The organism is Pseudovibrio exalbescens, from assembly GCF_028737195.1.
GTDB classification, from domain to species: domain Bacteria; phylum Pseudomonadota; class Alphaproteobacteria; order Rhizobiales; family Stappiaceae; genus Pseudovibrio; species Pseudovibrio zosterae.
This window is the reverse complement of record NZ_JAQZAJ010000006.1, coordinates 57,672-115,342: the sequence shown is the minus strand read 5'-3', so window position 1 is coordinate 115,342 and position 57,671 is coordinate 57,672. Positions and strand designations below refer to the sequence as shown.

The following is a 57,671-nucleotide window of genomic DNA, read 5'->3' as shown; positions in this document are numbered from 1 at the left end:
AATCTCTGGTTTGATGACGAAATTGGAATTACTCAAGTTTATAGGCATAAGGAAAAGAGAACCGACAAGACGAATGCTCGGAGATATCGCGGTTTCAGATTCTCTTTGCTGAATATGACCTCTGTGGATTTAGGTAAGTACGCGATTTACTCAGTATCAATTCAAGATACCGGGCTTAATGTGCCATTTTATACTTGGAACACATATAAAGGCAATATAGATGGTTTGAACTTTGAAGAAGACATTTCCTATGATATTTTGGTTGCACCTGATAACTATTATTCCGATTACTTGGCGTCGACCGAAGTTTCTGCAGAAATGACGCAGCATTTTGGTGATGAGCAGTGTAAAATTCTTAGAACTGTTTCAGGTTTTGAGATTGAAAAAACTGCGATTTTTGTTTCTGATGAAGATGATACAAATTATATCCAATGTCTGATGGCTGGGGTGGGCATCCATTACGGACTGTCAAATTATGCAAATATTATTCAGTGGATCGACTTACCTTCGGTCACAATAGGTGATTTTCATCCACCTATGTGGTTCAAGTTGCGTCCGCTGAATGTGCTGTATGCAGACTTCGTTTCTTATGGAATGGGTCAAGAGGAATTCTTTAAAAAGATTTCGCAAGTCAATTGTTCTGACTAGTATATATTGGGAAATTGTTATGCAAGACTTAGGGAAGTGGGCGGATCTAAATCAAGATCTTCAGGATCTTCTTGATAATGTTTCGTTTTTTAGCAATGACCGGCAGGCATTTCTTGATGCTCGACTGACCGCGATTTCTAAAAAGCATGGAGTAGTTCTAAATACAACACTCTCTGGCGGGGTTGGGCTAAACTAAAAATAGGGTGAGCACCTCGGGCCAGCGCACACCCCGCTACACACGATAACCCCATAATCCATATTATGGAACCAAAGCAATGCCCAGAAACAAGGTCCTGTGGGCATTTCTGTGTTGTATTGCTAGGCTGAGATATCGGCAGTTTGCCGCTCGGGCACGAGGAGCCCGTGCTCCATTAGTTTCTTCAGTGCCAGTTCAATCTTTTCCCGAGCAGCAGGCGGGAATGATCCCGTCAAGTCTTTCAAGGAAACTGGTTCTTCCGCTTTGTTTAGCAATCCGCCCAAAACGTCACTCAAGTTTAGAATGCGGCCATTGTTCGCATTATACGCGAGCCATGCTTTCTTCGCTGCCACATTGGTTGGTTGCGGAGGTGGTGTGTTTGGCCGAGGTCGGAAGTCGCCATAAAGATCATCTAGTGCGCGGTAGTCAAATTGTGTTTGGACCAGCCGGACACCGGGCGCTTTGGTGACTTTCATATTGTCCCCGAACTCTCCCGTTAGGCCTGATTTCGTCTGTTCTGGTATCTGAATTGCGTTAGGCGTTCCTTCATCGGCATGAAGCGGCGACGGTGGCAAGTCGTTGTCACGGAGCTTGAGGCGGGGCGCCAACTCAGCTGCGGTTTGGAAAAAATTCTCACTGTTGAGCCCGGTTTCACTCCGAAAGTGAAGAGTTCTTGGAAGATCTGCATTTCCCGGATCCATCAGCTCGACGATGCCAAAATCTTCAGGCGTTTGGTGTGCAGGAGAGCCAATTGGCACCCTGTATAACTTTAGACGCAAGATTTGGTCTATCTCATCCCTATTCATTTCAAGGAACGAGATAAACCTCTCGAAGCTCGCAGCCGTATCCCGTGGGAAGCCATAGACCAACGTTAGCGATACATATAGACCAGCCTGCTTGGCAGCACGCCAGGAGGCCAGCAACCCTTCCTGTGCTGACGGCTCATCGGGCCAGCCCGCAAACCCTTTGACCTCAAACATCAATGAGCTCAAGCCCCCATGCGCCAAACGCTGCGCGACCTCCCGTGAAAGCGTTCGGCCGAAACCAAGGGTGGCCGACCATTTAGCCTCCTTCCCGGCCAGAAGCCCCGCCAGATCCAACAGGGCATCGGGCGTGCTCGGTGCCACGAACAGCAGTCGCACTGATGTTTCATCCAGAGCGCCACTTGCCAACATGGAATGAAACGCATGGTTCGACTCCGGAGAGGCTGTTACACGCAGGACAGGCACCGCTGGCCGCTGAAGTGTAAAGGACCCGATTGCACTGACCCAATGGTGGGGGGACACACCGATGTCGGCATCCGCCAGCTTTGCCATGACGCTAGGTTTGTCTGGCAGGATTTCAACGGGAACGTCTGGCAGTGCGCCGCATTTCTTTGCTTTATTCAAGCTCGGCGAAACCGGCCCGCAGAAAACAAGGTTCGGCAGGTCTTCGCCATGCGTGCTGAACTCAGAGAGCGCCTCTAGCAAGCTCATAGCGGGAAGGAGTTGTTGGTCTGCATCAAGCCAGACAAGCCAAGTCTCGGAGGCCTGCACCCCGACCCTTCTAATAAGGACTCGCCAAAAATCGTGATAGGGAAATGATTGATCCTCGCAAACGGCACGGAGATCCGAACTCACTTCTGTACTATGCACAGCGGTTAAGTCGTTGAGACGAAGCTGCCCGTAGTAAGGTGCAATGCCAACTTCGAGCCTTCGTTCTATGTCTTGGCGTAACACATCTTGCCTGCGCGGCGATGCATCCTGTTGAAGTAAAGCACTCAACATATGCCCGGCATCTTCCTCGCTGAGGTCAGACTGCAAAAGCTTGCTGCGCAGCAGACGGTAATAACCGTAGGCGTGATCGCCATTCAACAGCCCCTCATCCGGCGCTGAATCAGCCAGCTTTTCTTCCAGAAGTGCACAGCGGGCTGCAGCATGGGAACCTGAGAGAAAGCGTCGAAATGCCAATTGGTTAGCGTCAAGAAGGTGTCCACCCATAGCGCAAACACGCGCCGCCAGATCTATCAACTCAACATCAGGCGCGGTGGGATCCGTTTGCGGCGGGTAAATCAGGCGAAGTGACATGAACAATTTCTCCCAAACTATGCGGCAACCGAAAAACGGTCGGGTCTGAACGCCTCAAAGTCTTTGTGAGCTGGTTCGCCCAAGGCAAGACCACAGACAACATCAGCGGTGATGGCGCTCAGCAAGACACCATGGCTGCCATGGCCAGTAGCCATGATCAGCCCATCCAGCCCGGCAAAGCGTCCAATCAACGGATAGCCGTCGGGTGTCATGGGGCGAATACCCACAAATTGATCAAGCACAGGCGCTTGCAGGAGTATCGGCACGACCCGCGCGATCTCGGCGAGACTGGAGAGCCCTCCAAGGGTATGATTTGGAGTGCTCTTCCGCGCTTCATGAGTAGCCCCAATCACAACGCGCCCACCCGCCTTCGGCACGATATAGCCGCGGCCCGTAGTAATCACGGGGTCGAAACGGTGACGGCTAGGCAATCCAACGACGATCATTTGCCCACGAACCGGGCTTATGGGCACCTGTAGCCCCATGCCTTCCAGCAGGCTGCCGGTTTGGTAACCTGTCGCGACAATTGTTTCCGCAGCTTTTATCTCAACGCCCGTGGAAAGGCGCCCGCCAATAACACGAGAAGTTGTGTGCACCAATGTTTCAACACGGGTTTGGGTCAGGAGTGTCAGCCCCAAGTCCAGCGCGCACTGTGCCAAGGCAGACACCAGTGCGGGTGGGTATGTGTGATGCGCATGAGCGCCAACAATGCCACCTGCAATGCCCTCGGCAATATAGGGGTGACGCGCCCGCAGTGCAGCTGCATCCAGTTGACGCTCATGGGGATCAGCAAGGCCGGGATCGGCGAGATATGCTGAGAGCAACTCAAGCTCTTTGGAGTCTTGTGCCACGCGCAAATGCGGGCTTTCGACCACACTATGTCGTGCGTGGTACTGCTCGCCGCCGACCTCCGCCACCAGTTGCCGAAACCGCTGCAGACCGGCAATGGATAGCCGTGAGTATGGTGTTCCTGCCTCCCCCTCAGCCACAGTCGTTAACAGACCTGCCCGGGCAGCACTCGCCTCAAGCCCGAGGGCGTCTCGCGCTTCTACCAGCACCACCTTCTTCCCGGCCTGCAGTAAACGCAGGGCGGTTACAACGCCAACCACCCCTCCGCCAATAATAAGGGCGTCAGTGGTGTTTGGTGGTTGCGTAGGGGCTGGATTTCGAAACCGCTCTTCCATTACGACGCTGACTCCCAGTACAAGTTTGTGATGTCAAACGGACGGTTCAGCTTGGTGCCGGGGCGCGGCAAGAATTGGAACTCGACTGGCGCAAAAGCGTTGGCACCAGACTGATCTTCGCCTTCACGCCCCATACTGCCAGAAGAGATGGATTTGTAGAGTGGTTGCTTCACCGCGTTGGCGCCGGCGGTTTTGGTGGTTACGCACCATCGGCAGTACCACAACGCGACCCAGTCAGCACTGATCGCATCATCCGCGCCCATCTCATCCTGAAGACGTACGCACGTTTCAAACCACGTTGAGGCTTCTTCAACCTGCCCCGCCCGATAGAGAACTCCGCCCAGATCGCGTGCAATCAACACCGCATAGAAGAGATCATGGGACTTGCGAGCTTCCGCATATGCTTTCATGAAATGGTCAGAGGCTTCTTCAAACCGATCAACCTTTGTGAGCAGTCCGCCCATCCGATAGTGATAGTGCTTCGCAAAGCTTCCAGCGGCGGAGTTCAGCATGGGTTCAAACACAGACCACCGCTCAATTGCTTTTGGTACCTGACGCGTGAACTCCTCCAAGTTCGTCATGTTAGACAACAGATTGATCTTGAGGTGTATTGAATCGGGCGTCCGTTTGCAGGCTTTGTTGTACTTGATGCCCATCAGGACCTGTTTGCGAGCATTCGCTACGTCGCGCAGCTCGACGAAAGACAGGGCCCGCAAGTTGTAGAGCCAGGCCAAGTCATTCAGCGCGGCATCATCGGTTCGGTCCTTTAACATCGCTATGGCTTTATCAAGGTGCTCGCGGCCTTGCAGTGGCTGACCTAGGCGTTTGATCTTTAACAGTGCAAGGAAGAAATGGCTCATCGCCTTTTCATCAGCCGTATCAGCCAAAGACATGGCATATTGCAACGCCTCTGCCGCGCTTTCGAAACGGCAGGCAAACGCTTCAGCGAAAGCCAGATGCAGCACGAGCTCATGCTGTTGCTTGGGAGAAAACTCGAGAAAGCGCTCACCTATTCGCCCCAGAACGGCCCTTGCCTGGGGGAAGTTCAGTGTGAACACTGCCTCTTCAATCGCCGCGATTGCATGAGCGGCAAGCGTTTCGGGTTGTTCATCTTCCTCAATGGACGTGTTCAGGGCCTCAACCAGTGCTTTCTCGCGTGTGCCAAGGTTGGCAATGCCGTCTATCTCAACAATCTCAAGAGCTGAAACTGGTGATCTCGCGTCTTGATCCAACACAACATGCTTGAGATTTTGCATGACGCCTTCAATCATGGCAGCGCGTCGTTCTTTTTGGCCGATCCAAGGGGCCAGCCCCTCTACAACGGGTTCTTTGAACTCCCCGCCACGGGAAAAGAGGATGAGCGGGCCACCTTCTGGCATGATGTCCGCGACGCGGCGCATGACCCTCACAGACTGTTCGTCCATCCCGTCAACATACACTGCATGCACGACGCCGATCTCGCATTCGTCTGAGCATAGCCATTTGCGCAGCAACCGCCCTAGCGCCACGGTCACGCGCAAAATTTGTTCGGACTCCTTGTGCAAGCGTCGCCGGGATGGCGCTATTGCAATCTCGGTCAGCTCAGGCGCTGCTTTGGAGAAGTCCTTACTTCTCAGCTCAGGGAAGAGCCAAGTCAGTTCGGCCGCAATGCTTTGCAAGAACTCTTTGTTCTCGGGATCTGCTTCCGCCCAGGAAAAAGCCCGGGCGACCAAGGGGGCAATGCTGCCGAAGCCAAGTGTTGCGTCGCCAACCACAGGTCGAACGCGCAGCACCAAGGGCTTTGCGGTCGGAACCTGTTCAAAGAGCCTAGCCTCTGCTCGATCAGGCTCAAGGGCAACGGGCACAAAGTAAGCCTGAGGTGAGGTCAAGACTTGCGAGTTCTGGATTGATTGCAACATGCTTGGCTCCAATTTTGTCAAGAGGCTTCGTGCTCTGCAACAGCGGCATAGGTGCAGCGAATTTCGGCGGTATGGGGCTTGCCTGTTCCCACATCAAGCCAGAGTCCGTTGTCATCCGGCATCATCTCGGTGAGCACCGCGTGTCCTTCTGACGGCATTAGCGCCTCCAGATACTCCAGACTTAAAGGGCTGCGGAAATCGACCATAACCGGTTTGGGCTGACCGGGAATTTTCGCAAAGACTTGTTCCGGCAGCCCGGCTTTCAGCTGCGCGCGGCGCACACCTGTCATCAAGGCACTGGTATCGCCTCCACTGCCGCTGTCCAGCCCCAACTCAGTGCGATCAAGGATCCAGCGCGCCCGCTGCAGAACGATCTCATCCACTTCAATGCGAGGCGTAAACGCGCCGAACGAAATGGTGAAAGGTACCACGCGTGGCAGCGCAAAGATTTGATGCAATAAAGAAGACAGCTCCCCATTAAAGAGGGCGAGCGGGACCTCACTCGCGTCGTGCATCAATGCAAGGCCGTCATGCTGTACCCTCACCCAAACCTCGGAAAGGTCGATAGTTTCAACGCCATCTGTATCGGCTCCGGCAGATACAGGAATAGTCACTCCGGGATACCGAAATGGTGTGATTTTCAGCCGAGTAGATCCGGCAATGTTTGCGCAATTCGGGCCGCTTATTGGCGCCAGAAAAGCCCACATTTCCTCTTGCGGTTTGGGGTGCTGAGGATGCAGGCCGAGGGCCCATCCCCACACCATGGCTGTATCATGCACCTCCCCCAAAACCATGCGCGGAGCACCTGCTGGTGTTTTGGCGATCATTATGTCCGGTGAACAGATCAGAGGCGTTTGATCATGCTGCTGGTCAGCGAGCTGCTTAGCTGCCGCCACCAAACTGGATCCCGGCACTTTCAGCACTTCGATACCGTCTTCTTTGTATCGATCCCCAAGGCGCTCAAGGAGCTCCTCATTTGTTAGGTGTTGCGCAACAGCTGACTGAAAGGATGCGGCCTCACTCTCCCACTCTTTCAGCTTTTCATGGCCCAGCACATCCCGCATGAATTTGGCAAAAGGAACCTGGGCCGTGCTTTCACCGTAGAGCGATTGATAAATCTGTTTGCCAAGCGTTTTCAAAAACGCTGAGCGCTGCTGGCCAGCCAAAGCCCAGATATCGAGTAAGGGAGCTAGGTTTGCCGTCATTTTTTCTGCAAACGCCGAGGCCATTTCGCCATGTTCAAGAGGCCCCACACCCTCTTCATAGAGCAGAAACCTATCTGCGTAGATGGAACCTTGATTTCGGCTTGACTCCTGCCCCGTGAACTTGGTGAACAGCTCGTTTGCTTCTTTCAAGAGAGCCTGTTTTTGTGGCGCATCGGCAAGGGGATAGAGTGCCTTTTTTCGGCAAAGCATGCCCAACAAGTCTCGCCAGATGCTGATCTGTTCATCGTCAATGTCAAGTGCGTCTAGCCAGTCTTTCAGCCATTGCAGAGCATCCGCTTCCTGCATTGGCACATGGATGCCCATCTCAACCAGACGTTTTTCCATAAAGGGCCGTAGCACGTCCTCCAGAGCCTCTGGACAGAGGTCAGCTTCCCGTGCCAGTTCACCAAGTGACCAGCCCTTGTTGAGGCAACTCAGTACCTCACGTTGTTGCCTGGAGAGCTTTACGCTCCGGTTTGCTGCCGCTATCCAGAGCGTACCATCCTCTCGCACCGTGCACCCCGGCACCAACACCGGCTTCAACCCAGTGCGTACCGTTGGATGGCTGGCAATCGTTGTCGCCAACGCCTTGACGGCCCAAAAAGCCATAAAGGCCCTGCGTTTCACCCCCTCAGCGGAGAGTGAGTAGCGGATTGGCCAAGTCTCCGCCTCCTCGGGGCTGGCGTGATGAAGTACCTTGCCATAGTTGATCGGCCCGAAAAAGCTGGTCGTCTCGTTTTTTGCGGTAAACCGTTGCAGGTACAATGCAAGTTGTCGCTCCTGTCGGCGGACAGCACTGGTGCGTTCTTCCGCCGGTGCTGACAGGTTTTCAAGCCCGTTCTTGTACATGCTGGGACTTGAGAGGAACACAGCCTCGTGAAGCAGCGGATCGTCAAACGCGTTCGTCAAGTGCTTGCGTGCGGCCAGCAATTCTTGACGCAATGTCTGCTCTACTTCCTGTTGAAGTGGGGGCAGCGCTGAGAGGGCTTCATTCCAGGCAACCATATCCGCCTTGAGCGTAGGCTCGGCCGCTGCCAGCTCAAGTCGTTCTTGGGAGAACGCGGCCTTGCCCGCAAGTGACTTGAACAAACTCTTTCGCTTGAGGCCGGGCAATTTGGGAAGCTCCATCCACCTTGAAGCCATCTCTTGTGCAAGCTGCTCCAGTCGCTGTTCTTCCTTCAGCAATCGATCGACCATCTGTGCGGTCTGGCAGCAGTTCAGACCTTGAAGAAGTTCGAGCGGAAACCCGGCGGAGCGGATCAGAAAATGCGGTGCAAGCTTCCATTTTCTCATGAGCTGGCTCCTCCCACCATCAGCATCCGCAGTTCGCTGGTGTAGGACCTGCCATCTGGGCCGCTGAACCAAAGGCGGTCACCATCTGGCAGCATTTCGCTCAGGCGCAATGCACCGTCACCACGGGCCGCACCGAGCACAGCCTCTACAGACAATGGGTTCTCAAGGTCCATCAGAATTGGTTTGGGTTCGCTTTCAATTTTGACAAAACTGAACTGCGAAATGAAACGCTCTGACGCCAACTGGCGCATGGCACGAAAGCGCTCCATCAAAGCCTTGTGTGCCTTGACCTGCGCCAAATCATGGGCGGCGATCGTCCATTCCGCCCGCTTGAAGATAAAAGCGTGACGTCCCAGTCGTGGCGAGAAATCCCTCTCAGAAGGCAGTGGCTCAGGCAGACGCAAAATTGGGTAGGAAAACAGCTCGAACGGCCTGTATGCCATTGGATCGAAACCGAATGCTGGCGGCAGGAAACTGACCTCGCGCTGGCTTTGGGGATCGAGCAATACCAGACGTTCTCGCTCCCGTATTACGTGAAGATCTGCCAACCCCAAGGACTTGGCGGATGTTCGGTTGGGCGCGGTTCCAGTCAACTCAACATTCAATGCGGGGTAGACTTGCGGCGAAGTCTTCATGTGCCGCGCCAATACAAGATTGGCCGCCAGCCTTTCATCTAGCCCCGTTCGCTCTTGAACAATGGCGTCAAGCTGGCCACGCAGTTCATCATGGGATTGATGAAGAGCCAACATCCAACCATCCATGGTGATGCCATGGTGTACTTCACCCAGAACCCATTGAAGTTGTCGCTCGCCACCTGCCAGACTTTCGGCAATAAGAAGGTCCGGTGACATGAACCACACAGGATCAAGCTCAAGATCGCTTGCTAGCTGTTGCTGCAGATCTCGCGGCCACTCTTCTGTGGCACTTACCCGTTCCAGAATTTCAAACCAGTTTGCCCTGAAACCGTCATGTGCCCTCACGAGGGCGCGTGTCTCGTCACTGATCAGCGCGGCCGCTGCCTCGCCGGCATCAACACGCATCATCCTCTTGGCAAACTGATCAAAACGCACCCGTTCACGGCCCGGAAACCAGAGGTCATATTGTGCCATGGACCGTGCCATGTGGATCTTGTGCAGCCAGTGCGTGTTGACCCTGCAGGCCAGCGCCAGTGCTTCCAGGTCTTCAGTGATAGGATCCAAGGCGCTTTGCGCAAGATGCAAGTTTGCGCCGCCAAATCCCTCTTCATAGAACAGTTGGCGGGTGCGGAACATGCGCCCTTCATTGCGCCGTGCTGCACCCCCTAGCTTGTGAGAAAAAAGCTGCTCTGCGCGTTCCAAGAGATCCCGTTTTTGCGCTTCGTCCGCCTCAGCAAAGGCCAAACGGGCATCGTTGATCTGGTACGCGAAAGCCAGCCAATCCGCCCTCACTCTGGTTTCAGCCGTAGTCGCAGGCTCTAAGGCCAAGAGCGCTTCGATAAGCGCGCTCAGCTGGTCGACCCTTGCCGAGGGAACGGTCAATCTTCGCGTGGCGAAGCCTTGCTCAACAAGCGGTGTAAGGCGCTGTTCGACAAATGCCTCGCTCGTGCCGAGTACTTGCGCCAGTTTTCGCTGCGACATGCCTTCGTGGATCCAATCGGTTTCCCGGTGGCGTCGCCTTGGTCCCTGTAACACAACAGGCAGGATTGCCTTCAGATCCGGCTCCTTCGAGATCTTGTCAAGAATCTCTGCGACCAACCATTCTGCGGCATAGGCGACCCGGCGTTTGGCCTGATAGCTCAAGTTGAGTGCAGGCGCGTCGTCTGCATTTTGGTCGATACGGCCGTAGTTGATTGGGCCAAAGAAGCTGTTGGTCTCATTCTTTGAAGCAAAGCGCTGCAGATACATCCAAAGCGTGTTCTCACGCTGACGCGCTTTGGTGTTTCTTTCCTTGCCTTCTGGGCATTCCAGCCGAGTAAACAAGTCAGCCAGAGTTGCATTCGAGAGAAAGACGGCTTGCTTGAAATCTGATTGAGAAGCCTGATCCCATAACGCACGACGGCTTTCGGCAAACGCACTCTCGAAAGCTGAAGTCGTGCTGCGTTGGAGCGGCCGCATGGCATTTTGCAGTGCCCCATAGTTTTTGGCCCAGTCACGCAATCCTGCATCCGTGCCGTACTCTGCGGCCAATGCTTCGATGAACCCCTCAACTCCTTGCAGCGGTTCGCCACGTTGTGCCTGCTTGTTCAGACGATTGAGGTCTTTGCGCAAGGGACGAGCCCTATCGGCTGATCCGGACTTCAGAACATCAAACAACTCGGGTAACAAGCGGACCTTGAGGTCCTGCTGAGCCTCATTAAGCTCCATTTCATGGCGATCCAGAAGATCAATTTGCTCTATCGTATCTTCATCAAGCGAAATACGGTTCAAGAGATCGAACGGAAAACCTGCTGAACGCAGAACGAAATGCCGCCAAATCTCACATTGCGGGCTGAGATGCACAAGCTCAGGCGCAGAGGTGGTATGTCGATGGGCCGTCTCTCCATCGGCTGATGAGGTGTTAAGGATCACGCTCATGAGGCAACCCCCGTCTCAACACGAGGGCGGACGCATGTGCCGCGGATCTCTACGCTGTAGCTCCCCTCGGCGTCTGAAAGCCACAGCTCCTTGTCGTTGGGGAGCATTTCTACAAATGTAAGGCGTTCATCCTCCCCAAGCGCCTGAATTACGCTGGCGCATGCGTTCACATTATCAAGATCAAGGAACAAGGGTTTTTTCTCGGATGGCACGCGAACAAAACTGAGATTTGGGATGCCATTCCGTCGGCAAACGCGCCGCAATGCGAGCATGATCTGCAACTCGTTGGGCTCGTGCAGATTGTCGAGCAACTCTTTGCGGGTTACCTCCCAGCGGGCTCGCTGAAAAACGACATCTCCAACCAGGATGCGCGGCGTATACCCTTCAAAACGAACGGGCGGTGCAGCAAGCGGTGGCACCGAGAACGCCCACAGGTGAAGTTTGTCATCCCCAGCGTGATAAAGGTTGAACTGTCGTCCATCTTTACGGCTGACCAAGTGCAATACTGGGTCCGTTGTTTCAGCGGTGCGTACCACATCCAGGTCGCGGATCGCCACTCGATCCGTGCCCTCTCCTGCTAGTCCGGTCAGTTCAATGAAGGTACCGGGGAAACCATCGTTGATCAGGCCTTTGTGCCGACGCGCGTTGAGAACCGTAGCAAGATTGCCATACCCATCCAGTTGGCCTATGTGATCTTCGACCCTGCGGCGCACGCTTTTGGCATCATGATGAAACAGGAATTGCGACCCCCACATTGCGAGGAACTGGTGCACTTCCCCCATAACGATCTGATAGCGACCATCGCTCAGGTCCTGTTGCGTTGGGGCGCACAGCATAAGATCCGGAGACGTGTGCACCGCCAATCCCGTATCCAGATGCGCAAACTGGGTAAAGTCTTCAGCCCTCAGCCGCGAAACGCCGTCCTGCTGCCGCTCTTTTACCAGCGCGCTCAGTTGGGCCAAGAAACCCCGCACTTCGGCACCGGCATCGGGCAAGGCACCACTGTTCTCTAGGGCATCAATGCCTGAAATGAACTCCAGGTACGGAATGCGAGTGCGCTCTTCCGCAATCTGATCGAACGCCAGTCGTGCGCGCTCCAAATTTGACCGGTGTCCTACATGTCCGTAGATCGTGAGCAGCTTGAGCACGGGCTGCAAGCGTTCCATCATCTGTTCTGTGAACGACGTATTGAATGAGAACTCATCAAGCGTGCCGCTGCATTCTTCATACATCAATGTGCGGTCGGCATAGGTTTCTCCACCCTTTCGCCGTGCCTCCACACCGGTCACTTTTGTAAAAAATTGTTCAATCTCTCGCGTGATGTGCGCGCGGGTGTCCACATCAGCGCCAGCGAGGCGTTCCAACTCAACGTTGAAATGGCTGAGCACAGGGAGCCATGTTTCCTGCACACGGCTCTCCAATGGCATTTCGCGCAGCATTTGTTCGAGCGTTGCCATTGGATTGAACACAGTTGAGGGCAGCGATATCTCAGCCAGCACAAATCGACCGAGTATCTTGTCCAAGAGCCGTTCATCGCCAATGGCCTTGCGCAGCTGCTCTAAGCTGGAACAAGTCTCGACTTGCTGAAAAGCCTCAAGCACCCTGGCTGGCAACTTTAACGGTGTTCCGGCGAACGAGGCGCTTGGAGCATCTCCCTCGGTCTGTAGAACCAGCAAGGGGTGCAGCCGCACAGGCAAGCCTGCCGATACCTTTGGATCGGCTGCAATGGCTTTAGCCAGCGCCTCCACCATCCAGAACGAATAGTATACGCGGCGTTCACTCAGTTTTTTGCCGTTTTTCCGTATACGGACAGGCTCTTCATGGTCCGCGTTGAAAACGCCATAGTTCATCGGGCCAAAAAAGCTTGCCGTTTCGTTTTTCGCGCAAACGCGATGGAGATAAAGAGCAAGGCGTCGCTCTTGTGCCTTTCGGCGTTCCCGCCCTTCAACAAACCGCTTGAACGATTTCTCGTAGAGGTCCGGGTTGGATATGTAGATTGCTTCTGCCAACCAAGGATCTTCTGCATAGAGCTGACGAATTGTTTGTGTGGTCAGTGGCCTTTCACTTTCGAACGCATCCTGCGATATCTTTTCAGCATCACGAATTTGTTCCGTCAGCTGTGCAAACGCCGATAGTTGTTCAGCAAAATCCTGATCTGACTGGCTATCTCCCCACGCAGCCAATGCCATGCGATCGAATGTACCTCGTCCCACCTTTGTTCTGGCGCGCGAGAGCCGTTTTAACTCTGCCTTGTCGTTTTTCACCCGATCAACAGCGGAGACAAAACCCGTTGCCAGCAATTTGGCTTTCAGTTGCTCCCTCTCAAGTTCAAGCGCAACAAGAACGTCCAGCTCATTAGCTGTCTTGTTCATGCGAAGAGCTGTCAGGCGGTCAAAAGCGAAACCTGCGTGACGCACCACCATGTCGGGTATGATCTGCCAATGGGAATCTTGTGATTTCATGACGTTAAGCAGCAATATGATAAAGGTAGAAAGGGCGCCCCAGCTTGGTTTCCGGGGCACGGTGGAGCCATTCCTCGCAGTCAGAGATCGCGACCTCAGAGGGATCGTCACGCGATCTTTCCGCCATTTTGAGTGCTAAGGAGCGTGCGGCGGCCGATTTGTTCGCTGCTGCATGGTCGGCGCATCGTTTGGCTTCTGTCTCAGCCCGCTCAAACCAGATTGCAGCAGCTTCGAACCGCCGCCTCTGGAACTCCGCCTTGCCGAGGGTTTGAGCAATGACCACTGAGTGGAAGGTGTCGTGAATACTCTGCGCCTCGTGCCAGGATGCCAGGTACTGGTCCATTGCCATGTCGATTTGCCCAAGCCCGAACAACAGGCCAGCTTTCCGAAAGTGGTAGATCTTGGCAAACAACGCACGAGCTGGTCCTGTGTTAAAGGCTTCAAATCGTTCCCACACCGCCAGAGATTTACGGAGGTTGCCATCTGCCTCAAACAGGATGCTCATGTTGGAAATGAGGTTGATTTTGAGGTGAAGTGCATCACTGCCCTGTAGAGGCTTGATGGTTGCAATGGCTTCCCTGCAAATGGCGGCCGCTTCTTCGATCCGCTTGGTACGAAACATTACCAGCGCACGAACATTCAACAACCATCCAGTTTCGAGCAACGCCGCCGCCTCACCATGACCCTTTAAGGCCGCAAGGCCTTCATCGATCAGGGCAATCGTCCTGTCATATTCAGAGAGGCGTTTTGCCGAGAGCAACGAAGTGTACACACAAAAGCGGGCTTTCATGACCGGGTCTTTCGCCTGGCTCATGGCCCGGTGATAGATCTCTTGAGCAAATTGAAAGTTACCGATGTAGGCATGCGCCAGACCCAAGAGCCGCGCCCTTGTCTCTGCCTCGAGCTCAAAGTCGGGATGTTCCAAGACAGAAAGCGCCAGATCATACTGACCAACTTGAATGGCCTCGAACAAACTGTCTTCGCTGAACCTATCAACATCAAGAAGGAGTGGGGCAAGCGGGCTGGGCCGGCCTTCTTCGGGCTCCATGGTGCCAAGTGGCGTTGGCTCGTGGTGGCACAGGAATGACTTGAGGAACTTGCGTCGTTCGGCGGTCGACGCTGGCTCAGTTGTCAAGACCTCTTGGGTCCCCCAATGCGTCAGTTCGTTCAATGAGGAAGGACCGCCATAAACCACTATTATCTTCTGACTGACGAACTGGAGTAACTGATTGAGTGACAGCAGGCTCACCCTGTCGATTTGCGTTACGTCAGGAACAAAGATCCAGAGTCTCTGGCCCACAAAAGCAGCTGTCTTCTCCAATCCTTCCACGACCAGTCGCGCAAGGCCGTTGGTTATGCGAAACGTGTATTCACTCTCACGGGAAAGGCGGCGTTCGGAAGCTGGAAGCGCTAGCGCGTCCATTGTGATGAACGTCAGGTCCTCCGGCGTCACATGCAAGTTCACAGCGGTAAGCTCTGCAGCTTTGCCCGATACAAGCCCTTCGCATTCCTTGGACAAGCTGGGCAGGAACCTGGCTACCAGTCCAGCAAGTCCTTGAAAGGGTGCAGTGTGATTTGGTGCAAAGCTCCAAACATCGACCAGTTCACCTTCGCGCTTCAACTGCTCAATTGCTTCATCAAATGCCTCTGGTCCGCCACGTGCGTGCGGGTTGATGAACAGTTGTCGGTGCCCCGCTGCAACCTCAGACCTGAGCGCTTCAAACCACTTTCCACCTATGGTTGTAGTGGCGGGCAAATCTGTTTCCTGGAGTTCTGCGCTCACGGTCTTCCTCCTCTAAGCGATTTCCGCGCCAGCAGCGAGCTTGGCGCCTGCAATTGCTCTGGTCGTCTCTGGTACTTTCGCTACTGGACCGGGGTAAATCGCATGAATTCGCAGCTCACACGGGTAGCGACCACCTCCCTGCGTCAACCAAAGGCTCTCCGCATCAGGGTACATTTCCTCAAAACGTACTGCGGTGCTGCGTTTGAGCAGATTAGCGAGCATCACCAAACAATGCTCAACGGCGAAATCCACGTAGATGGGTTTGCGTTCTGCGTCTGCCTTTGCAAAAACCCGTTCGGGCAGTGCATATGTTTGCCGGAAGGTTTGCGCTGCCTTGAGCAAAGCAACGCCTGACATCTCAGTAATGTCGTTGAGAGCTTCCGCAGCAAAGGACCAACGTTGCCGTTGTATCACGCAGTCGCCGAAGTAAATGCGTGGCGTGTGCTGTCCAAGATCAATCTCTGGCGCGGCCAGCCAAGGCAGGGCTAGCGCGGCGAACGGTGGGTATTTTTGATGGTCTGACAACGTCAGGTAGAGCGGTATTGGCTTGCCGCCAACCATCAACCGCACCACACCTTCATCATCAAGGCCGACTTCAGCGCGCGCAAGAGATGTCGCCCTGACACCGTCAGCCTTGTCGAAACGGCCAATAGGATCTGAGTAAACGAGGCGCTCACCGGGGAAACTATAGAAACCTTTATTGCGCCGCCGCACTTGAAGGGCGGTAAGTTCGCTCAGGCCCGCTTCATTCAGCCTGTTGTTGAGCTGGCATGAGTACTCATCCCGGCTTGGCAAAAAGGTGGTCAGCCACGAGTTCAGCAATAGATGATGGTTCATCTTGCCAACAAAGAGCTCATAGTTCCCAGAAGCCAAGGCGTCCATGTCCTTTGCTCCGATGAAGACATCAAGTAGCGAGTAGCGCGGCCCCTCAATCTCCTTCAGCATCAACTGTTCTGGGGCAATGCGCACGCACCCGTCCGCATCTGCAGATTGATTGGAGACCAGCTCTTCCAGACGGCGTTGCACCTCGTTTGTGCCCACCGCAGGCATTGTTGGCACCTCACCCTTCATTGCATCGATAAACCGAGGGGCTGGCACTGGTGTGCCATTCGGTGAGAGATGCATGAAGACGGCGCGGGCAGAGCGTTGCAAGGCTTCCCATTGCGCATTCCCTATGGCTGCCGAGAGTTGCAAAGAGGGCTCCGCCCGTTGAACAAGATCCTCATGAAGACGGCGGCCAAAGGTCAGCTCACGGATGCTGCCACGTGCTTCTTCATAGTAGATGGTGCGGTCCTCATACATCGCGCCGGTTCCGCGCCATGCTGACAAGCCGGTCTGCGTTTCAAACTGCAAGGCTGCCTCTTCGAGCAGCTTTTGCCGCTCTTGGAAGGACGCTGCGCTCATCTGCGCGCACCACCGTTGCCACGCTGTCAGTCGCTCAACCCACCTGTCGCGTGTGGACCCTTCTGGCAAATCACTGACCACGGCAAGCAACTCTTCCAAGGCGTCAAGGCGCGAGGAGCTAGCAATAGGGCCGTGCCGCAAAATGCTGGAATCAACCAACTTGTCGATAAGAATCTGAGAGCGCGGGCCATGCGTTTTCTGGATTTGGCTGCGGGTCTGGCCGTTTTCAATGGCCTCCATTACTGCAACCGCCCAAGGTGGCAACGGGCGATGGGATTGATCCGGCATAGTCAACCCATCCGCATTCAGGATGACCATGGGATTAAGGTGCAATGGCAACGCGCTCCTGAACTCAGGTTCTTCAGCGATTTTTTCGGCAAGCGCCGACAGGGCCCAAAACGTTAAAAAGACGCGGCGTTCAGTAACAAGATCCTCGCCCATGGCGAGCCCCGGCCCCTCTTTCCGATCTACGGTGGTTTCAAGCCTTGCCCAGCCATCCCAACCGTCATCTATCCGGCCATAGTTCAGTGCACCAAAAAAGCTTGTGGTCTCGTTCTTGGCTGCGAAGCGCTGGAGGTAGGCAAACACGGTACGTAACGCCCGCCGCGCATCAGAGTTGAAATGGGATTTCGCAAGCGCTCGCTCAACTTTCGGTACCGCGTTGCGATAAACATCCGGGCTTGAGACAAACAGCGCTTGGCGAATATCCTGCCTTTGCAAGAGACGCCCAATACTGTCCAAAATGCGTTGATTTTCTTCGCTATAATCCTGTTGCGTCTTCGCGTCTTTAGCACCCATTTCCAGCAGGGTTGCCAAGGTGTCCTGCATGCGAAAAAGTTCAAGCACCTCCATCGGAAAGCCCGGAGAACGTAGAACAAATTCAGGGCCAAATTGCCATCTAGCTCGGACATGGGCTTTTTGTTGGTGAGAAGCGGATTGCTGATCAAGCATATGATGCAGCCTCCCCAGGCATCTCGAGGACACTTGTCATCAGTTGGTTCAATCGGCCCCGCATCACGCTCAGGCACGTTTCCCACACGGCCTCCTCTTCCAGATCAGCACCAAAAGTTGTTTTGAAAGCGGTATTGATGTCGCTTTGAGCCATGCTGCGCAAAAGACTGGTGTAGGCGCCAGCAAACTGAGGTCCTAAAGCCTGTCTTTGCGCCTCAAGAAAGTGTGCAAGAAAAAAGCCGGCAATGTAGGGCAAGCCATGAAACTGAGAAGCAATGAATACAGGTTTGCGATACCACGCACTCACATCTGGGCTGACGTTGTTCTCTCCGAACCAGTGCAACCAGACTTTCGTGAAACGCTGATCCAGTTCCTCTGGTGTATGAGCGAAAGGCGCATCGGTCAGTTGCCTCTCAAAAGTAAAGTTGGCAGGCAGCATCAGCGCAAAGGCGATAAAGGCCTGCGCTTCCATCCACGCGTAGCGGCGGAACTGGGCACATGGGTGCTGAGAACTGTTCGCCCCGCTTCGCTGCCATTGGCTACGCAGCAGAAGTTCGGCAAACGATGCCACTGTCTCTGCGGAGGCCGTTGGCACATAGTGCCGCTCCATGGGCAGATCTTTTATGCACCAGAAATGATGTGCGTGCGAGGTTTCATGGGCAATGCGGATCGCGTTCAGAGCATGGCCATCATAGCTCACGAGCACGAGTGGCACGCCGCGTCGGGCAATCGAGGTTTGAAAGTCCGCTGTTCTGCGTCCTGCCTGATGAGGTCTGGCATCGAGCCAGCCCTCTTGCATCATCAGACGGAAAAACCCAGCCATTTCCGGATCAACCGCATTGAACGCCCGCTCGGTATCCCTCAGCGCCTCGTTTAGTGGAACCGGACCAACCCAGTGGCTGGAAGCATCCAGATCCCAAGGTGCAAGCCTCTCGTAGCCTGCCATGTGCGCTTGAGCCGTCAGCGCTGCTTGAGCGTCAACTCGAAGGGCGTTTGCAGCCTCAAGACAACGCTCAACTGCGCCGCGCGAGAGGGACGTTTCAGCAAGGGCCTCCTGCCAGCGATCTTCGCCCTTGATCTCAGCCGCTCGACATCGCCATGCAATGCGGCCGGTCAAAGCGTGGGCTGCCATGGTTCGATGCGGCTGCCAAGCTGTTTCCACGCTTGTGAAGATCCTTTCTCGAGTGCTTCGAACCGGGTGCGCCAACAAGCGGGTCGCCTCCACCACAGAGACTTGGTTATCGGCTATCCCGTCCTCAGGCAGATGGAAACAAAGCTGCGCTCGAGTGTCACGGTAGGCCTGCCACCACTGTCTGTAGCCGGGTCCACCGAGCCGGTCTGTCTGTTCATTGCGCTTGCTTTTTTCCTCGTCCCTTTCCCAACTCTGCCAGCGCTTCAAAACCTCTTCAGGCACGCCTTTTGGGAATAAATCTGAGGCGCTCCGGCCTGCTTTGAGCATCACCCCTACAAACTCCGTAGGGGCACTTTTATGCGCAGTAGCAATGCGCCGAATACGTTCCGCATTCTTCATCAAGTGTTTGGAACTTTCGCCAAGAGAGCGCTTGCACTCCAAAAACACATAGAGTTCCTGAATGCTCTCTCGCTGTTCTGACCAGTCCGCATCAAGTCGCTCCAGCGCGGTGGCAGACAGCGCCCCAGCCGTTACTTGCTTGGCGAAACGAGCAAACTCTTCTCGGCTCCGCTTTACTCCCGCCCAGACGTTACTCAGGGCAGCTGCGAACTCTGCAGAAGCCGGATCCCACAAGGGATCTATCATTTTCCACCGTACTTCCTCGTGAGCACTCTCGTCACCCGAACTGAACGGCTCCGGCGCCGGTGTTGCAAGGGAGGCTGTCATCGTCATGACTTGCCCCCTTCAAGGGCCTGCGGTTCGTCTGAAGCGCGCGAACGGCTTGCAATCAGTCCAAAGATGGCCATGGCCACAGTCCCGGCAGCGCACATGATGAATGCAGCTGGGGCGGTAGACTGGGAGATCAACGCACCAATCATGAGCGCGCTCAAGCTCTCGCCGATAAAAGCGATGGTGGACCACATGCTGAACACCTTGCCCATTCGGTTACCGGGCGTTTTTGTTTGTATCAGCACCACAAGCGGAATATCCACGACCGCTTCTACAGCGCCTACCAGCAGGGCGAAGCTCAGCGCTATCCAGATGTTTTCAGAGAGTCCAAGCGCGGCAAAAAAGACGCCCCAAAGCGCCCATCCGCCGAAAATGTAAAGCGATGGATTTTTGATTTGCAAACGGCCGATCACAAGGGACGCAAAAACGTAGCCGATGGTGATCATGGCTAGAACCCAACCAAAGCCACTGGCTCCTGCGCCCCAGTTCTGGTCTGCCACGTGCGGCAGCGCGACACGCTCCAGGCCCGTAACAAACATCAGGCCGACACCAAACAAGATGATGCCCCAGAACAAATCTCTATGGCCCTGCAGAAAGCGCAGCGTGCCACCAAGAGCACCGAGCAGGTTGTCTTCGGACTCCTCACCTTCGGCATGGCCGACATTGCGCAGCGGCACTACAAAACCAATGGAAACAAAAAAGGTTACAATAGCGATGGTGTAGAGCTGATCTGCGCCCCAAAGCTCGATGAGAATGCCACCAAGTGCCAGACCAATCAGGCGCGCAGCCCGAAAACCGCCCTCCACGAGGGACACCCCAAGGGCCCGGGTGTCATCATCCAAGACACCAGCAACCGCTGCATTCAACGACGGATGAAAGAAACAGCGGGCGCTTGTCAAGACAAATGCAATCAATGCCAAGTGCCAGACCGTCAACATGCCTGCCAGCGCCAACGCAGGCACAACCGCCACGGCAACTGCTCGGATCAGATCACAAAACAGCATTAATGACTTGCGGTTCCATTTGTCCGCGTAAACGCCGCCGATCAATCCGAACAGTAGGTAAGGGGCGCTGGCGCAAAACACCACGAGACCCGCCAGCCACGCGCTTTCTGTCATCTCGTAGGCGAGCCAATAAAACGCGACCTGATAGATGGATTCGCCAAAGGTGGAGATGGTTTGTCCCAGCCACAGCAAACGATAATCGTGGTTTCGGGCAAGTCGCAGCCAGTCGGGCGCCGTTTTCATGCGTACCTCAAAATCAAATGGACAAGCGGAACAGCAGCGCTATGCCGCTTCCTTGTGTTTTCTCTGAATGGCCCCATCCTTGCGCGCTTCTGAAAGCGCCCGGGTATAACCAATGAGAAGATCACAGGAAGCATCCAAACGCGCCCAGATGGCGGGAAACTTCTGCGACGGCTCGGTGAAAGCCCGTTCCGTTGCGGCGTTGACGTCGCTCACGCGCCGCACCACCACGTCATCAGGGATCCAGCAGAGCCGATTTCCCCTGAAGCTGGAGACGCGCAATTCCGCGATGGGCCAGACGCCGCCCATGCCATCCGAAACTCCCACCGGCAAGGCTGGTTTGTCACAAAACGGCCCCTCTCCAGACAGCATGAACAGTGTTTTCAAACCAGGTGGTACCATGCCGTGGAACTCGGGTGTGATGACCACAAAGCCGTCCGCATCAGAAAGGTCACCCAAGGTGCTGTGCCAAGGTGACCCCGGCGTTGGCGGGGATTTGAAAACATCGTCCGTCAGCTCTGGCAGGATTGGCTCTGCAAGGTCTAACACAGCGCAAGTCACCTCTTTACGCCGCCTGGATAGACGTTTTGCAAGTAAATGGGCGAGCTTACCCGACTGGGAGCCCATGCGCGGGCTACCAGAGATAATCATCAACTTCATGAGATTGCTCCACACTATGATTTGAAGCCGGAAGTTGCCCAGCTATTAAGCTGCTCGAAACCGGCTAAAGAGCGAGGGGAGCGATCTTGTCTTCAACATCTTCAAGATCGAAGTCCAGATCATCTAGGTCGTCCAGATCATCGTGGTTTTCTTCATGTTGAACAGTCGCATCGACAGATTTTACTTCATCGGTCGTGTTGGATACGTCTTCCCGGACTTCTTCCTGAGTATTTGAAGTGCTATTTTCAATGTTTGACATGACACACTCCTTGATAGCCAAGAGCCCATCGATTGTATGAGATGGGCTTCCTCTACTGGACCGAGTGTCGAGATACCAGCAATATGAATGTTTATCAACTTTCTACAATAGTATTAGATCGTAAATTATTCTAATTTTATTTAATATTACTCAGCGTAAGGCAAGTGGTTTTCTATTGGTTGTAAAACTAGAATTCTCTCAGACGCAGTGAGAATTAGTTTTTTTTAGATTATCGATATCAATAATCAATGCGATGATTAATCATGTTAATTCATTTAGAAGTATAGTATCAGGGTCAAAAAACGCACCTCTCATTTCACTCATGGAAGTTAATCGGTTAATCGAGAATCACCTTGGGCAAATTGGCTCCCATCGCGTGGTGCGTCTAGGTTAATGCCCGCCAGCACCTTAGTCGGGCTGAAGAAAGAAAATCTTGTCTAGTTTCATACGCCGGCTGAGGCAAAACTAAGCACATTGCCGTACCTCACTTCGCTTCACTGGTACATGTTTCACTACCTTTGGTGTATCCACCGCGAGGTCCCTGGCTTTTGATTGGACTCCCGCCACCAGCCCTAATGCCTTTGGAGCAGTCGTCCCGAACGGCTCGGGCTTGAGTTATGTTAAGATCGCAGGTTATGTTGCAGCCTTGTAGCCAGCCGCAGCGCTAGAATGCTCTGCTTGTTCTGGTGCCTTTCATCCTCGGTCAGCTGCTTGTCGAGCAGATAGGTATCCACAAACCCGCCCGACTTGATTGCTTCCGTGATCCCGATTTGAACGACCCGCACCGCTTCGTCGGAGATATAGACGCGGAGATATTCTTCTTCGTCCCGGGTGATTTCCTGGGCGGTTGTCAGGTCGCGGTTGAGGGAGGCGAGCGAGGTGGTTGCGCCGCTCTCCTCCGGCTCCTGCTGCCTGTCCTCATCGCGGATGAGAATCTCCGCCTCACCCAGCGTGGTCCGGTTACGTGCCGCCCGCGCGCGGATTTTGCGTATCAGGCGGGATTGCCTCTTTGCTTGGAGGCTTTGCAGGCTGTGTTTAAGCGCCCCATCCAAACTGTGCTTTACCCGAAGCCCCCTTCTGCAGCGTCTCTGGCGTTCAGGTCAAACGCCGCACGAGTTCTGCAATATGAGCGGGGCCAACCTCGCAGCAGCCGCCAATGATGGTTGCGCCCATTTTCGCCCAGTGCCCTGCAACGTCGGCATAGGCGGCCGGTGAAAGGTCCGAGCGTGCAGAGAGTTCCGAGACTGTCGCCCCTTCTTGGACGAAGCTCTTGGTAATCCGGGGAAAGCCTTTGACAATGCACAAGTAAAGGAAATACAAGCCGAAGCTCCTAGTTAGATGCGTTGTTGCCAGCCGAACCAGCCGGTCCGCGATCTCCGCATTTTCGTCGAACAGTTTGCGCTCACAACGATAGCAACTCTCGCCGGTCTGGAACGTTCGGCAGGCAAGCGCAATGCTTACACCACGCAGATTGATTGCATTCATGACCATCCCCCGGCGCTAAGACGGCCTCAAGGCCTTTGCCCGCAGCGTGCTTAAGCAACTCGTTCTGCATCGCCATCTCGGCATACCTTTTCTTCAGACGGTGATCCTGCTGAACCATGGCCTCCATTTCTGACATACCGGCGAGTCCATACCGTCATACTCTGAACACAAGTTGTAATAAGTTGCGTTGCTGATCCCATGTTTCCGGTAGAGATCGGCACCTCAAACAGCTCTTTCATTTTCTAGTCCTCATCATTGCTTCAAAATTTCCAGGATCTGGCTTTCCGTAAATCGAGACTTCTTCATCTGCTTCTCCAAGCACATCACAGGCCGGAGAAGCCAACTTTAAACCCGGTGAATTTTGGGGTTGATTATCGTGCCTTCCAGCCAAGACCCTTGAGGGGCGTGTTGGTGAGGCGGTTACTGATCCTTTCAAGTTTGGATCAGAGACCTGCCGCATATCCAGTATGCGTGGCAGCCATTGTCTGGCACGGCACATTGTATTTTCGACCGTTCCTATTGCCAAGGCGCGGCAGGATCGCAAAACCAGTTTCGCTTCCCGATCTCGGCCTGCAAGTGAGGCCAAGACATGAACTCTGTTCCACGATCAAAGGTGATGGATTGGCGTGCTCCAAGAGGCAGGGCTGCAAGTGCTGCGACGATCTTATCCATCAGCGGCTTGTTTTCCTGCGGCTATTTTTTTAGAACCTTGAAACGCCCGACAAGTTTCACCGAAGAGGTGACGTTGCCCTGACCAAAGTGTTGTTTGAAACGCGCTAAATCGGCTTCCTAGTGGCCGAACTCTTCACTGTTAGGTCGAAACAGAAAGCTAACATCACAGTGGAATTTGGAGATGCGCCGTATTCGAGCCCATCTCGGCCTGGGCCTCGCGGTGCTTGGGAGATACCACGAAAGTTCCTGTCGCACCCCTTCCTTGGAATTGATCTATCTATACTTGGTTGCGGGCACTCTCTTGGAGACGTTGTTTCATGGCCCATGCGACAGGCGATTTGTTCCGGCGTTCAGCTATCTAGATACACACAACCACAGAAAGACACAGAGCCTTATGGCTGATCAACTACCGTTGTCTGCTGTGTCGCCTTAACGCGGATTGCTGGGCAGCAGCGCCAAAGTAACCAACCACATGCGCCAGTTCCGCGTCTCCGAAGTGGTTCCGTTTAAACTCGCGGAATATTGTTGAATGACAACGCCCACTTGTTGCCTCCACGGGCACCTTAGCCCGCAGCCAACGTTCAATTTTCACGCCTTCAGCTTGAGCAAGGTGGCTATATATTACTCCTATGAGGAGATCCTACCATTTTACAAACTATTGGTTTCAAATAAGAGCCGCACTTCGGGGTAGTGTGCGCGTATCCGGCTTTGCCGCTGTCACAGTATATAAGGCACCAGAGCTTTTACTAAGCTCCCATCGCTGCACCGTTTTAAGCACTGCTACGCTTATCTATGCTGAGCCCTTAAATGAGCCCAGCAAAAGTCAATTGAAGAACGGGCGAAAGAAATGCTTTAGAAGGCCAACATCTAGAAGATGAACACAAAACGCGTCTTGACAACACCATACCGCCCAAGTCGTATACTTTTGCCCACACCCTCCCTCAGGAAGATAAAGGTGGAATACATGATTGAACCCCCAATTTTGTCTGTTCTTATTCCCTGCAGGAATCGCCACCATTTATTGGAGGAACTTCTGCTGTCCATAGAACAGCAGAAAACTAAATACAAAAGCTTGTTAGAAGTAATAGTGATAGACGACGCCTCTGATCCACCTTTGTGCATGGATCATATTAAATATTCGTTTGACGTATCTATCGTTCGCAACGATAAGTGTGTTGGCGCACCGATTTCAAGAAAAAAAGGATTGACAATTAGTTTAGGTGAGATAATTCACTTTCATGACTCTGACGATTTACTTCCAGATAACTGGGTCGAGGAAATTGTAAAGGTTTTTTTAACAACGCCAAATTTAGATATGGTCATAACGCCAAGAATAAAACTAACTCAAGACAAAGAAGAGGTCATTCGGTCTGAGGAACTGGCCAAGCTTGTCCACAAACCAAAACTTTTTACTAACGTGCAGAGATATATGAATATCGTTGGCCCTTTAGGTGGTGTCTCTTTTAGAAGGCGCGTGGTCAATAATCTTAGCTTTCATGATGTTCCCGCATCGCAAGACTGGTTAATGTATGATGAGGCGTTAACTCAATCAAGAAAAGTTGAATATCTACAAACTACACATTTTATTTTTAGAGATCTAGCAATCGAAAGAATATCTAACTCATCCGAACGCCGTCTCAGTGGTTACCGGGCTGCGGCCAAGTTGCGTTTTAAGTCGTGGTTGTTACAATACATTGCAATGCAGATTTATATAGCTGGCGCCCCGCGAGACTTTCGAAAATCAAAAGGTAACGTACTCTCTGGACTCATTAGAGCTGTCTTAAAGAGCATAATTAGAATACGATCTCGAATTTAGCAATGCTCGGTATGACCTGCCCCCCGAACCCTCCTGCACTTTAATGTAAAGTTTGCTCAACCTTTCGAAGGAGCAAACAGATGCGCAAGAGCCGTTTTACAGAAGCGCAGATCATCGGAATGATCAAAGAACATGAAGCCGGGATGCTGACGGCGGAGGTTTGCCGCAAGCATGGCCTAAGTCAGGGCAAATTCTATAAGTTCAAATCCAAGTATGGCGGCATGGAAGTGTCCGATGCAGCCAAGCTGAAGGCGTTGGAGGATGAGAATGCCAAACTAGAGCGTCTGCTCGCGGACCAGATGCTGGACAACGTCGTGTTGAAGGACTTGCTGGGAAAGAGTTGACGACGTCGAATGAGCGGCGCGAAGCAGCGCTCCGGGCGATGCGGGATCATGACATCTCGCAGCGCCGGGCCTGCCGACTTGTCGGTGTCGATCCCAAGAATGTCCGGCGTGAGCGCCCGCCTGACAATCCTGAGATACGCAAAGAGATGAAGGCCATCGCGGCCAAGCGGCGTCGGTTTGGTTACCGCCGGATCGGCGTGATGCTGGAGCGCGAAGGATATGTGATGAACCACAAGAAGCTCTATCGCCTGTACAAAGAAGAGAAACTGGGCGTCAGACGACGAAGGGGCAGGAAACGCGCTCGCGGATCGCGTACGCCGATGCCTGAGGCTCTGAGTTCTGGTGAACGCTGGTCGCTGGACTTTCTGTCCGACACGTTCGGTGCATCCCGAAGGTTCCGTATTTTGGCGGTGAACGACGATTGTTGCCGAGAAAACCTATGCTTGGTTGCAGACACATCGATCTCTGGTGCCAGGGTCGCCCGCGAACTGGACGCTCTTGTGCGTGTCTACGGAAAGCCAAAGAGCATTGTCTCGGACAATGGGACGGAGTTCACCAGCCGGGCGATCCTGAAATGGGCAAACGACAACGAAGTCGACTAGCATTACATCAACCCAGGTAAGCCGCAGCAGAACGCGTTCATCGAGTCATTCAACGGTAGTCTACGCGACGAGTTCTTGAATGAAGAGATGTTCGACAATCTGCAAGATGCCCGTCGAAAGCTGGCGCTTTGGCGATACGACTACAACCACGTCAGGCCGCACTCATCGCTCGGCAATCAAACGCCCGCAGAAGCGCGCCGAAGAATATAAAACCCAGATCTGCAAACTCTCGTTATGAATGAGGGAGCCACGGGGGGCAGGTCAGAGCCATATCAGCATAGACCGGCGTTAGGGCTTTATCCGGGGCTGCGCGGTGACATCGGCTTCAGACGCCGATGGCCGCCAGTTGAAGCACGTCATTACAAAGGACAATACAGCCTCCGATGTGTGGGCGGACAGCGCCTATCGATCAAAGAAGAACGAGAAGTGGCTGGTCAAGAACATGCTGGTGCACCGCATCCACCGGCGTAAGCCGGCCAACAAGCCGATGCCAGAGGCAACCGGGCGTGCCAATGCGAAGAAATCTTCGATCCGGGCTCGCGTCGAGCATGTCTTTGCCCATCAGAAAAACCGCTACGGCCTGTTCATCCGCACGATCGGCCTTGCCCGGGCCGAGGCCAAAATCGCCCTCAAATCGAAAGAAATCGGCTACACCGCCAAGCCAAACCCAAAATCATTGGGTATTTGCGGGTGTCCAGCTACAAGGGTCAACGTCAGAGGCAATCGCACTATACCAACTAAGATCAGCAGGTTCATGAAGTCTTTTCCCCATGTCCAACCAATGGGAAGCAGCTCACCTGTTTTTTGCAGACGTTGAGGTTGTTGGTTCATCCAATATTTTCTGAATATCCGTCAGTCGCCTATTGGCTGTTTTGCATTTTTCCTGCAATTCTAAATTCGACTTTCTTAGGCGCTGCCGCTCATCCCATAGCTTATAGAAAGCTGTTCCTTGCTCCAAGCCATTCTGCTGGAGATCTGCTCGGGAAGCTAAATGTTTGGGAACGAACCAGTTGGTAGGAGTCGCATTGAAAGTCCGCCAATAAACGTATCCCCAAGGCTCAAGAAACTCATGTATCTTGGCAAACTCAGCTTCATTCTGCGACTCAATGAAGAGGCTAGGCTGATCTCTTGCAATAAGTTCCCTAGCCCCACGGAGGACATCTAGCTCCATCCCCTCGACATCGACTTTAATCGCTTTAACTCGGCTAGCAAAACTCATGCTGTCCAGCGGCACCACATCGACGGCACGTCCTTCACTATCTGATTCATTAGCAGTGTCGATTAATGTAAGCATTTGAGCGCCAAGATTATCTGGTTTTGAGACCTTGAAAACACCTTTGGCTTCCTCTGATCCGACGCCTTTGGCTATCAACGAGACACGTTCACCAAGATCATTGAGGTCAATCGATCTTTGCAAAGGTGTAGCCAATATGGGGTTGGGTTCAAACGCAATAACATTACAGCCAGTGGCTGCGGCCAAATACAGCGTATGGTTGCCAATGTTGGCGCCAATATCCAAAACAAGATCACCTCTTGTCAGCAATTGTCGCATGGTACGTAGCATCGGAAGCTCATAGGGCATTGCCTTTTCAGCGAGCATACCTTGGATATAGTCAGTCTCCCAGTGTGGAAGGACCATTGCATACTGAAAACCATCCACTTCAAGAGTAAAGGTTGACTTGCTCCCGTTGCTCTTTCTTTCATGAGGATGAGCGCTATTGGCAAGCCCAGTGCGGTTAACATCAATTCGCGTATTAAGGTCTAATTCAAATTCAATAGCCTTAGATTTTCTTTTTGAAGAAGTCAGCGTGCAAGAAGAAGCTGTAGCGAACTTGGAAAATTCTTTTGATATTAAATTACTATTTTCCTTTATATTTACCTCGGACAACATATCTACTTTTAAGGCTCTATCCGCATGGATGGGAACAAATAAACAGCCTTCAGCATGATATAGACCTTCAGATGAAAAGAAATTCACTGCGAGTGTTTCCGAGTCGCCACCTGCTATGTCTTTGATTGTTATCTTACCGTCACGCAGTCGAGAAAGGTCTAGCTCTCTTGTTACCTCAGTACCAAAGCAGTGCGTCTTTCCGATAATAGTTTTGCCGTTCATCGTCACCGTGGGTGGTGATCCTCTGAGATCTTCCACTTTCCTGACAGCCTCCGAACCAATAATGTACGGCACATTGTGAGCGGTGCAGGATCTCAGTGCCTTTCTTTTCTCACATCTCTCATTGTAATAACCAAGTCCGCCGTCGCCTAATAGGACCTTCCCATCAAAGTATAAATGTATAGAGAGATCATCATCATGCCTGTGATAATGAGACAGGTGGCTGGCCTTAAAAACCAGATGGAAGTCTTTGCCGACAACGTCACCTCGGACAATTACATAGCCAGACGCAGAATAGTCCAAAACATCAATTTGCTGCTTCTGCTCGTAAACTAGGCCCTCATCATCTCCGCGTGTATCCCCAATCATTGGCAACAAACCATTTGGGAGAGTAATGGCACGCAAAAAGGCTTCTACCTTAGCGACAAACTGGTCGCTCATGTTAGAAATTTCTTTGTCTCCAAGAAGTGCAAGGGTCCTCAACTGCTGCAGCCTGCTAAACATCATCTTCTGATAGCTGGGGCTGTTTTCTTTGTGTACACCCTCATTGGTGAAGGCAAAAGCAACCTCTTCCTTCAAGCGTTTGCGGTTTAGGCGGCGGTAATCTTCTGATCCGTCAAAGGAAAACATCGACGAGATGATTAGCGCGATCATCGCCTGGTCAAAGCCGTGGTTTGTATGCTTCGAATAGTGTTTATCTTCCTGCAGCCAATCGAGATGTTCAATAATAAGGTCACCAAGAGCTTCAACTCGAGGCTCATTATCTAAAGGCAGGTTGTAGTGTCGGCAAAAAACGAGCCAGTTTGTAAGATTGCGGATACGAAATGCGGCTGCGTGATCATGCCAGACGAGTGGCGATTCTTTATTCTGTTTAGCTTTATCAATCCAATTGTGGACCGCGTCCAAGCAGGCCGCAAAGTAAATTTTTTGCTCTTCCTTGCTTTGCAATGAAAAGCTATTAATGTACCAAGATAAAAATGGCAGCGCTTGCAATTGCCACCACCAGTTTCGATCACGTTCAAGATTTTGCCAATCAAAAGTCAATATATCTAGATTGCTGTCTTCGAAGCTCTGCGCTTCAAACTGTCCTCTATCAATCAGCTTCTTTAGCAATTCAAAGTGAGATTTGTTGGATGTCTTAACTGTTGCCTGGATATAATCTCTAGCCATCGGCGTCACATAGGATAGTAGATCACTAGTCATCATAAAATTTATGGACCCTTTTGGATAATATCCAACCACTTTTGACTGGTTTCCTGCGACGACAGGATACCCTTAATCTCTGTGCGCAATTCGTTCTCTGGACTATAGTCAATCACAGCTTGTTTTGCCTCTTCAACAGTTCTGATTATCCACTTCTCACCCCAGATCTCAGATGCACCCTCCCAATCCCAGATGATCGGCTTACTTCCAGTTAACAATCCTTCCCCAATAGCCATATGGAATGACTCAAAGTCTGATGGTGACAGGATATATCCAATCATAGTAAACCACTCATTCACGTCATCACCTGGCGGGTCAAAGATAACTTTGTGGCGAAGCCTTGAGTTGCTGTTGATCCGCTCAAAAACGTTTCGATAGTACTCCCGTTCATCCTCGCGCTTTAGCAGCCAATCGTACTCCAATGGATGCTTTCCCTTCACTCGAAGGCAGTAGCGATTATCTTCTTCTAACAGAGCTTCCAATAGATCCAAGGCTCGGTCAAGGCGCTTCCGGGCCGGAGCAACACCGATGATGCCCAAGGTATAACGAGCATCAGCTGTCTTCTTCTTAGGTGTAAACTTGCTTTCATCTAGCAGGTTAGGGATTACCGATGTTTTCTCGAAAGGAAAGCTAAACGCTTTTTGCCCTTCCCGGCGAATGAACTCGCTGACATAGCTGATATGATCAATTTGTTTCCAGTTGGCTTCCGCCAAATAAGGTAGCTCCCGTTCCTGCAAATGAAAACGCGCCACCAACCGCTGATGAGGGATTTTATTGTGTGAGTACCATTTAAGATTGCCGAGGCACCATTCACAAAATATGACGTCGGCTTGCTTTAATAATGCTCGGCTCTTTGACTTGTCGTGCAGATTGTGTCCCTGCCATTGGTCGGTTATGAACTCTAGCCGTCCCATCGCTTCCAATTTTTTCTGCAACGGGGTAAAAAACTTGAGATCGTGCCCTGCAACTAGTACTCGGATTGTTTTCTTTGTTGGCGGCTGTTTGGGGGAGGCTACTAGCCGCTGATATAATTTCAATGCAGGCCCTACCACCTTGAGCACCTGCTCCGCCAACGGCGCTTGATGTTTGGGCCTAGTTATTAATGCATAGGATGTGTCGTTCATCCACTTCTGAATTTCTATGACCCGAGCTGAGAAAGTGTGACGTTCTGCCAACAACTTGAGCGAATCGGCGGCCTGCTGGGATACTTCTGGTTCATTCAGAGCGCGTACTAGCTGTTTCTTGAACTGATCTTCGCTATTCGCAAAAAGCGGATAATCCTTTCCCAAGAGCCGTTCGTGCAGCGGATTTCTATTAAGAATGGCAGCGCAGCCTGCCCCTCCGTACTCTAGAATTTTGGTGGAATACTCTAAGGTATCGTTCATACCCTCATTGCGCCACGAGAGACCCACTCTGGCTTGACGCAGCTGCTGTTGCACAGCTTCACGCGTTTGAGCACCTAGCCATTTCAGGCCCTGGGTGTCTTTTAGTGCGCGCTTCATTTGCACAGCATAGTTAGGCCGTTCCAACTCATTGTGGATCTTGTCGCCGACCATAACCAGTTCGCTTCCTGGCAGTTTTCGATGGACATAGGGCCAAGCCAAAGCCATTTCTAAAGTCATCCAATCGCCCTTAAACTTGCCAGCGTAGATGCTCATCTGAGGGCGCTGACTTATAGGCGGCAGACTTTCTGTAAAGTCCGGAATCACCGGCGTGTAAAGCTTAATCTTGTCGGCTTTTAAGTCAGGAACCAATGCTTGCCAAAGGGCTTTAAATCCATCCGTCTGACATAACAGAAGATTGCAGCCTTCGGCAATACGCTGCATCGTTAGCTGCTCATCAGGGCGATATGCACTCGCTTCTTGGGGGATGTCGGTCAGGTAGATCCAGCATTTGGCCAGCGACCGAGGTTTGTCAAGAAACTGAGTTGCAATCTCCAAGCCTCGAATGATTATAATGTCGTAAGGTTGGTCCTCATCCAAGCGGGCGGCTAACTCTCCCATCATCGCTGGAGTAATTCGCGCAAAACTTCTGCCACTCCAATGTTCGCGTGCTGCGCCATTCAGTAGAGTAATGTTGGAGTTTGCTTGCAGCGGAGCAAAAAGCTCTCTTCGAGCCGGGGCGCTTCTGGTCAAGAAGTCAACCTTCGCCGAACCGGTAGCAGCAGTGGCCAGTGCGATGGTTTGCGACCAAATCGCAGAGCCATCAATATAATTCAGGTCAGGGTTACCGCATATGAGAACACGCTTGATCATTTCTAACTAACCGCCACTTCTGCAGCCAAGCCGGCTCTTTTAAATTGGTCGCTGTCTGAAATAAAGAGTTCTGGGTGGGAGGCGCACTTCTCCGGTGGAGTCTTGATGTGGTGCTCTAGAAATTCTTTAGCGCGCCAAAGCGCTCCTCCCATACACGCTACACCACCGTAAGCGAAAAGATCACGATCTTTCGCCTTCGCCCAGCCGCGTGCGCTAGGTTCGTAGATGCTCGCGTTAACAAGATCGCGCAAGTAGTGCTCGCCATACTGGTGAAACGGGCTGATGCAGCCGCACAAAACGGGACCCGTATGTTGGCTAGCCAGCCACTGTTCTGTCTGACCCTCTCGGAGCAACGAAACTGTATCCGGCATTCGGTGAGCTTGGTTTGTCAGGTTAGAGGCGCACTTAATGCCCAACTTAAAGCCGCGATAACTCTGTCGACGGACAAAGGTACTTAACGACTCTAGTTCGAGTTCTGAGCGAGCCTCGGCGATCAGCCGAATGGTGGGCTCTACGGGAATGTGCACATCAATGCCGAGGAGATCGAAAATATAGTTCAGACGGTGAGCGTAGGTATGTTTAGCGAATACTTCACGAATACCTAACAGGCTTCGGCGGCGCCACTCGATGTCGTCATTCATCAAGGTACGCAGTGCTTCATCTGCCTCCTCCTCACTGTGCACTAGCCAAACCGCGTCGCTTTCGAACAAGTTTTCGATACCTTTCGCATAGGTACTGACAACCGGAGTTCCACAAGCCATCAGTTCAAACACTCGCCGTGAGAACATGGTTGGCGAGTCGATTACCGAGTTAACATTAAGGAAAACTCTATAGCGACTATACTGCTTGCAAAGGTCTTTGTAAGGTAGGCTTCCTTTAATACCAGCGCGATACTCCTCAGGAAACGGAAATATGCCGGTTCTATAGTTTCGATCGAAGATTTCCAATCCGTGCCTGTCTGCTGCTTTTAGCAACCAGCGCATTGACGCACCTCGTTCAGCATGACGATTCCCATACCAGCTGCCTGCAAAGCACGCGAGAGGCGTGCGTCCTTCCAAAGGCGCCGGTTTGTGGAGCGTAGGCTGCGCGGCAAAGGGCAATGAATGCACATTTGTTTTGCCAGTCTTTGCTCGATAGCTATCCTTCATATTGGCGTCGGTGGTGAATATGTGATCTACCAGTTTTGCGCTACACATAAACTTCTGGTGATGAACTGGATCTTCCTTGTTCCAGAACAAAGTCGGAATGCCGTTTTCTCGAGCGTATTCGCAAATTTCCGCAACTTCGGAACCCGGCTTATTAGAATAATCTGCTACTCTGTATTGCCAGCTCCCGGAATTGCCCTTCCAAGCGCTCTCGATAAAGAACAGCTTGGGTTTGTATTTCTCTGCTAGTGCGTACCAATTGTCTGGCCTAGGCAATAACAAATTTACATCTTGCTCGAAACAGCCGGTAGTAAACTCATCCATTAAACCTAAAACATATGGCTTACCGTTGGGCGGCTGCTCGGGCCAACCAAGTATACTTATCTCTGCCGCTTGAGCGCTAGGTCGCAGAAACCGATGAGTATGAGAACTGTTGGGTTTGGGCTTCACCTTCAGCTCGCGTAGTATCACATATTCGTCATCGCTTTGGTTAAATCCGCATGCAGCTATGCGAATCGCGCGAATTCCCTCCTTCACAGTAAAAATGTGCAGCTCTTTGATCATATTCTGCGTACAGGGAAGATACTTGAAGTAAGCATCAAAATGATTGGACTTCGCCAGTCTACCACAGGGAGTGTCAACGCGCGTACCATTGATGTCTAGGGCGTCGATCAGCAAAACTGCTTTTCGACTACTATTGCCCTTGATATTGTGATATTTAACAGCGCCCTCAATAATTAGGGTCTGGCCGACCTTGACCGGTATACTGTGCCAGAGCGGATCAATAGTGAGCTGCGCATTCACTTCTGGATAACTGAATTCACCAGAGCTATCGTCATGTTCCTCAGCAACTGCCGCTAATGAATTTTTTCTCCCGACTTTACGCAAAATATTCATGCATCTCACCTAAAAATATACACTCACGCTAAATGTTTCTGACCATTGCATTGTGAATCCGCCCTTAACTCAAAAAAGTCCAAAACATTTTGGTTGCGTCCCGAGGTCTATTTTCTTTGTTCGTCAACACACCCCAACTTCGCTGCATCTTTGGTAGTTAACAAACGAAGGTTTCGGGAAACCGGAGTGAACACAATGAGTGTACCTGGCCCGCGAGTTTAGGAATACAATTGGGAAACTATGAAGCGGATTATGACCTTGGTGATGCCCGGCACGAAATGCTATGACTTGAACATATTGCACTAAATTTACCGGTTCTCACTAGAGATCACAAACTGAAAGCGATCCCTGTCGCAGCGAAACCTCTCTTTAGGCACAATTAAATTTATTAACGACCCACCTAACTATTACTGCATTTGTTGAAGCATTCGCATCTTGGTTATTGCCTGTTAAAGCCCCAACTAAAAGCTGGAGGAGTAATATAGCTCAACACTTACGCCTTACAGTGTTTTCGCATCGATCGTATTTTTGATTTTACAAAGACAGATTAGGTAAGGCGCTCCTAATTCACTAAAGGTTAGCAAAGCAGTGGTTTTCGCTAAGCTTCGAACCGCGTTCATTATGGTGTTCCGCACCCTAGTAAAGCACAACTTCTTCCAGTACTCACTACTTGGCCCTCTAAGAGATTCTCCACATCAAAAGGAGTTTCTTGATCAACGCGCAGATGAAAAACATCAGCAAACACCCTGCGTGTCGACTATTTTCATATCCTTTCTCAATGTATTAAATTTGTCTGCGTATATTTTGTGCGCGACAAGAATTACTCCAATATCCGCCTCTAATGCACTTTCAAAAGATGTCAAAGTAGCCTTCCCTTCAAGGCTCGCGGGGAGCGTTTCGGCATACGGCTCAACAACACAAACTTGTCCCGGGTAAGCCTTTGAAAGCTCATCAACAATCTTCAATGCAGGACTCTCTCGAAAATCGTCAATATCCGGCTTGAATGCCAATCCAAAGCATGAAATTCGCACTGGCTTTGAATGAAGAAAACTATGAATCTTCACAAGATTCTTCACTTTTTCAATTACCCAATGAGGCTTGCTGTCGTTGACCTCTCTCGCAGTACGGATAAGATTAGCGTCACTAGGACTACTAGCTACGATAAACCAAGGATCTACAGCTATACAGTGCCCACCAACACCTGGACCAGGCTTAAGGATATTGACGCGCGGGTGCCTATTGGCTAATGAAATTAGCTCCCAAACATCTATATCGAGATTGTCGCAGATAACTGACAACTCATTCGCAAATGCAATATTTACATCACGAAAGCTATTCTCTGTAAGTTTCGCCATTTCTGCCGTTCTGGTATCTGTGACAACACACTCGCCCTTTACAACTAATTTATAGAGCTCCACAGCACGACTAGAGCACCTCGGTGTCATACCGCCGATCACACGATCATTATCTACAAGCTCTCGCAACACCTGCCCTGGCAGCACTCGCTCTGGGCAGTGGGCGATACGTATATCTGACTGTTCACCATGCGTTTGAGGAAAAGTCAAATCACCCCGTTCCTCAGCAAGCCAAGCCGCCATTTTCTCAGTAGCGCCAACCGGACTTGTAGATTCTAGAACAACTAGATCTCCTGGCTTCAAAACGCCTGCGATTCTTCTACTGGCCGCCTCAATAAAGCTTAAGTCAGGCTCCTTTTCATTCCATTGACTACTTATGAACGGGGTGGGCACCGCGATCAAGTATGCATCAGCTGGTTCTGGCTCCATAGAGGCCCTGAGATAACCTTCGGATACCACGGTACGAACCGCGAGATCCAAATCTGGTTCGACTATATGCGCTTCACCACGATTTATGGCATCAACCGTGTGCTGACTTACATCTACACCTAAAACCGGAACTTTCCGGGAGGCGAAAATCGCCGCAGTTGGAAGGCCAATGTAACCAAGCCCGACAACAGAAATGCTCTTGAAGCCTTTTTGTTCAATAACAACTTCATTGGCGAAGTGCGTTACAGACGCATCCAAATTCTGGTTTTTTGCAGCGTTGAGTTCTGTCATTTTTTTCCAAATGGTAAAAATTCAAAATAGCTCGTTTACAATTTTTTCGCTGGCTTTGCCATCACCGTATGGATTTTTTGCCAACGTAAAGTTATGGTATTCACCATTGTCTCTTAAGAGGCTAGATACCCTTCTTACAATTTTATCAAGCGACGTTCCAACCAACTCGGCACAACCGGCTTCGACACCCTCAGGTCGTTCAGTTTTCTCTCGCATAACCAAAATCGGCTTACCAAGACTTGGCGCTTCTTCTTGTATGCCACCGGAGTCGGATAAAATGATGTGACTGTGAGACATAAGATACACAAACTTGCGATAATCTTGGGGTTCGCAGAGTAAAATGTTACTCTGTCCCGAAATTATTCTATTAACCGGCTCTTGGACATTAGGATTGAGATGAACGGGATATAGGAAACCAATTTCTGGCCACTTAAGGCTCAAGCACTTAATGGCTTTACAAATGTTCTCGAAACCGCCACCGAAATTTTCTCTGCGATGCCCTGTAATAAGAACATATTTCGGGTACTGCTTTAGAAAAGCGTTTATCTCTTTACGAAGAACAGGCGGCCTCTGACTCACAAGTCGGGCCATTTGCAACAGTGCATCTATGCCAGTGTTTCCAGTCACATGGATACTGTCTTCTTTAACATGTTCTTTAATCAAATTAAACTTGGCACCTTCAGTTGGAGCGAAGTGTTTGCTCGCCACCAACCCAGCGACTCTGCGGTTCAATTCCTCTGGAAAAGGTGCATAAATATCATTGCTACGAAGACCTGCCTCGACGTGGCCGACCTTAATTCCTCGATAAAACGCACAAAGGGCTCCAACTTTAACAGATGTGGTGTCGCCTTGCACCAGAACCCAATCAGGATTTGCACTGGTTAACGCATTGTCGATTTCTTGAAACAAGCGCCCTGTCAATGACCCAAGTGTCTGGTTTGGCCGCATAATATCCAATTCAATGTTTGGAGATATCTGGAAATCATCAAAAACGGGCTGCAGCATCTCCCTATGTTGGCCAGTTGAAACTACAGTCGTTTTAATATCATCACGACGTTGAAGCTCCCTAACCACCGGGGCCATCTTAATACCCTCAGGGCGCGTTCCTACAATAACCCATATATGCATCTTTAAGCCTAATTATGATAGCCGCCTGCCAGTTCTTTATCAAGAGCATTTGGATTTGTACACAGGCTCAAACGGCCCGATGCGCAATCGACAACGCCGAAAGTAAGTTACGAGTAAGTTTTCCACTGCGCATGAATTTTAGTAAATGTTATTGGGGATTTTCAATAAAATCTACTAACTCAGCGATACTCTTTTTCCATGTTTTGTTTTTTGCTACAAAATGATAACCTTCTGAAGCCAGATGGTTTCGGGTTTCTTCTTTACACAATCTATACATGGCCGCAAATAGATCACTTGAACTTCCTGGCTTGACTATCGCTGCATTGGCCTCACCTCCAACTAACTCCACCAAAGCGGGAAGATTTGAGACAACTACCGCTTTTTTTGAAGCCATAGCCTCTAGTGGTTTCAGCGCCGGAACAATCCTCGTGACGTGAGTTTCTACACGAGGATACACAAACACATCACAAAGTTCGTAATACTTCCCGACGTCCGAGAAAGGAACTCTTCCAATCAGTCGCACATGTTCCGACAACCCCAAACTTAAGATGAGCTCTCCTATCTGCCGAGCACAGCTGCCGTCCCCAACAATAACCAAATTGCATTTCACCCCCCTACTCAATAGCATCTTGACTGCGTGGAGGACTTCATCCAACCCCTCATAGACCTCCAACGTACCAATGAAACCAAACACCACAGATTTTATATCAATGTTCAGTTTATCTCTCAGTTCATGAGAAACGGTATGTTCATTAAACTTTTCTAGATCGACCCCATTTGGCAGCAGGGATATCTTATCGCTCGCAACTCCTCGATTAATTAGTTCATCTCGCAAGGGCGACGATATAGCAAAAACTCTGTCAGCCTCTGCCGCCACCAATGTTTCCATATACCGGATAAACCCAAAACGTTCTGTATACTCCCAGCCCTTAAATTTGGAAGCAGTGGTGTATTCCCACAGCCCACGGACATCATAAGCAAAAGACAAGCCGAGCCTTCGCGCTGTCATTAATGCAGGCAGAGCATTAACGTAATTAGACCCTGCAATTATAAATTTCGGGTCTTGCTGCTTACATACCCTGACCAACTCATCTGAAGCTTGCTTAAAATAACTAAGCGTCCCATCGTTAAATAATGAATTCAAACCAATATGTCTGTACTCAATACCTTCGACTTCCTCATGACTACGGGCCCTGGACAAGAACTTGCTGTCAGATCTGTCTAGAGGGTAACCTGGCCTAGTCACGCATGTAACATCGATCCCAGACCACGCCAAAGCTTGCAACATGCTATGCGTTCTGGTCGCGTATCCTGATGAATGATAGGGAATACTAAAGTGAGAAACGTAAATAATCTTACTATTATTAATATTTGAATTCACAGCAATGCTTTTGCTTGGCAAAGCATAGCCGTTTGTAGTAATTCTGTATTCATCAAAAATGCGTCTTATTTTCGAACTGCTAGTATAGGGATCTAACTGGATTTCTAGTATCTTTTGATATGCCGCTTGAATTGAGCCACTGTCGTAAATCACTATAATAGCGGCTTCTTTTTGCTTTTGATCGGCAGCAAACTTAAATGCGTCTTCAGCTAGCGCCCTAGCTCTCGATAAAGAGACCTTCAACGACACACGCGCCGCAAGCAAAAACACTTTAGAAATATGGCTATTCGCCCTCCCCCGCCGCCTCAAAAGGGCATATGTATCGTCCTGCTCATTGGTTATGAGTTCCAAAACTTCATCTTCAATATCATCTACACCCAAGCTCTTCTTTTTCAGTAATTGTTTGCTTTTGTTTTTGTGTTTCCGATTCAATACATATAACTCATAGGGAAGAAGAAGTAATTTTGAAAAAGACCCCTTCGCATCAATTAAAGCCAACCCAACCTGATATGCTAAAGTTGTTTTAAGGTATTCTGTTAAAGCCTGAACTTCTTTCATCTATACACACTATGCATTAGATACTACTCATCTATACAATATTTATCTCGGTTTATAGCTGGAACAGCATGTTTTTATTTTTGTCAGACTGGATCGCACCTTCATGGCAAATGTTAGACTGTTGACAGTCTGCCTTCCTATAAAAAGTCGGTTCGGGTGAAACTTTTTCCAATGATAAATGAACAATTTCGGACCTGTTTGCTCCAAGCATAATTATTATATCCTAGTGAACGTTATCTGTGCAGCCTGAAGGTGCTCATTTTGAGGTGGTAACAATTGATTACTGCCCCTGAGCTACTCCCCAATCGTTGGACAGGATCTGGCGTAAACTAAAGTACTTTGTGCACCTGCTGATCGGTTTGTGTTTTGTCATTTCTCGGCCAGTAGACCACGGCTGGTGGCCTGCCGCCAAGTGCTGAGTGTGGGCGTTGGTGGTTGTAAAAGGTCATCCATTTCCGGATGGCCGCCTTCGTTTCTGATCCGGTCTCCCAGGCATGCAGGTAGACACACTCGTATTTCAGGTTTCGCCATAGCCGCTCGATGAAGATATTGTCGAGGATCCGACCTTTCCCATCCATCGAGATCCGCACGCCAGATCGGCGGAGCCGATCCGTCTAGGCGAAGGACGTGAACTGACTTCCCTGATCCGTGTTCATGATCTCGGGCAGGCCAAAGTTGTGAATGGCCTCTTTCAGCGCCTCGACACAGAAGTCGGCCTCCAGCGTGTTCGAGATCCCCAGGCCAGAACCTTGCGGGTGTGCCAGTCCATGATCGCCACCAGGTAGAGGAACCCGCGCCGCATGGGCAGGTAGGTGATATCCGAGCACCAGACTTGGTTCGGACGTTCCACCCGCAGACCTCTCAACAGGTAGGGGTAGGTTTTGTGCCCCTTCGTCGGCCTGCTGGTGTTGGGCTTCTGGTATATCGGCATGAGCCCCATGAGGCGCATCAGTCGCCGGATGCGCTTCTCGTTCACGAGGTGTCCGTCGTTGCGCAGGTGCCAGGTCATTTGCCGGACACCGAAGAACGGGGTCTCAAGGAACTGCTCGTCAATCTGCCGCATCAGGCCAAGGTTTTGCTCGGTCTGGCCCTTCGGCTCGTAGTAATAGGACGAGCGCGCGATCGACAACAGCTTGCACAGCTGCCCAATGGACAGGGCCGGGTGGTCCGGCTCGATCATGCCGCGCCTCACTTCCCGCCCCAGGGCTTCAGCTTTCGTTCCAAAAAAGAGTTGGCCACCGCCAGCTCCCCGATCTTGGCGTGGAGTTCCTTCACCTGCTCCTTGTCAATCTCCGGCTTCTTGCGGCTCCCGCGCTCGAACACGCCGGAGGCACCTTCGAGCAGGGCTCGCTTCCATTGATGAATCATCGTCGGATGAACCCCGAACCGGCTTGCCAGCTCGGCGGCCGTCGCCTCCCTTTTCAGGGCTTCCAGCGCGACCTTCGCCTTGAACGCAGGCGCGTGCTGCTTCCGTTTCGACATCTCTGATCTCCTTCTCGTCGAAGATCAACTGACTGCAAATCGCAGCTTATGTGAGTGTCCGAATTTCCGGGGGGGGGGGGGTAGTTCAAGAAGATCCGATGCCAGCTCTTCAAGCCAGATGACGGCTCTCTTTTATCACTCGCACCAACGCTGAGGCCGATCTGAAACCGAAGCAAGCGCCACCAAGAACGGCTCGGCGGCGCTTGCGTACGGGTTGGCGTGAGCTGGCGCTGAGAAACCTACTCCTTAAAGGTCAGGTCACGCGCGCCTACAAAGTCAAGCAGGTTGATGCACACCTCAGGCCCGTTGCAGCGGTCCGCGTGCACATCATCTGCACGGATCAAGGCATAGCTGTCCTGGCCGGTGATCACTTCATGTCCATCTGCATCAATATGCACCCAGTTTCCTTGCACGGCGATGCCCCAGTAGTCGCTGGAGTGGGTGTGGGCTGGAATCGTAACGCCCGGCTGAATGCGAAACGCATACATTGCGCTGCTGTCTTCCTCTTCGCCCCACAAAACGGCCATCTCAACGCCGTCGAGCCCGGCAGGCTGCCAAGCAACATCGTCAAACTTGAAGACATGGCCGTCAGCGGCCAAAGCTACGGTAGATGAAAATACAATGGCCAGTGCTGCCAGAAAATTTTTGATCATGACGAGATCCCTCTTACGCTTCTGATACTGTGATTAGGTGCGGTGTTGCGCTCGCAAACCGAGAACCCGGGGCGCGGCTCTAGCCGCTGGAATGAACAAGACCCGCCACAGCTTCAAGAAGCGCGCGGCACCCTTTTTCAGTCCCCGGAAAGTCGAGAGCCACAATGCCTCACCGAGTTCATTCAGTTCGGCCCGCATATTCAGAAATCAGGTTACCACTGTCAATTAGGTACCCATGAGTAACCATCGACATCAGAGAGGACGCCCGATGCAGTCGCAAGCCTTGGGAAAGCTCAAGAAAGAGGCAAAGCCAATTTGCTAGAGTACTTTGGCACAACGAAGCGAACGCCTAACAACATGAATTTGCAAAGTAGAGGCTTAGCCAGGGACACCTGGACGCGCAGGCATAGGCTCTACTGACAGGCGTTGGCGTCCAGAATCCAAAGCAAGTGTTGATATGGATTGGGTGCCCAAGCTTCGCGGTGACTGGTTCTTCTTTTTTTGGGGAGGTATGGCGTGACGCTGTCAACCGTCTGTGCTTGCCTCGCATTCAAGCACCCTCCGGCACCAGAACGCAAAAAGGCACTGCCAACTCAATGACAGCGCCTTGCAGGGGTTCATGTTGACACGCAACAAGATCTAGCGGCAACCCACCACGGACTTCTCGCAGCCAATCCGGTTCATGGTCACAGACAGGGTAGGATAAGCATAGTCGTGCTTCTTGTGGTCTGTTGCAGCATCAATCAAGGCCACGGCCACCACACCCAAGAGCCCGCCGCCGGAGGCTGAGGACAACCGGTCCTGAGAGGTCTTGCTGAAAGCTGTCACGCTGGCGTGCCCGTCGCGGTAGTCAGGCGCCTTGCAGCTGGCCGTGATTGGCCGTGAGGCGTAACCATAGTCGGGAACGCGGACCTCCGCTGGGGTCTTCAAAGACGCCTTGTAGCCATCGCTCGTGATCTCACAGGAGATCCCTTCGATCTCTTTTTTGGAAGCGACCTGATTTTTCGACTCCCGATGATACTCATAGGTGCGAACCGTCACAATTTCCTGCCCGCGCAGCTCCGGAATATCCTGACCAGCCGCGCGCTTCTTTGCCAGCACATCACCGTTCTGCGTGCCCGGCACGGTAGGAGTGGCCGTTACGCTCATGGCAATTGGCTTGGTTGTCTGACACCCAGCTAGACCGACGACGAATAGAAGCGCCGCGACACGGAACAAACTGCTGATTTTCATATGGCTTACCACAGCTAGAGATCGTTGAACTCTGCGCGCGAGAAAGGAGCGGGCAAGACCAGAAAAGCTGAAAAACGCCACAGCTCAGCTCTCATCTGCCCCATTTAACCTCGCGGACACGCCTTCAGTCTGGAAGGCGGACTGCTTATTGCAATCAAACCTAGCGTTAAGCTGGTCAAATACAACTATTGAGAGAATGAATTATTGGGACAACGCGAAGAGGGCGACACCGGAAGAGATCGCGATCACGCCCGTGTATCCATGAGCACCATGTGAGGCACGGTAAGGCAGGCCAAGCCAATGAAAACCGCCTGCAGCACGCTGGTGTTCATGTGACCGGGATCAGTCACAAGCGCCACCGCAATTGTCGCGGCAACCAGTGTGGCGAAGCTGTAGCCGACAGTCCAAGGCAGGAACTGGCCATCTTGGCGTTGATCTGCCTGCTCCAAAGCACCGCGAAAGTGGCGGATGCTATGAAAGAAGCAGAAGTACAACGCAAAGAACACAAGAGGCGGCAACAGGCATGCAAGGGCCAGGACAAGAAGGATCTCCCCAGCCGCTCTTTTGCTTTTGAGCGCGCAGAACCCTGCAACTCCCACACCCCCAGCCAGCAAGGCAGGCGCGATCACGCCTTGCACTGCGCTCAGGAACGCGGCGTCTTGCCCGGCGAGGCTTTGGTAGACGAAGGCGACCTGTTCTTGGAACAGTAAACACGGCGCACTCAGCATCGCCAATCCCACCACGAAGCGCGGCAGCGGAGCCAAGGCCTCGCGCCAGTCGCCCGCAAAATGCCAAGCAGAGTATAGCAGAAACGATGACAGCCCCACGATTGGAAAGACCCACCAGAGGAGCAACGCCAGCGCCGCCAGCGCAATGTAAACCCCATGGAAAATCATGAGCCCTCTTGGCGAGTGCCACAGCCCCCGATACAGCGCAAGCCGCGCGTCAGCAGCCCCGTGCGGGACGCCCAGAAACGCCACAGCGGTTGCCAGCAGGCCAACTTCCACCGAAAGCGGCAGACGCAACCCGGCGTAATAGGAGACTGCAGCAAGAACGGCAAGCACACTCAGAACCATCGTTTCAATGGGCCGCGCTGTCTTCATGACCGAACCCCGTCGCTGAAACGCAACTGTGCAGCGCACTGCCGCCCTGCACTGCGCAGGAACGGTACTGGCGGCAAGGCTGAAATCAGCCGAAGCACACCCGGCAAGGTTTCCTGACCACTCATGAAGGCTGCAAATTGGTCTGCGGTCAGCTGTTTGGCAATCCGCATGAAGTAGTTCGGTGCCCGGTGCGGCGCGTTGGCCACGGCCTCAAGGAAGATTGCATCCATGGCACGCCGATGCAACGGATCCTGAGCAGGCGCAGGCGGCATCCCGCCCTCCAAAAGCGCGGTGGCACACGCATGGGCCCAGCTCTGAATGCGGCGAAACCCATAGCCGGTGGATGGGCGCACGGCTCCGGCGACTTGCCCGGCGTAGGTCATGCGCGCTGTTTGACTGGGTTTGGTTCTGAGCCCCATTGGTATGGCCCCTTGCTCGGTTCTTACCACCTCAAACCTAGAGCTGCCGAGATAGGCGTCCAGATCTTCTTTGAGATCGGCCTGAAGCGAGCCTGGCGAAACGGGTTGAGCGGCAAACCGCGTTGTTTCAACGAGAAGCCGAGTGCGCGACAGCGGCAGCACGTAAAGGAAGCGAAAACCGCCAGCATCTGCGCGCATGCGGGCCATCAGCTCCACGGCATCTGGGTCCCGCCCCGCGCTTGCGTCAAGCTCGATCTCAACGCCGCGAAACTGTTGCCAAAGAACGCTCTCGGGAAGACGCCCAGTTAGAGCAGAAGGTCGCGTGTCAATCACATATCGGGCGCGCAGCTGCCACCCTTCGCCTTGAACCAGGACATCTTCACTGCCCTCAATGCAGCCCAACACCTTCGCGCCGCCATGAAGATGAACACGCGGTGCCGCCTCGATTAGCGCTGTGCAATGGCGGTAATAGTCGATGCTGCGCAAACATGCATATGTAAACCTCTGCCCATGGTGGGACAGGCTGCACCCGGCATCGGAAAACCGCCAAGTGCGCCACCTTTTGCTAACCAGAGCAGAAAACGCGTGTTCTCCATCCTCGAAGAAGCACCAGGTGCGGTCATCCTCATAATGGTCGCGCGCCTCAAACACATGCACGTCCAGCGCCGCATTCCCTTCCGCCAAGCACCTCGCAAGTGCAAGCCCGGCGCACCCGCCTCCCAAGATCACCACATCGGCCATGTCAGGGAGTTGCATCTGTCGCCTCCCGGGCCGCCGTGCGTTCAAGCTCTTCCAGTTCAAGCCTGTCCAGCGCATCATGCAGACGCGCGACATGATAGCGTGGCGGGCGATGCAGAGTGGCGTCCCACAGAAAACCAATGGCAGAAGTTGTCACCAACCGGCCTTTTGCCGCGCGGCCAACAACCGCCCGCCCCTCCCATACATCATAGGCGCGTTTTTCAATCACACGGCCGATCTCCTGATAAACGCGGCCCGCAACAAGCATTGCAAATCGCGCCCGCCGAGGCAAAAAAGCAAGGCCAGAGTACCCGCTTGCATAGTAGGTATCAGCCAAGCCCAAGAGATGCTGCAGGTGGGGTTTAAGCACTTGCTTCAACAACTCTGGTGGATCCTCCAATCGGGCCGCGCGCAGTTCTCCTGTCCATGTCTTTGGCAAGTAGATCCGTCCGCGCTCCGCATCCTCTCTGATGTCGCGGGCAATGTTGGTCAACTGCATGGCAATGCCCAGATCAATGGCATGGGGGTACGCCCGACGATCCGTCACATCCAGCAGGGCACACATCATCACCCCCACCGTTCCAGCCACCCGATAAGCATAGCGAATGAGCGAAGGCTCGTCTGCCAGCTGCGTCAGGGTCAGGTCGCTTTCCAGGCCGTCGATCAGGTGCAAGAGGCTTTGAGGATTGAGGCCACACTGATCCTTCAAGTCAAAAAACAACACCAGCTGCCGCGGCGCACCAGCGCGCGCGTCACCACGCACAGCGTCGCGCACCAAGGCCAGCTCACGGCGCGCCTCATTGGCATCGCCGCCCCGATCCGCAATATCGTCAAGCCAGCGACAGAGTGCATAAAGCTGTGCAGCCCGTTGCCCATGGCGAGCACCCAGAAACCGCTCAGCCAGCGCAAACGACCGGCCATGGGCACGCAGCACCTGTTTGACGTCCATGGAGGCGGGTCCTGAGCTCATCCTCTCCATCATTCCGCCGCCAATCTGGCCCGTGGTTCAGAGTTCACATCCGCTGTCACCGGTGGCACCAATCTATCAACCACCTTGGCCGAACTCAGCACTCCGGGCAAACCTGCTCCGGGGTGGGTCCCTGCTCCGACGAGATAGAGGTTTTCCGGCCCCTCCGCCTTGTTGTGAAACCGAAACCAAGCTGACTGAGTGAAAATCGGCGCAATAGAAAACCCGGCACCGGCGGGGCTCAGATAGTCATGTTTGAAGTCCTCAGGCGTCATCCAGAAGTCCGAGCGAATATGGTGCTCAAGCCCGGGAACAATGGTTTTGCCCAGGGCATCGACCACACGGTCGCGCATACGCGGCGCCTCCCGTTCCCAGTTGATTTTCGCCTCCAGATTTGGAACGGGCACCAATGCGTAAAAGCTGTCATGACCCGGCGGGGCGAAAGAAGGGTCCGTTGCTGTTGGTCGGTGCAGATAAATAGAGAAGTCTTCTGCCAGCACCTTTTTCTTGAAGATGTCAGCAAGCAGTTCCTTATAGCGCGGCCCCATCCAGATGGTGTGATGCGCGACCTCTGGATACTGACGGTTCGTCCCGAAAAACAGCACGAACAGCCCCATGGATTTGCGGGCGTATCTGGTTTTTAGCCGCGCCCCGAGCTTAGCCTCAGAGGCCCCCATCATGGTGCCATACAACTGCGCGGGGTCCGCGTTGGACACGACCATATCGCAGCCGATCCGCTGGCCAGTTTGCAGTCTGACCGCGCTCACGCGATTATCCTCGACCTCAAGCTGTGACACGGTTTGCCCCAGCTCAATCTTGATGCCGACCTCCACCATGAGCTTGTGCAGCGCCTCTACCAAGGCCCCTGTTCCACCCATGGCAAAATGCACGCCATGCGCGCGCTCCAAAAAATGGATCAAGTTGTAAATGCAGGTGGTGTCGAACGGGTTTCCGCCCACCAGCAGCGGCTGGATCGAAAAGGCCTGCCGCAGCTTTTCATGCTTCAAATGCCGAGAGACCAACTGGTATACATTGCGGTCACTCCGGAGTTTCACCATGGCGGGCAAGACCCTCAGCATCTCGGAGAGCTTGTGGAACGGTTGCGCAGCCAACTGTTGGAAGCCGACCTTGTAGATTTTCTCGGAGGTCCGCAGGAGTTCGACGTAGCCCTCCGCATCCGGAGGTGACAACTTCTTTATCTCGTTGATGGTGTCTTCTGGTGTTCCGCCATAGCGAAACCGCACCCCATCCTGAAAGTAGAACTCGTACCACGTATCAAGCGCGACCAAATCGACATAATCGTCAAGCCTGCGCCCAAACAGCGCAAACAATTCTTCAAAAAGAAACGGCGCGGTTATCACGGTGGGACCTGCATCGTGCCGGTAGCCGTCCTTTTCAAAAACTTGCGCTCGCCCGCCCAGGCCATCACAGCGGTCGAGCAGCGTAACATGGTAGTTTTTGGCCCTCAGGCGCAGCGCAGCCGCAATGCCGCCGAAGCCACCGCCTATCACAACAGCGTTGGTCATGCCGCCTCCTGCGCTGGCAGTTGCGCCAGCATCTTGTCCGCATGGCGCACCATTAAACTGCCAAGATCAAACGGAAGGGCGGAACATGCTTCCTTGGCTTCCTGCAGCACGGTCCGTGTCAAATGGGCGGCCTCTATAACGGCTCTTTGAAAATCCGTTTCAGGCTCGAACATCCAGATCACATTGTGCGCACCCGCCTTGAAGTCCTTGGCCGCATCGCTCAAGTCATCCGCCATTTGGTAGCCCAAAGCAAAAAGTGTGGTGGCACTGCGAATGGGCTCGATCAACGCCTCTTGGCCAGCGGCCAACGCTGCCAGCTCGAGGGGCAATGCCAGCAGCGGGCCTGATTTCGCCTCTGCTGTTCTGCGATACGCTGTCGATGTGCGCGGCAATGCATCCGATTGCAAATCCTGTGCTTGCCCCTCAATCACCACGGCGGTGCGGTCGTGCAGGTGGCTGATGAGTTTGCCAAGCTGGTTCGTCTGCGCGTTTGCCAAACACTTGTAGCTGGCAGAAAGAAGGTAATCACCGGCACATATGGCTGTGTCCGCGCCGTAGCGTGCCCAGACGGACTGCTGGCCGCGACGATACTTGTCGCCATCCTGCAAATCGTCGTGAATGAGGGATGCATTGTGCAGCAACTCGCAGCTGGCCGCCAATGCCACGATGGTGGTCGGCGAAAGTGCGAACCGCTCGCCGGCATGGATCCCGAGCTTTGCACGGAAGCGCCCCCCACCTGCGGCGAGATGATAGTGGCAGGCCTCGCTGACCAAGCCATTCTCGCCAGCCGCTGCGCACACCGCGTTTTCAGTAAGGACGAAAAGGTTATCGTTGGTCATTCCTGTCACTCCTCTCGGACCCGAAAAGGAGGGCAGAGCGGTCAACCCACTCTGCCCGTCCGGTCGTCATGCACGTGCCTTCTGGTTGGCATCGTCAGAAGTGGCCGCGGCCCAAATCACCACACCAAAGGCGATTTTGTTCACGAAATCGGCAAGGTTGTAGATGATGTTGAGAGCGGCAATGTCTCCACCTGCGGCGTAACCGTAGATGTATCCCAGAGGATAGATGGACCAACCGACAGTCACGATCAGGCGCAAGGCGTGAAATGCTTTCTTGGATGCGACAGTACCTTGCGAGGCGTTGATCTCGCTCGCTTCTCCGGCGAAGACCTCATAAATGATGTAGAACCACGCGACTGTGCCGATGACGAACAGCCCCCACAGCGCCAGCGCGCTGGATGGGTTCACTTCACCCAGATAACCCGCGATCAGCATAACCAGTGAGGCGACCAGCAGGCGCCAGAACAGACCGACCGACACCACTGCAATAGCGGTTAGAATGAGGTAGAACTCGATAATCTGCAGCGGAACCGTCAGAAGCCAATCGACATAACGAAATACTGTCGGGCTTGTTCCGGTCGCAACCCAAACATCTCTCATGTAAAAATAGTGAATGGCTGCGATACCCGTCACCATTGCAGCAACTGTCAAGGATGTTTTCCATTTCCCGTGGGCACGATCACGTTCGACCCAGAAAAAGAAAGTTGCGGCTACCATGGCAGCGGAGATGATCCAGAACGACACCCCAACATAATCACGGGGGTCAAGTAGTAGTACGTCCATCATACTCCTCCACGAAGTTACTACAGCTGACCATTGCTGCAGTGCGAAATAATAGTTCACGGTCAACTATATATTACGTAGAGTTTGTTCGCTGGATCACACTTTTTATGTTATCTACTCAAATATTTCTCCTGCTGAACCATACAGTGAATAAATAAAATAGGATGCGCATGAAATTTTACGCAGACGAATACAACAGACAATAACGAAAAAACAAGCGAACTCATCGCCAGAACTGATCATAAATCAGCTGACGTGCTTTGGAGGTGTAAATAGCCCAGTTGAACGCAAGGGCAAGGTCTTGCCTGCCCCTTCAATATGCCGGGGCTTTCAGCACCCTCAGCTGCCCCTACCAATCCTCATGTGGTGTTCCACAAATAGGGCAGACCCAATCCTTTGGCAGATCCTCGAAGGCGACTCCCTTGGGGATGCCGCCCCTTCTGTCGCCAAGCGCAGGATTGTAGGTATAGCCGCACTGATCTTCAGGGCACCGCCGCCGACGCATGGGATCAACGGCGTCGGCAAGCGCTACCTTGTGGCCAGCCACAAAAACAACCGAAGCCGCAAGCACTTGTGAACCAACGCCCTGAAGGAAGCGGCGACGCGGCAGGGTACAAGACTGCAAGAATAACTTGACCATTGCGACACCTCGCAAAGAAAAACGGCAGCGGCCGACAGGGGACGGATCAGAGCCGCCAGAGTAAATTACCTAACGTCCGTATTTTGATGCGAACGTGAAATCCGGCCATGACCCTGATCAATCAACGATAAGAAACAGGAGACTTTTTTCGCGCCCTTGGTCTCTGGAAAAACGTCTTTGGCCGATATAAAAAGATCCCGCGCAGCGTTGTATCACACACACCTTGAAGCCGCTGATTGGATGCTTTAGCTGCTGGCAAGCATATCCAATTCATCTTGCTCAACCATTTTCTTTGCATCCTCAAAGCTGAAGCCTTCTTTCATGGCCAAAACCACATTAGCCATCTTCTTGTCATCGCCGAGAATATGGAAAGTGAGCCAGCGTATAAGGATCTGCAAGACTCTCTCTGTCTTCTCCTGCCAAGGCTTGTCCTGTTCAACCACGCCAATGCGCATGATGTTTGGCAGAAATGTACTGTGATTCAGTTCATGCTCCCTGTACCATACATCGCTGGTATCAAAGTATTTGGCCCAAACCTTTTCTTCTTGCTGAAAATGAAAAGCCGCATAGTCAAACGTTTCATCGATCACGTTCGACATGCTCATCTCATCACCAGTAGAAAGCGTATCAGAAAGTCTGTTGATGAGATCGACCAGTTTGTGGTGCTGAGCATCAATTACCGGAATGCCAACTTCGAATTCCTTGGTCCACGGAAATGCCTCTGCACTTTTAACTTGGGTTTGCTGCACGTTCTTTCCCATCAACAAAACAGAAGTTTAAATTTGTATCTTGCCTTCAAGTTTAACGTACACGGCAAACTATCCGGCCACTAGCGCAAAAACCCTAGGGAATCACAGTGTTTTTCCAAAAATGTGCAAGTCTTCGAGGCAAGACCGGGAACAATGCAATGTTGAAGTGTGGCTCGTGAACCCGCTTTCACATCCCCCAAACTTGGCAGAGCGACAAAACGAACTGGCACCTATCTCAGCCGGTAGAGCTCTACTTTTTCAGCAAGCCCTTGGATAGAGTGCAGTCCTTCGGACCTGGCATCGACCTTCGCGGCTTGGGCAACCGCCGCTGTCATCAAAGCTTCCGCACCGACGGACTTACACAGCTCCTGAACGCGACTAGCGACATTTACTGCCGGACCCACAACGGTGAAATCGAGACGATCCGGCCCCCCAATATTGCCATAGGTCACGGACCCATGGTTGATGCCGGTTACAAACTGAATTTCCGGCTTGCCGTCGTCCAGGCGCCTTTTGTTACAGGAGATCAGCTCATTGTGCGCTTCCAGAGCAGCGGCAACGGCCTGCTTGCACACCTCCGCTGCACCTCGGCTGGCTCCTTCGGGAAAAATCGCGACCACACCATCGCCGATAAATTTGAGAACATCGCCACCATGATGCAGCACGGCAGATACAACAACATCGAAGTAGTCACAGAGTGCCTGAAGTAGCTCCTGTTCGCCCCAGCTCTCAGACTTGGCCGTGAAGCCACGCAGATCTGCAAACAGGATCGCTGCTGAAATCCGATTGTATTCACCGCGCCGGATGACTCCATTGATTACTTCGGAAGCTGGCCCGTTCCCCAAGTAGGTACATAACAGGCTATTCATGGAACGCCGCATGGCCATCGGCTCAGCTGCTGCGGCGAGGGCGTGCCGTGTGGCTCCCAGAGCAGCCAAATCACCAGCTGTAAAGCCCCCTTCCCGCCGCGTTGTAAAACTAGAGGCCTGAACGGTGCCATCCCCGTACTCTAATGGCATGGCGAGAAAGTCAGTCGCCCCCGCTTCTGCCTGTTCCCGATACACGCTATGCGTCTGATCCAGGTCGAGCTCATGAATTGGTACCCGTAGCAGTTTCCGCTCTTGCACAATGTACTCAAAGGGGCTTCCCTTCCATGCGACACTATCGAGCGCCCCAACCGGCACCTCGTAGGCCGCTGTACCGGCTTCCAGGGTCCAGATAACGCCCCATGCGCTAAGCAGCGGACTGGCGAGGTGCTGCCCCACTCTAACGCGGTTCAGCGGCACCCCAAGATCAACGAGAGCTTCACAATAGCCTCGAACCAGCCACTCCAGGTCGCCCTTAGTGCGCCCCTCATTTATTAGCCATGCGTTCACTTTACTGACGTCATGCATCCTGCGGCCTCCCCTGCTTGCGTGACATCACGGCCCAGTGCCTTAAGCGTCTTCAGGAAACGCCAGAGGACCGGGCCTTTGCCTCTTCACCAACCGTATGATCGCCAGCCGCGAACTTGAAGTGAAAGGTCATTTCTTCGATCCGCCATACCTTATCCTGACGCACCAACCTGAACGTGTAAGTGCCGACGATGAGCTGGTGCCCGCTTCCTGAAGTTCCTTTTATGAAGTGAGACGCCATCCCGTGGCAAGACACCGTAGCCTCGTCGCCTTCTACCTCAACAATCAGGTTGCCAATCTGATGATGAATGGCGTCGTAGTTGGGCATCATCATGCCCCATGCTTCTGTGATCTGCTGCGGCCTCAACAGCTCTGCCGGTTGCCCCGTCAAGGAACGGTAATCCAGCCGAACCGTCTCGGCCATGAGGCTCCATACCTGCGGCCAATCAAGACGATCGACCGCAGCAAAAAACTTGGACACCAAATTGCAAAGAGCGTGATAGTCCTGCATGACCTCAGCCCTCGCTTTTAAAGAAAACAGCAAGTTCGTCCGCAACCTGCTCCACCACTGCCGGTTTGTCGTAGAAGTCAAACTGCGAAACATCGTCAAGCCAGACTTCGCTAATTGGCGCATGGGTGCGCTTTACAAACGCATGCGCGCTTGCGGGCAAAGCCGCTGCTTCCGAGGCCACAATCAAGGTCGCCTTCGACAACTTCTCGGCAATTTTCTGCGCATCATAGGACAGCCACGGCTCCCAGGAGGCAACGTTGAACTTGTTGTCATAAGCGGCAATCATGCCCCGGTCCGTCTCGGTGTAATATGGGGCCTGATACATGAGCGCATTTTCATCGGTCGCGCTGGCTGCAACCATGTAGGTTGGCTCCGCCGCACTGGCTGCTTCACGCCCTGCCGCTATCAGAGACTGCGCCATGTCCGGGCCGCCATAAATCTGTGTCGCCATTTCCGGGTCATGCAGCCATGGAGCCACAAGGGCAAGCTTTTGCAGAACCGGCACGGTGGCAACAGCGTCTGCCATGTACCCCGAAGATGCGCATATCCCGACGCCATAAACAGATGCTTCATCCACCTCCGGCAAGGAGGCAAGAAAGCGCGCTGCATGGCGGGTGTCTTCCGTTTTGCGTGCTGGATCTTCCAGATACCTTGGCTCGCCCGCAGACTGGCCCCACCCGCGAAAATCAAAGACCAGTGCTGCAAAGCCGCGCTGCGCCAAGGCCTTGGCATAGGTGGTTGGCATTTGCTCTTTAACGGTGGTCCACGCTCCGGTCACGACAACGCCCGGCAAAGGCCCATCCCCGGCGCGTTCCGGGGTGTAAAGCACCGCCTGAAGAACGTCGCCCTCTACGGAAAATTGTAGTTTTTTGCTGATGATCGTCATGTGTACCTCCAGTGTCCGGATCCCATTACAGTCAAAATAGAGGGACGAACTGCTGAAAATAAGAACTTGAAAATCGAAGATACTGCTGGCATTTTTCGAACAATGCAGCGCATGCCTCTAAACAGTCTCGAGCTCTTTTTTACCATTGCAAAGCGCGGCTCCGTGCGTGCTGCCGCGGCTGAGCTCAACCTCCAGCCATCCACCGTCAGCCATCAATTGAGAGCCTTGGAGCAGCAGTTGGGCGTGCGCTTGTTTGTGCGAACCACACGCTCTGTCACACTCACGGATGCAGGGCATGAGCTTTGGGAACAGGGCCTTCCAGCTTTTGAAAAGCTCAGGCGCGCCATTGAAAACACGCAGGAACGGGATCAGAAAATCCGCGGAACGCTGCGGCTCAATTTGCCAGAGATCGCATATGAGGTCTGTCTCGCAGATCGACTTGCCGAGTTCTACGCGACCTATCCCGACATCTCATTGGACCTGACCCTCAGCGATCAGATGGTTTCTGTTGCAGCAGAGGGGTTTCATGCTGGCATCCGATTTGGCCACAGATTGCATGATGAAGTCATCGCAGCGCAGATCTCCCCACCGCACCGCACGGTCGTGCTGGGCTCTTCAGATTACTTTCAAGACCATGGCGTGCCGCAAGTCCCGCAAGATCTGGTCGCGCACGATTGCTTGCAGTACCGGTTCGTGGACTCCCGGCGGACCGCGGAATGGCGTTTTCAGATCGATGGTGAAGTACAGGTTCAACCGGTGTCAGGCTCTCTCACATCGTCCAGCCTGGGTGTTTTGGTGGATCGCGCCCGCCGAGGGCACGGCCTCATTCTCACCTCTGATCAGCTGGTCGCACGCGAACTGGCTAGTGGGGAGCTGGTTGCCGCCCTCTCCGAGTTTACCTACGAGTATCCGGCCCTTTACATCTACTATCCCAAAGACTATCGCGGCCATCCGTGCTTGCGTGCCTTTGTCGGCTTTTTTCGCACAGGTGAAGGCGGCCCATAAAAGGGTTCAGTCCATGAACCGGACGCGGTTCCGCCCATCTTGCTTGGCTTGATAAAGTGCCTTGTCCGCCTGTTCCAAGAACAGCTCAGGCCCCTCGCCAGATGCAGGCACACGGGCAACAACACCAATCGACGTGGTCAACCGGCACGCTGGCCCGCCCGCTTCATCCCGGATCAGGATTGTCGCGACTTCCTCACGAACGCGCTCAGCCAACTGAACTGCTTCCGCCTGTCCATGCCCCACACTAACGATCAGCAGCTCTTCACCGCCCATGCGGAACGCGGAACCGACTGCCGTTTTGCTGTGACGGGCCAGAATGGTCCCCACGTCCTGAAGCACCTTGTCGCCCTGCAAATGCCCGTAGGTGTCGTTGACCCGCTTGAAGTGGTCCAGATCCAACGACAGAAAGGCCACCTGCTTGTTGGCAGCCGCAGCCCGTCGCAGTTCATCAGATATGAGCACATTGAAGTAGCGGCGATTGTAAAGCCCCGTCAGCTCGTCGGTAATTGAGAGCTTTTCCAGCTTCTCGTTGAGCTGCTTCAGTTCTTCTTCAATAAGGATACGGCGTTGGCGCTCCCGAATGAGTTCAATGGCGTGAAGAGACAGTTCGTCATACATGTTCAAGACGGTCTCGATCAGAACACGAATGGAACCGCCCATCTGCTGATCTGCAGCCACCTTGGCCTCGGAAAAACTCAGCCCGCTGTCCATGGCCTGAACCACGAAGCTCATCTTCTTGTCTTCGTCCAGAATGTGAAAGGCCAGCCAGCGGATCAGGAACCGCAGCACTTTCTCTGTCACTTCTTGCCAGGGTTCATCGGCGGCCTTTTCCTTGATTTGAAGAACGCTCGGCAAGAACGAGCCGTGGCTTTTCAGGTGTGCGTTCTTCCAATCATCCGCGCCGTCAAAGTAGGTTTCCCAGACCTCTTCTTCCTCTGCGAAGTGATAGGAAGCATAGTCGGCAAGCTCGTTGAACACGACCGCGACCCCAACCGGGTCATCGGAAACAAGCGTGCTGGCCAGCCGGTTCAACAGGTTCACCAACTGCTTGTGCTGCTCATCAACGGTGGCAATGCCTGTCTCAAAATTCTTGTTCCAGGGGAACACCACAACGTCAGTCACTTGCATCCACACAACCCAGTTCAATGCGCCAAAACCGGAACAGCGCTGGCTCCGGCGACTACCTGGATTCTACTCTAACGTGCAGCACCCGCGTTTTTGAATAGGTATATCCCCTGCCAGATCAACGTTTTAGCGTAGGTTCTGGCTCAACTTTCGGAACAAGAGGGTTTATTCGGAGGCTTCAACAATCATGATGTTGGCGATGCCCGCACCTTCCCGGTGCTTCTTTGCATCCTGATACTGCGCACTGTTGTAGCACGCCAGCGCCTGCTTCATGCTGTCAAACTCGATCACCACATTGCGTGGGTGGCTTTCGCCTTCCAGCCATTCAAAGTTTCCGCCGCGCGCCAAAACACGCGCACCAAACTTCTTGAAGGCTTCCGTCGCACCTGCAGCATAAAGAGCATAGGGCTCTGGGTCGTTCACGGTAACATGGGCAATCCAGTAGGCTTTGGGCATAACGGTCTCTTTTTGAAATGAGCAAACTTGGAAAAGAGCGGGTGCATGGCACCCGCCCTGCGATCGCTGAAAGACAGCTTCCTTACTTGTTCAAGATCTTGGCAAGGATCAGATAGGCGATCCCGGCCACAAACAAGCCAACGAACCAGGCATAGGTATAGATGGTCGCAAACAAATCTGAGGTTCCATCAACCAGACCCACGCCCGCCATGAAGCCCGGCAGGTTTGGCAGAATGCCGATGATCAACGCACCGATGCCCGCCCAGTTCCAGCCGTTTGAGCCTTCATAAATGCCCTTCATGCGGAACAGGTCCGTCACGTTCAGCTTGGTTTTCCGAAGAAGATAGTAATCCGCCAACATCACACCCGCGATCGGGCCCAGCAGTGCCGAGTATGCGATCAGCCAGCCAACGATATGGTTCACCAGTATCCACGGGAACATCACAATGCCGATACCGGCAGTTATGTAACCGCCCACACGCATGTTGATGGCCTTGGGAGCCAAGTTGGAGAAACCATGGGCTGGTGCCACCACATTCGCCGCAAGATTGGTGGTCAAGGTGGCAACGACAAGCGCGATCAAGGCGATGATGATGCTGGCACCCCCCATGCGCTCTGCCAGCTGGATCGGATCCCAGATCGCCTCACCGAAGATCACGACGGTCGCCGATGTCACGGCAGAAGCGATGAAGGCAAACAGCGCCATTGGGATAGGCAGACCAATGGCTTGGCCCATGAACTGGTCCCTCTGGCTCTTGGCATAGCGGGTGAAGTCGGGAATGTTCAGCGCCAATGTCGCCCAGAAGCCGACCATGCCGGTCAAGCTTGGCCAGAACACGGCCCAGAACTGCCCCTCCTTTGGTTGCCCCGGATCAAATGCGCTTGGCGTGGACAGCATTTCGCCAAAACCACCGGCTCTGAAGTAGGCCCATGCCAGCAAGGCAAAGCCCATCAAAAGCAGGAAGGGCGCCGCATAGGTTTCGAGCCAGCGAATGGACTCTGTGCCATTGCGGATGAAGTACAGATGCAAACCCCAGAACGCGAGGAAACAGATGAACTGACCAATATTGATGCCAAGAATGGGCAGCGGATCACTGGCAATGCCGCCGCTGGTCAAGGTGTTGAGGATCACGTAGATGGCTGACCCGCCGACCCAAGTCTGAATGCCGAACCAGCCACAGGCCACAATGCCACGCGCAACAGCGGGAATTTTTGCGCCCACCGGGCCGAAGGACGATCGCAGCAAGACCGGGAACGGAATGCCGTATTTTGTGCCCGCGTGGCCAATCAAAACCATCGGAATGAGCACGATGGCGTTCGCCAGCAAGATGGTGAAAACCGCCTGATCCCAGGACATGCCCGCACCGATAAGATAGGAGGCAAGCAAATAGGTTGGGATACAAACCACCATGCCGACCCACAAGGCCGAGATGGAAACCCAGTCCCAAGTGCGCGCCTGCATGGAAGTTGGCAGCTGGTCTTCATTGTAAAGCTCGGCGTCAATGCCGCTCAGTTTTTGATGGACAATGCCAAACTCGTCGGTGGTGTAAGCATCCTGCCCCATCGTCGCAGCAGATTTGGTCATTTGATATGCTCCCGTTTCTAACGTGTGCCAACCAACGCCCCTCTGGTTGTTTGCTGGTGTCATTCGCTGGCACGGTTCAAGGCCGTCCTGACAGTGTCTCTTGCACCACCAAGACGGCGGGTGCGCACAGGGTCTTTATACGCCCGCAGGCATGTTCTCCGCCTTGCGCTCAACTTTGCGCGGCGCAGTTAGCTCCTTCCATTTTGTGAGCGCCGAATGCACGGCGGGATAGGCATCACG

41 protein-coding genes and 3 pseudogenes (2 of these 44 cut by a window edge) are annotated in these 57,671 nt (G+C 52.9%); 5 read left to right on the top strand and 39 right to left on the bottom strand.

Annotation, left to right across the window (positions count from 1 at the left end; genetic code table 11):
- Window positions 1–648, top strand: the 3' portion of a protein-coding gene (locus PUV47_RS16445; RefSeq protein WP_274219676.1) for a hypothetical protein. The gene continues 141 nt to the left of window position 1, outside the view; 648 of the gene's 789 nt are visible here — the last part of the coding sequence; its start codon lies off the left edge, out of view; it ends in the stop codon at window positions 646–648.
- Window positions 649–966: 318 nt separating this feature from the next.
- Here PUV47_RS16445 and PUV47_RS16440 read toward each other — a convergent pair whose 3' ends face one another.
- From PUV47_RS16440 to PUV47_RS19905, 15 genes and pseudogenes are all read right to left on the bottom strand, one after another.
- A complete protein-coding gene (locus PUV47_RS16440) occupies window positions 967–2,910 on the bottom strand; it encodes a hypothetical protein (protein WP_274219675.1) in 1,944 nt (647 codons plus the stop codon).
- A 17-nt stretch (window positions 2,911–2,927) separates the two neighbouring features.
- On the bottom strand, window positions 2,928–4,094 hold the full coding sequence (locus tag PUV47_RS16435; protein ID WP_274219674.1) for an NAD(P)/FAD-dependent oxidoreductase: 1,167 nt from the start codon (window positions 4,092–4,094) through the stop codon (window positions 2,928–2,930).
- Window positions 4,094–5,992, bottom strand: a complete 1,899-nt coding sequence (locus PUV47_RS16430) for a tetratricopeptide repeat protein (RefSeq protein WP_274219673.1) — start codon at window positions 5,990–5,992, stop codon at window positions 4,094–4,096. The genes PUV47_RS16435 and PUV47_RS16430 overlap by 1 nt, the downstream gene beginning before the upstream one ends.
- A 17-nt stretch (window positions 5,993–6,009) precedes the next feature.
- A complete protein-coding gene (locus PUV47_RS16425) occupies window positions 6,010–8,490 on the bottom strand; it encodes a lantibiotic dehydratase (RefSeq protein ID WP_274219672.1) in 2,481 nt (826 codons plus the stop codon).
- Window positions 8,487–11,042 carry a lantibiotic dehydratase gene (locus tag PUV47_RS16420; protein WP_274219671.1) on the bottom strand — a complete coding sequence of 852 codons (2,556 nt, stop codon included), beginning with the start codon at window positions 11,040–11,042 and terminating at the stop codon, window positions 8,487–8,489. The genes PUV47_RS16425 and PUV47_RS16420 overlap by 4 nt, the downstream gene beginning before the upstream one ends.
- On the bottom strand, window positions 11,039–13,504 hold the full coding sequence (locus tag PUV47_RS16415; RefSeq protein ID WP_274219670.1) for a lantibiotic dehydratase: 2,466 nt from the start codon (window positions 13,502–13,504) through the stop codon (window positions 11,039–11,041). Before PUV47_RS16415 ends, PUV47_RS16420 begins: the two co-directional genes overlap by 4 nt.
- Before the next feature lie 4 nt (window positions 13,505–13,508).
- Window positions 13,509–15,287 (bottom strand): hypothetical protein, encoded by a 1,779-nt coding sequence (locus PUV47_RS16410; protein WP_274219669.1) that lies wholly within the window; start codon window positions 15,285–15,287, stop codon window positions 13,509–13,511.
- A 12-nt stretch (window positions 15,288–15,299) separates the two neighbouring features.
- Window positions 15,300–17,543, bottom strand: a complete 2,244-nt coding sequence (locus PUV47_RS16405; RefSeq protein WP_274219668.1) for a lantibiotic dehydratase — start codon at window positions 17,541–17,543, stop codon at window positions 15,300–15,302.
- 91 nt (window positions 17,544–17,634) lie between these two features.
- On the bottom strand, window positions 17,635–19,506 hold the full coding sequence (locus tag PUV47_RS16400; protein ID WP_274219667.1) for a hypothetical protein: 1,872 nt from the start codon (window positions 19,504–19,506) through the stop codon (window positions 17,635–17,637).
- The gene (locus PUV47_RS16395) at window positions 19,503–20,750 is read right to left on the bottom strand and encodes an MFS transporter (RefSeq protein WP_028481744.1); all 1,248 of its coding nucleotides are present in this window, start codon (window positions 20,748–20,750) and stop codon (window positions 19,503–19,505) included. Before PUV47_RS16395 ends, PUV47_RS16400 begins: the two co-directional genes overlap by 4 nt.
- A gap of 39 nt (window positions 20,751–20,789) precedes the next feature.
- Window positions 20,790–21,407, bottom strand: a complete 618-nt coding sequence (locus tag PUV47_RS16390; protein WP_274219666.1) for an NAD(P)H-dependent oxidoreductase — start codon at window positions 21,405–21,407, stop codon at window positions 20,790–20,792.
- Between the two features lie 64 nt (window positions 21,408–21,471).
- Complete coding sequence (locus PUV47_RS16385; RefSeq protein ID WP_274219665.1) at window positions 21,472–21,666, bottom strand: ammosamide/lymphostin RiPP family protein; 195 nt, start codon at window positions 21,664–21,666, stop codon at window positions 21,472–21,474.
- 620 nt (window positions 21,667–22,286) lie between these two features.
- Window positions 22,287–22,718, bottom strand: a complete 432-nt coding sequence (locus tag PUV47_RS16380) for a hypothetical protein (protein WP_274219664.1) — start codon at window positions 22,716–22,718, stop codon at window positions 22,287–22,289.
- A gap of 43 nt (window positions 22,719–22,761) precedes the next feature.
- Window positions 22,762–23,151 (bottom strand): homocysteine S-methyltransferase family protein, encoded by a 390-nt coding sequence (locus PUV47_RS16375; RefSeq protein ID WP_274219663.1) that lies wholly within the window; start codon window positions 23,149–23,151, stop codon window positions 22,762–22,764.
- Window positions 23,152–23,522: 371 nt separating this feature from the next.
- Window positions 23,523–24,454 (bottom strand): annotated as a pseudogene (locus PUV47_RS19905) (IS30 family transposase).
- Between the two features lie 333 nt (window positions 24,455–24,787).
- Between PUV47_RS19905 and PUV47_RS16365 the strand changes: the two are divergent.
- The 3 genes and pseudogenes from PUV47_RS16365 (at window position 24,788) to PUV47_RS16355 (ending at window position 27,402) form a co-directional block, all read left to right on the top strand.
- The gene (locus tag PUV47_RS16365) at window positions 24,788–25,639 is read left to right on the top strand and encodes a glycosyltransferase family 2 protein (protein ID WP_274219855.1); all 852 of its coding nucleotides are present in this window, start codon (window positions 24,788–24,790) and stop codon (window positions 25,637–25,639) included.
- An 80-nt stretch (window positions 25,640–25,719) separates the two neighbouring features.
- Window positions 25,720–26,795: pseudogene (locus PUV47_RS16360) on the top strand (IS3 family transposase).
- A gap of 88 nt (window positions 26,796–26,883) precedes the next feature.
- Window positions 26,884–27,402: a transposase gene (locus PUV47_RS16355; RefSeq protein WP_274219854.1), complete on the top strand. Its 519-nt coding sequence runs from the start codon at window positions 26,884–26,886 to the stop codon at window positions 27,400–27,402.
- Here the strand turns inward: PUV47_RS16355 and PUV47_RS16350 are convergent.
- The 20 genes and pseudogenes from PUV47_RS16350 to PUV47_RS16255 all read right to left on the bottom strand — a co-directional run bounded on the left by PUV47_RS16350 (window position 27,379) and on the right by PUV47_RS16255 (window position 53,260).
- Window positions 27,379–29,865: an FkbM family methyltransferase gene (locus tag PUV47_RS16350; protein ID WP_274219661.1), complete on the bottom strand. Its 2,487-nt coding sequence runs from the start codon at window positions 29,863–29,865 to the stop codon at window positions 27,379–27,381. The two genes, PUV47_RS16355 and PUV47_RS16350, sit on opposite strands and share 24 nt — an antisense overlap.
- A gap of 41 nt (window positions 29,866–29,906) precedes the next feature.
- The gene (locus PUV47_RS16345) at window positions 29,907–32,153 is read right to left on the bottom strand and encodes a glycosyltransferase family protein (protein ID WP_274219660.1); all 2,247 of its coding nucleotides are present in this window, start codon (window positions 32,151–32,153) and stop codon (window positions 29,907–29,909) included.
- A 2-nt stretch (window positions 32,154–32,155) separates the two neighbouring features.
- Window positions 32,156–34,195: a CgeB family protein gene (locus tag PUV47_RS16340; RefSeq protein WP_274219659.1), complete on the bottom strand. Its 2,040-nt coding sequence runs from the start codon at window positions 34,193–34,195 to the stop codon at window positions 32,156–32,158.
- A 734-nt stretch (window positions 34,196–34,929) separates the two neighbouring features.
- Window positions 34,930–36,270, bottom strand: a complete 1,341-nt coding sequence (gene wecC, locus PUV47_RS16335; protein ID WP_274219658.1) for a UDP-N-acetyl-D-mannosamine dehydrogenase — start codon at window positions 36,268–36,270, stop codon at window positions 34,930–34,932.
- A 21-nt stretch (window positions 36,271–36,291) separates the two neighbouring features.
- Window positions 36,292–37,398 carry a non-hydrolyzing UDP-N-acetylglucosamine 2-epimerase gene (gene wecB, locus PUV47_RS16330; RefSeq protein ID WP_274219657.1) on the bottom strand — a complete coding sequence of 369 codons (1,107 nt, stop codon included), beginning with the start codon at window positions 37,396–37,398 and terminating at the stop codon, window positions 36,292–36,294.
- A gap of 148 nt (window positions 37,399–37,546) precedes the next feature.
- Window positions 37,547–39,337: a glycosyltransferase family 4 protein gene (locus PUV47_RS16325; RefSeq protein ID WP_274219656.1), complete on the bottom strand. Its 1,791-nt coding sequence runs from the start codon at window positions 39,335–39,337 to the stop codon at window positions 37,547–37,549.
- A gap of 329 nt (window positions 39,338–39,666) precedes the next feature.
- A pseudogene (locus tag PUV47_RS16320) lies at window positions 39,667–40,819 on the bottom strand (IS3 family transposase).
- 239 nt (window positions 40,820–41,058) lie between these two features.
- On the bottom strand, window positions 41,059–41,472 hold the full coding sequence (locus PUV47_RS16315; RefSeq protein WP_274219655.1) for a cupin domain-containing protein: 414 nt from the start codon (window positions 41,470–41,472) through the stop codon (window positions 41,059–41,061).
- A 639-nt stretch (window positions 41,473–42,111) separates the two neighbouring features.
- Window positions 42,112–42,705, bottom strand: a complete 594-nt coding sequence (locus PUV47_RS16310) for a hypothetical protein (protein WP_274219654.1) — start codon at window positions 42,703–42,705, stop codon at window positions 42,112–42,114.
- Window positions 42,706–42,950: 245 nt separating this feature from the next.
- A complete protein-coding gene (locus PUV47_RS16305; RefSeq protein ID WP_274219653.1) occupies window positions 42,951–43,808 on the bottom strand; it encodes a Brp/Blh family beta-carotene 15,15'-dioxygenase in 858 nt (285 codons plus the stop codon).
- Window positions 43,805–44,983: a lycopene cyclase family protein gene (locus tag PUV47_RS16300; protein ID WP_274219652.1), complete on the bottom strand. Its 1,179-nt coding sequence runs from the start codon at window positions 44,981–44,983 to the stop codon at window positions 43,805–43,807. Before PUV47_RS16300 ends, PUV47_RS16305 begins: the two co-directional genes overlap by 4 nt.
- On the bottom strand, window positions 44,970–45,935 hold the full coding sequence (locus PUV47_RS16295) for a phytoene/squalene synthase family protein (RefSeq protein WP_274219651.1): 966 nt from the start codon (window positions 45,933–45,935) through the stop codon (window positions 44,970–44,972). The genes PUV47_RS16300 and PUV47_RS16295 overlap by 14 nt, the downstream gene beginning before the upstream one ends.
- 8 nt (window positions 45,936–45,943) lie before the next feature.
- Entirely contained in the window at window positions 45,944–47,458 is a 1,515-nt protein-coding gene (crtI, locus tag PUV47_RS16290) for a phytoene desaturase family protein (RefSeq protein ID WP_274219650.1), read from the bottom strand.
- Entirely contained in the window at window positions 47,455–48,297 is an 843-nt protein-coding gene (locus PUV47_RS16285; protein ID WP_274219649.1) for a polyprenyl synthetase family protein, read from the bottom strand. Before PUV47_RS16285 ends, crtI begins: the two co-directional genes overlap by 4 nt.
- 66 nt (window positions 48,298–48,363) lie before the next feature.
- Window positions 48,364–49,080: a bacteriorhodopsin-like gene (locus tag PUV47_RS16280; protein ID WP_274219648.1), complete on the bottom strand. Its 717-nt coding sequence runs from the start codon at window positions 49,078–49,080 to the stop codon at window positions 48,364–48,366.
- A gap of 349 nt (window positions 49,081–49,429) precedes the next feature.
- Window positions 49,430–49,720, bottom strand: a complete 291-nt coding sequence (locus tag PUV47_RS19860) for a rubredoxin (RefSeq protein WP_337994508.1) — start codon at window positions 49,718–49,720, stop codon at window positions 49,430–49,432.
- A gap of 245 nt (window positions 49,721–49,965) precedes the next feature.
- Window positions 49,966–50,469 carry a bacteriohemerythrin gene (locus PUV47_RS16270; protein ID WP_274219647.1) on the bottom strand — a complete coding sequence of 168 codons (504 nt, stop codon included), beginning with the start codon at window positions 50,467–50,469 and terminating at the stop codon, window positions 49,966–49,968.
- Between the two features lie 230 nt (window positions 50,470–50,699).
- The gene (locus tag PUV47_RS16265; RefSeq protein ID WP_274219646.1) at window positions 50,700–51,863 is read right to left on the bottom strand and encodes an adenylate/guanylate cyclase domain-containing protein; all 1,164 of its coding nucleotides are present in this window, start codon (window positions 51,861–51,863) and stop codon (window positions 50,700–50,702) included.
- 52 nt (window positions 51,864–51,915) lie between these two features.
- Window positions 51,916–52,374, bottom strand: a complete 459-nt coding sequence (locus PUV47_RS16260) for a nuclear transport factor 2 family protein (protein WP_274219645.1) — start codon at window positions 52,372–52,374, stop codon at window positions 51,916–51,918.
- A gap of 4 nt (window positions 52,375–52,378) precedes the next feature.
- Window positions 52,379–53,260 carry an alpha/beta hydrolase gene (locus PUV47_RS16255; protein WP_274219644.1) on the bottom strand — a complete coding sequence of 294 codons (882 nt, stop codon included), beginning with the start codon at window positions 53,258–53,260 and terminating at the stop codon, window positions 52,379–52,381.
- Between the two features lie 66 nt (window positions 53,261–53,326).
- On the opposite strand from PUV47_RS16255, the gene PUV47_RS16250 reads away from it, so the two are divergent.
- Entirely contained in the window at window positions 53,327–54,265 is a 939-nt protein-coding gene (locus PUV47_RS16250) for a LysR family transcriptional regulator (protein ID WP_274219643.1), read from the top strand.
- 6 nt (window positions 54,266–54,271) lie between these two features.
- Here PUV47_RS16250 and PUV47_RS16245 read toward each other — a convergent pair whose 3' ends face one another.
- The 4 genes from PUV47_RS16245 to hydA all read right to left on the bottom strand — a co-directional run.
- Window positions 54,272–55,393: a GGDEF domain-containing protein gene (locus PUV47_RS16245; RefSeq protein WP_274219642.1), complete on the bottom strand. Its 1,122-nt coding sequence runs from the start codon at window positions 55,391–55,393 to the stop codon at window positions 54,272–54,274.
- Window positions 55,394–55,555: 162 nt separating this feature from the next.
- Window positions 55,556–55,846, bottom strand: coding sequence for a DUF1330 domain-containing protein (locus PUV47_RS16240; RefSeq protein ID WP_274219641.1), 291 nt, complete (start codon window positions 55,844–55,846; stop codon window positions 55,556–55,558).
- 82 nt (window positions 55,847–55,928) lie between these two features.
- Entirely contained in the window at window positions 55,929–57,431 is a 1,503-nt protein-coding gene (locus tag PUV47_RS16235) for an NCS1 family nucleobase:cation symporter-1 (protein WP_274219640.1), read from the bottom strand.
- A 135-nt stretch (window positions 57,432–57,566) separates the two neighbouring features.
- Window positions 57,567–57,671, bottom strand: partial view of a dihydropyrimidinase gene (gene hydA / locus PUV47_RS16230; RefSeq protein ID WP_274219639.1) — the 3' portion only. The gene runs 1,350 nt beyond the window's last position; only the last 105 of its 1,455 coding nucleotides appear in the window; its start codon lies off the right edge, out of view; it ends in the stop codon at window positions 57,567–57,569.

Excerpts from the sequence above, each read along its gene's own strand:
- wecB (WP_274219657.1), bottom strand. The coding sequence starts at position 37,398 with ATGCATATATGGGTTATTGTAGGAACGCGCCCTGAGGGTATTAAGATG.
- PUV47_RS16435 (WP_274219674.1), bottom strand. The coding sequence starts at position 4,094 with ATGGAAGAGCGGTTTCGAAATCCAGCCCCTACGCAACCACCAAACACC.
- PUV47_RS16345 (WP_274219660.1), bottom strand. The coding sequence starts at position 32,153 with ATGATCAAGCGTGTTCTCATATGCGGTAACCCTGACCTGAATTATATT.
- PUV47_RS16315 (WP_274219655.1), bottom strand. The coding sequence starts at position 41,472 with ATGATCAAAAATTTTCTGGCAGCACTGGCCATTGTATTTTCATCTACC.
- PUV47_RS16425 (WP_274219672.1), bottom strand. The coding sequence starts at position 8,490 with ATGAGAAAATGGAAGCTTGCACCGCATTTTCTGATCCGCTCCGCCGGG.
- PUV47_RS16255 (WP_274219644.1), bottom strand. The coding sequence starts at position 53,260 with ATGACGATCATCAGCAAAAAACTACAATTTTCCGTAGAGGGCGACGTT.
- PUV47_RS16310 (WP_274219654.1), bottom strand. The coding sequence starts at position 42,705 with ATGAAAATCAGCAGTTTGTTCCGTGTCGCGGCGCTTCTATTCGTCGTC.
- PUV47_RS19860 (WP_337994508.1), bottom strand. The coding sequence starts at position 49,720 with ATGGTCAAGTTATTCTTGCAGTCTTGTACCCTGCCGCGTCGCCGCTTC.
- PUV47_RS16415 (WP_274219670.1), bottom strand. The coding sequence starts at position 13,504 with ATGAAATCACAAGATTCCCATTGGCAGATCATACCCGACATGGTGGTG.
- crtI (WP_274219650.1), bottom strand. The coding sequence starts at position 47,458 with ATGACCAACGCTGTTGTGATAGGCGGTGGCTTCGGCGGCATTGCGGCT.
- PUV47_RS16390 (WP_274219666.1), bottom strand. The coding sequence starts at position 21,407 with ATGAAGTTGATGATTATCTCTGGTAGCCCGCGCATGGGCTCCCAGTCG.
- PUV47_RS16300 (WP_274219652.1), bottom strand. The coding sequence starts at position 44,983 with ATGCAACTCCCTGACATGGCCGATGTGGTGATCTTGGGAGGCGGGTGC.
- PUV47_RS16375 (WP_274219663.1), bottom strand. The coding sequence starts at position 23,151 with ATGAATGCAATCAATCTGCGTGGTGTAAGCATTGCGCTTGCCTGCCGA.
- PUV47_RS16325 (WP_274219656.1), bottom strand. The coding sequence starts at position 39,337 with ATGAAAGAAGTTCAGGCTTTAACAGAATACCTTAAAACAACTTTAGCA.
- PUV47_RS16440 (WP_274219675.1), bottom strand. The coding sequence starts at position 2,910 with ATGTCACTTCGCCTGATTTACCCGCCGCAAACGGATCCCACCGCGCCT.
- PUV47_RS16400 (WP_274219667.1), bottom strand. The coding sequence starts at position 19,506 with ATGACGATGACAGCCTCCCTTGCAACACCGGCGCCGGAGCCGTTCAGT.
- PUV47_RS16260 (WP_274219645.1), bottom strand. The coding sequence starts at position 52,374 with ATGCAGGACTATCACGCTCTTTGCAATTTGGTGTCCAAGTTTTTTGCT.
- PUV47_RS16350 (WP_274219661.1), bottom strand. The coding sequence starts at position 29,865 with ATGGCTAGAGATTATATCCAGGCAACAGTTAAGACATCCAACAAATCT.
- PUV47_RS16365 (WP_274219855.1), top strand. The coding sequence starts at position 24,788 with ATGATTGAACCCCCAATTTTGTCTGTTCTTATTCCCTGCAGGAATCGC.
- PUV47_RS16385 (WP_274219665.1), bottom strand. The coding sequence starts at position 21,666 with ATGTCAAACATTGAAAATAGCACTTCAAATACTCAGGAAGAAGTCCGG.
- wecC (WP_274219658.1), bottom strand. The coding sequence starts at position 36,270 with ATGACAGAACTCAACGCTGCAAAAAACCAGAATTTGGATGCGTCTGTA.
- PUV47_RS16240 (WP_274219641.1), bottom strand. The coding sequence starts at position 55,846 with ATGCCCAAAGCCTACTGGATTGCCCATGTTACCGTGAACGACCCAGAG.
- PUV47_RS16430 (WP_274219673.1), bottom strand. The coding sequence starts at position 5,992 with ATGTTGCAATCAATCCAGAACTCGCAAGTCTTGACCTCACCTCAGGCT.
- PUV47_RS16245 (WP_274219642.1), bottom strand. The coding sequence starts at position 55,393 with ATGCAAGTGACTGACGTTGTGGTGTTCCCCTGGAACAAGAATTTTGAG.
- PUV47_RS16340 (WP_274219659.1), bottom strand. The coding sequence starts at position 34,195 with ATGAATATTTTGCGTAAAGTCGGGAGAAAAAATTCATTAGCGGCAGTT.
- PUV47_RS16235 (WP_274219640.1), bottom strand. The coding sequence starts at position 57,431 with ATGACCAAATCTGCTGCGACGATGGGGCAGGATGCTTACACCACCGAC.
- PUV47_RS16265 (WP_274219646.1), bottom strand. The coding sequence starts at position 51,863 with ATGCATGACGTCAGTAAAGTGAACGCATGGCTAATAAATGAGGGGCGC.
- PUV47_RS16420 (WP_274219671.1), bottom strand. The coding sequence starts at position 11,042 with ATGAGCGTGATCCTTAACACCTCATCAGCCGATGGAGAGACGGCCCAT.
- PUV47_RS16305 (WP_274219653.1), bottom strand. The coding sequence starts at position 43,808 with ATGAAGACAGCGCGGCCCATTGAAACGATGGTTCTGAGTGTGCTTGCC.
- PUV47_RS16280 (WP_274219648.1), bottom strand. The coding sequence starts at position 49,080 with ATGGACGTACTACTACTTGACCCCCGTGATTATGTTGGGGTGTCGTTC.
- PUV47_RS16295 (WP_274219651.1), bottom strand. The coding sequence starts at position 45,935 with ATGAGCTCAGGACCCGCCTCCATGGACGTCAAACAGGTGCTGCGTGCC.
- PUV47_RS16285 (WP_274219649.1), bottom strand. The coding sequence starts at position 48,297 with ATGACCAACGATAACCTTTTCGTCCTTACTGAAAACGCGGTGTGCGCA.
- PUV47_RS16405 (WP_274219668.1), bottom strand. The coding sequence starts at position 17,543 with ATGGAGGTGCTTGAACTTTTTCGCATGCAGGACACCTTGGCAACCCTG.
- PUV47_RS16395 (WP_028481744.1), bottom strand. The coding sequence starts at position 20,750 with ATGAAAACGGCGCCCGACTGGCTGCGACTTGCCCGAAACCACGATTAT.